The sequence below is a fragment of the Mucilaginibacter aquariorum genome (genome assembly GCF_024498135.1).
GTDB lineage: Bacteria > Bacteroidota > Bacteroidia > Sphingobacteriales > Sphingobacteriaceae > Mucilaginibacter > Mucilaginibacter aquariorum.
The window spans coordinates 1-57,671 of sequence record NZ_JANHOH010000004.1; the positions used below are offsets into that span (position 1 = coordinate 1).

The window sequence follows — 57,671 nt, forward strand, 5'->3', positions numbered from 1 at the left end:
CCTTTTATATCCCCATTCTCATGCAGGGGGAAGTGCCAAGGAATATACAAAACCCATTGATCTGGTACCTCAGCGTAATATTTATGAATGTTTTTGCCACGTAATATCGGACGTATAATTTCGACTGCTTTTGGACAATTCTTAAGTAGCTCATCTTTCTTTAATCCATCTATTATAAACGCTTCATTGAAGCCGGTCTTAATGCCATAATTAATTTGCACATCCCAATCCTTTATAGGGGTTCCTATAAGTTCTATTTTGTTTTTTATGGTGGCTTCTAATGGTGAAAGTATCACCCATCCACCGTCTGGTTTAAATCCGCCTTGAGTTGTAACTGACTGCCTAATAAAAACGCTCGTTCAGCTTAGGAAAAACGGGACTATTTTATTGCCATATTTTGGTTAAACTATCTTTTTATTGTCTATTTAAATTCACTTAAAAAGTTATTCAATTATGAAATACGGCTATATCCGCATCAGTACCGACAAGCAAACTACCGAAAATCAACGGTACGAAATCTTAAAATTCGCCGAGATTAAACAGCTCATTATTGACGAATGGATAGAGGAAACCATCAGTTCAACCAAAAAACTTGATGTGAGAAAATTTGGAGAGTTATTAAATCGTATGAAGAAAGGAGATGTATTAATTGTTTCTGAACTATCAAGAATGGGCCGTAACCTAATGCAAATAATGAAAATACTGCATGATTGTATCGAGAAAGATGTAATGGTTTACACGGTAAAAGAAAATTATGAGTTAGGAAATAATATAAACTCTAAAGTTTTAGCATTTGCCTTCGGTTTATCTGCAGAGATAGAACGTAATTTAATATCACAACGTACGAAAGAGGCTCTTGCAAGGCGAAAAGCGGAAGGGCAAATATTAGGTCGCCCCAAGGGAAGTAAGTCGCAAATTCGCAAGCTTACCGGTAAGGAAGAAGAAATAAGATTGTTAATGAATAAAAAGATCTCCTATAGCGCTATTGGCCGCATATTGGGTGTGCATCGGTTAACGGTATCGTCGTTTGTAAAAGAAGCGGTTTAAAACAATGGCTTGCCGGGTATCAGGCATTGTTCCCGGTAAGCCATTGCCAATAAATCCTGTCATCCTCTAATCAAGCAAATCAAGGTTCAGAACTTCCCCGCGTTAGGGAGTGAAGCGGATACCGGCCTCGCGCCCAATGCCTGTGCGCGTATGAGCGGAAAGCCCGGGCCGCAGGCAACGCCATAGATCAGTTTGCAGTTATTAGTTGGCAGTTCGCAGCCTGTGCCTATGTGGATGAAAGAAAAGGATGGAAGGATAAAAGACATGATAAGACCACGTTTCAGCCCTCCGAGAAATACCCGCCATTAGCTGCCCATACCCCTCACGCGCCCTTCGACAAGCTCAGGATGACCCTTCGCTCTCCGAACCACTGTTCTCCACTCCTCGCACCCTTTCCACGCTTGCGGCTTCCCCAATCACCCGCTCCCTGCGCCCTTTCCACGCTCCCGGCTTCCCCATTCACCCGCTTCCCGCACCGTATCCCGGCCTCCTTTTCCACCCCAAAATTCAATTAAAAAAAACACTTTCCAGTTTTAACAAATTTACCTACATTTGCGGGCTAATTGTTGCTCATTGAAATCGCTAAAGACATATTCAATACCTTTTACCGGCCTAAAGCTGGGTAAGCATTATTTTGAATACGAAGTAAACGATGCCTTTTTTGCTGAGTTTGAGTATTCGATAGTAAAAAAAGCCAATCTTATTTGTAAGGTTGAACTGGATAAGCAGGAAACAATGCTGATCCTGAACTTTGACATTACCGGCACTGTAAATGCAACCTGCGACAGGTGTTTGTCTGATTATCTGCAACCTGTGGATATTCACGAACAGCAGATAGCTCGCTTTACAGAAGAGGCGATGGGCGAGGATGACGAGATAATAACCCTCGGCAAAAACGATCATGAGATTGATATTGCCGGGTTGATATATGAATATGTTAATGTTGCCCTGCCGTTTATTGCTGTTTGCAGTAACGAGAGCGATACAAAACATTGTGACGAGGAAATGCTGGCAAACTTAAATAAGCTTGCAGCAAATGATGAACAAACCGAGAGCATTGACCCGAGATGGGAAGCTCTCAAAAAATTAAAATAATATAATAACTAAAAGTTATGGCACATCCAAAACGGAAAATTTCAAAATCAAGAAGAGATAAACGCAGAACGCATTATAAAGCAGAAGCGCCTACTTTAACTACTTGCCAAACTACTGGTGCGGTACACTTGCCACACAGAGCTTACACTGTTGACGGTAACGTTTACTTCAACGGAAAAATTCTTATTGAAAAAGCTTTGGCAGTATAAGTTAATTTTCTGAAATGAAGATTGGCTTAGACATTATGGGCGGTGATTTCGCCCCCAAGGCAGCAGTTTTAGGGGCGATTGAAGCTTGTAAAGTTTTATCTGCCGGGCAAAAACTTGTGCTTATTGGCGACAAGGATATTGCCCTAACTATTCTTCAGGAAAATAATTTTAGCCCCGATCATTTCGAGTTTGTGCATACAACCGAGGTGATTGGCATGGGCGAACACCCCACTAAGGCTATTGTTCAAAAACCAAATTCGAGCATTGCTATAGGTTTTAACTTGCTAAAAGAAGGTGCCATACAGGCGTTTTCATCGGCAGGTAATACCGGGGCCATGCTGGTAGGGAGTATGTTCAGCGTAAAAACCATTCCCGGTGTAATACGCCCGGCCATGACCACCATTGTACCCAAACTTAAAGGCGGTTTGGGTATTATTTTGGATGTTGGCGCCAATGCCGATTGCAAGCCCGATGTGCTTGTGCAATTTGGTATTTTAGGCAGCCTGCTTGCCGAATCTATCTACGGGATCCCTAACCCCCGCATAGCGCTGATGAACATTGGCGAAGAGGAAGAAAAAGGGAATCTGCTTTTACAGGCTACCTATCCTTTAATGAAGGATTCGAAACTATTTAACTTTGTTGGTAATGTGGAAGGGCGCGACCTTTTTGAAGATAACAACGATGTTGTAGTGTGCGACGGTTTTACAGGCAACGTTATTCTGAAACTTGCTGAATCTTTTTACGTTATTACTCAGAAGAAAAGATTAAAAGACGATTTTTTTGACCGCTTTAACTACGAGCAATACGGCGGAAGCCCTATACTTGGGGTTAACGCACCTGTTGTTGTAGGGCACGGTATCTCAAGTCCCGAGGCTATTAAAAACATGGTGCTGCTGTCAAGAAACATGATCGAGACCAACCTTATAGATAAAATTAAACTGGCTTTTCAGTAAAAAAACATAGAATGAGCAAAATTCATGCTGCTATTACCGCTGTAAATGGTTACGTACCCGAGTACATACTAACTAACCAGGAGCTGGAAACAATGGTGGAAACCAACGATGAGTGGATCACCAGCCGCACCGGTATCAAAGAGCGGAGAATATTAAAAGGCGAAGGCCTTGGTACCTCAGATATGGCAGTACCGGCTGTTGAAGGTTTATTAAAAAAGCGTGGCATAAGCGCCGATGAAATTGACCTGATCATTTTTTGCACTACCACCCCCGATTTGCCTTTCCCGGCTACAGCAAACATTCTGGCACATAAAATTGGCGCTGTAAATGCCTGGGGATATGACCTGCAGGCAGCTTGCTCTGGCTTTATATTTGGCCTGGCAACAGGCGCCCAGTTTATTGAAAGCGGCAAACACAAAAAAGTATTGGTAATAGGCGGCGATAAAATGTCATCTATCATTAACTATGAAGACCGTGCTACCTGTATCATTTTTGGCGATGGCTGCGGTTGCGCATTGCTGGAGCCTAATACCGAAGGTTTTGGTATTATCGATTCGGTACTAAAAAGTGATGGCGCGGGTTCGCACCTGTTATTCCAAAAATCTGGTGGTTCTGTTAGCCCCGCTACACACGAAACCGTTGCCAACAAAGAACACTACGCATACCAGGAAGGCCAGGCGGTATTTAAATTTGCCGTAACCAACATGGCCGAAGTTGCTGCCGAAGTGATGGAGCGCAACAACCTTGTTGCCGATGATATTGCATGGCTGGTACCACACCAGGCCAACAAACGTATTATTGATGCTACCGCTAATCGTACCGGCATAAGTGCCGATAAGGTGATAGTGAACATTGAGCGTTATGGCAACACCACAAACGGCACAATACCATTATGTTTATGGGAGTGGGAAGACAAATTTAAAAAAGGCGACAACCTTATTTTAGCTGCCTTTGGCGGTGGGTTTACCTGGGGTTCTATTTATTTAAAGTGGGCTTATTAAGAGGTGTGCAGATTTTAAATGTGCAGATATGCAGATTTTAATTAAAAACATCTTAAAATTGTACTTGTTAAATAATATAATTCATTAAAAATCATTTGCACATTTGCATATCCGCACATTTGCATATTTATAAATACTTTATCCAAACCAATTATCGCTTATTATGGATATTAAACAGATTCAGGACCTTATACGCTTTGTGTCAAAATCAGGCGTAAACGAAGTTTCTATCGAGCAGGAAAATTTTAAGATTACCATAAAAACTAATGATGCGCCTACGTATGTAAATGCATCTATACCGCCACAGCCGCTTGCCGCAGCAAGTGCGCCGCAGCCTGCAAGCTTACCGGTTTCAATCCCGGCTGCCGAAGCTGTAGCGGTTGCCGATACCTCAAACTTAATTACTATTAAATCGCCGATGATAGGTACGTTCTACCGTTCTGCATCACCGGAAAAACCATTGTTTGTTAACGTGGGCGATGAAATAAGTGTAGGTAGTGTACTTTGCATCATCGAAGCTATGAAACTTTTCAATGAAATTGAATCAGAAGTTTCGGGCCGCATTGTGAAGATACTGGTTGATAATGCATCACCGGTTGAATACGACCAGCCGTTATTTTTAGTAGAACCTAAATAATTGATTTCACAGATTGTTGTTTGATTTCACAGATTTTGTGTGATCGGGGTAATCGTTATTAAGCATCGGTGTAATCGAAAGTAAATCGGTGTAATCTAAAATCAAGAAGATGTTTAAAAAAATATTAATAGCTAACCGAGGTGAAATTGCCCTGCGAATTATTCGCACCTGTAAGGAAATGGGTATTAAAACCATAGCTGTATACTCAACCGCCGATCGTGATAGCCTCCATGTGCGTTTTGCAGATGAGGCTGTTTGTATAGGCCCCCCTCCAAGCCGCGACTCTTACCTGAATATCCCAAACATTATTGCAGCAGCAGAATTAACAAATGCCGACGCGATACACCCGGGATATGGCTTTTTATCTGAGAACGCGAAATTCTCGGCTATTTGCGCCGAGTACGGCATTAAGTTTATTGGCGCCACTGCAGATCAGATAAACAGAATGGGCGATAAAGCTTCGGCTAAAGAAACCATGAAAAAAGCCGGCGTACCTATTGTTCCCGGTTCTGAAGGTTTGCTTAGCGATATTAAACAAGGCATTACCATTGCCAACAAAATAGGCTATCCTGTTATACTAAAAGCAACTGCCGGTGGTGGTGGCCGCGGTATGCGTATTGTTTGGAAAGACGAAGAATTTGAGAATGCCTGGGATAGTGCCCGTGCCGAATCTGGCGCAGCCTTTGGTAACGATGGCCTATACCTTGAAAAATATGTTGAAGACCCGCGCCACATCGAAATACAGGTAGTAGGTGACCAATATGGTAAAGTTTGCCATTTATCTGAACGCGATTGTTCTATACAGCGCCGTCACCAGAAACTGGTAGAAGAAGCGCCGTCTCCTTTCATGACAGATAAGCTGCGCAAAAAAATGGGCGAAGCTGCTATTAAAGGGGCAAAAGCTGTTAAATATGAAGGTGCCGGTACAGTAGAGTTTTTGGTTGATAAAAACCGCAATTTCTACTTTATGGAAATGAACACCCGTATCCAGGTAGAGCACCCGGTTACCGAAGAGGTGATTAACTTCGATTTAATAAAAGAACAAATAAAAGTTGCTGCGGGTATCCCAATATCAGGCAAAAACTACGAGCCAACAATGCATGCCATTGAGTGCCGTATAAATGCCGAAGACCCTGCAAACAATTTCCGCCCTTCACCTGGTAAAATAACAAACTTCCACTCGCCGGGTGGCCATGGTGTACGTGTTGATACGCATGTTTACAGCGGATACGTTATCCCGCCAAACTACGATTCGATGATAGCCAAGGTTATTTGCATGGCCCAAACCCGCGATGAGGCATTGGCAACCATGGAGCGTGCTTTAAGCGAATTTGTTATTGAAGGTGTTAAAACAACTATTCCATTCCATTTAAAATTACTGCAGGATTCAAACTTCCGTGCCGGTAATTTTACTACCAAGTTTATGGAAACCTTCGTTTATTAATTTTTTTGTAATCTTCACGATACAATATAACGTAAATAGTATTCCGGCGTTAATGCTGAAAACAGGTAATGAGCGATAACAAACTAATAAAAGCAATAAAAGAGAAGGGCCAGACAATGGAGGCCGAAATGTCGTTCTTTGATCACCTGGAAGCCCTGCGATGGCACCTGGTGCGGTCGGCAATTGCTATTGTTATTTTTACCGCCGGTGCTTTTTATTTTTACGATTTTATATTTGATACCATTATTATGGGCCCCAGTAAGCCAAGCTTCTGGACGTATCGTATGCTGTGTAAGCTGGGCGAATACCTGCACCGCGATGGCTTTTGTATCAATAAGATCAATATCAGCCTGCTTAATACCGAGATGGCCGGGCAGTTTACCCTGCAGATCAACTCGGCACTGCTTATTGGTATAACCCTTGGCTTCCCTTATTTGCTTTGGGAGATCTGGCGTTTTATAAAGCCCGCCCTGCACGAGAAAGAACGCAAGGCAGCAAGTGGTTTTGTTATTTATGCCAGTTTTCTTTTTATTATAGGCGTATTATTTGGCTATTATGTAATTACGCCCGAGTCAATAAATTTTCTTTCCAGCTATACCATTAGTCCTACTATAGAAAATAAGTTTTCTGTTGATTCTTACCTGTCATCCGTGGCCACATTAACACTGGCAACCGGGATAGTATTTGAGTTACCTATATTGGTATATGTACTATCATCGCTGGGTGTGCTTACCGTTAAATTTATGCGCGAGACCAGGCGTTACGCCGTGGTTGTGATATTGATCATAGCAGCTATAGTTACCCCAACACCCGATATGATGACCATGACCGTAGTGAGTATCCCTTTATTCATTTTATACGAAGTGGGTATATTGGTGGCTGCTGTGGTTGAAAAGCGTAAGAAAGCAAGAGAAGAGGCTCTTTAATAAGCACATCTCTCAATTCTAACAAAATCTTTACCTTCGTCAACACAATAAATGTTATAAATTTGAGATGATGAAAAAAGGGTTAAAGATTGCTATTGGCGCAGACCATGCGGGGTTCGATTTAAAACAGGCCATACTGGGCATGTTTGATGATATTACCTTTAAAGATTTTGGTACTTATTCTACAGACTCTGCCGATTATCCCGATTTTGCCCACCTGGTAGCAAACGCTGTTGAAGCCGGCGAGGCCGATTTTGGTTTCCTGCTTTGCGGTAGCGCAAACGGTGTTGCCATGACAGCCAATAAGCACCAGGGTATCCGCGCTGCGTTATGCTGGAAAGCAGATGTAACCATCCCTGCGCGTACCCATAACGATGCAAATGTACTTTGCATCCCGGCCCGCCATGTAACTACTGCCGAGGCTAAAGAAATTATAGAAATATTCCTGACCGAAGAATTTGAAGGCGGACGCCATGCAACCCGCGTTAACAAAATAGGCTGCTAACAAACTAATTAAACCAACAATAAATTTCAATGAAGAAATTATCATTATGGATCACGGGGCTTGCCATTAGCGCAACAGCCTGTGCCCAGCAAAACCCAACGGCGCTTAAGTACGGCAATGTTATTAACGCTACCGATGCTAAAAAGCACCTGAGCATACTTGCATCTGACGAATTTGAAGGCCGCGAAACCGGTAAACCGGGTGCCGAAAAAGCAGCGAACTACATTGCTGCCGAATTTAAAAAATTAGGTCTGCAGGCCCCAGTAAATGGCTCATATTTTTTAGATGTGCCTTTAACAGAAAACGCGCTTAAAATAACCAAGTTCACCGTTAACGGTCAAGCCTTTGAAAATTGGAAAGACTTTTTTATGCCGGGTTCATTCCCTGATAAAAATATAACTGCAACTGATATTGTTTATGTTGGTTACGGTACCGCAGCCGAATTGGAAGGTGTTGATATCACCGGCAAAATAGTTTTATTAATAAACGAAGACAAACCCGAAGAAGGTAAAAAAACAAATACCGGCTACCGTGCAACAGCCCAACGCGTAGCTATTTTGAAAGTTATCCGCGAGAAAAACCCTGCGGCTATCTTAGGTGCCAACGGCGAATTAGGCCCTTTGCTTAAACGTTTTGGTGGCAGTGCAGGCGGTGCCAGCATCTCTATTAAAAAAGAAACTGTTGCAAATCCATTGGCCCCATTGTTTAACATTACAACAGCCATTGCCGATGCTTTGGTTAAATCAACAGGTAAAACCTACGAAGAGTTAAAGACAGCTACTGCAACTGCAAAACAAACACAGGTTATAAAAACCGAAGCGGCTATCGCTTTTAATACCGAAAAGAAAGATATTAAAGCGGTTGACGTTTTAGGCTTTATGCCGGGTTCTGACCCAAAACTTAAAAATGAAGTTTTGGTATTCTCTGCCCACTATGATCACATTGGTTTGGTTACAAAACCAGGTGCTACTGATAAAGTGAACAACGGTGCCGATGATGACGGCTCTGGTACTACAGGAGTACTGGAAATTGCCCGTGCATTTTCGCAAGCAAAAAAAGATGGCAAAGGCCCGCGCCGCAGTGTATTATTTTTGGGTAACGTAGGCGAAGAAAAAGGTTTGTTGGGTTCAGAATGGTATACAGATCATCCTGTTTATCCTTTGGCTAACACTATTGCCGATCTGAACATCGATATGATCGGTCGTGTTGGTGAAGAATACATTGGTAAGCCGGATTCTGCAAACTATGTATATTCAATTGGTTCGGCTATGTTAAGCACCGACCTGCATAAAATTGGTGAAGCGGCTAACGCGACTTATACCAAAATGAAACTGGATTACAAGTATGATGATCCTAACGATCCAAATCGTTTCTACTACCGTTCAGATCATTATAACTTTGCCCGTTACGGCGTGCCTATTATATTCTACTTTAACGGTGTACACGCAGATTACCACGCCCCAGGCGATGAAGTAAGCAAAATTAACTTCCCGTTATTAGTGAAACGTGCGCAACTGGCGTTCTTTACCGGTTGGGAATTAGCTAACCGCGATGCCCGCCCTGTTGTTGATGTAAAAACACCAACTGCAGCAAAGTAATAACAAGATATTATAAACAAGAAAGCGGCTTAATGGCCGCTTTTCTTGTTTTAGCCGGGTATTAAACTACGGTTTCAATATTTTAACCGGTATTTTTGCACATTATTTAAACTCTTGGTGGGGTTTGTTTAATTTAGCATAAATGGGAAGTACCGCTGAAGAATTTTTGGTAGCCTCAGAGCAAAAGGCATTCGAGTTGGATCATCGCCGTATTATCAATAATAATATTGGTAAGTATAACAACTCCTTTGAAAAAGGCCTGTCGCGCATGATCAACCTGGATAATTCCAAGAAAAAAGGCCATGCCATTAAATGGAAGGTGATGGAGAACCTGGACAAGTTTTTGCCCGAGTTTGAATCAAATTTCCAAAAACGTGGCGGTAAAGTTATCTGGGCCAACGATGCCGATGAAGCCAACCGTGAGATCTTAAACATCATTACTAAAGCCGGTGCCAAAACAATTATCAAGTCTAAATCAATGGCTACGGAGGAGATTCATTTGAATGAATTTCTGGAAAAGAACAACATCGAATCATTAGAAAGCGATCTGGGCGAATACATTGTGCAGTTGTTGGGCCAAAAGCCTTACCACATTGTTACCCCGGCCATGCACCTTTCAAAAGAAGATATAGCCAAACTATTTAACGAGAAATTTGGCACGCCGCTGGACAGTACTCCCGAGCAGCTTACCCAAAAAGCACGCGAGCTATTACGCGAAAAATATTTGCAGGCAGATGTAGGCATTACAGGCGCCAATTTTATTATTGCCGACACTGGCAGCATAGCCATTACCGAAAATGAGGGGAACGCCCGCCTTACCACTACCTTCCCTAAAATACAGATCACCATAGTAGGGATAGAAAAGCTTATCCCATCTATGACAGATCTTGACTTGTTTTGGCCAATGCTGTCAACCCATGGAACCGGGCAAAATTTAACGGTTTATAATACCATACTAAGCGGCCCGCGCCAACCCAATGAAACGGATGGCCCCGAGGAAATGTATGTTGTACTGCTGGATAACGGCCGAACCAACCTGCTTGCCCAAAAAGACCAGCGTCAGGGTCTTTACTGCATTCGTTGTGGCGCCTGCCTTAACGCCTGCCCCATCTATCAGAATATTGGCGGTCATACTTACGATACCACCTACAGCGGGCCTATAGGCTCTATCATAACCCCGCATATGCGCGGTATGGAAGAGTTTAAACATCTTAGCTATGCATCAAGCCTTTGCGGTAAATGTACCGAGGTTTGCCCGGTGAAGATAGATATACACAAAATGCTGTTGTTGAACCGCCGCGATGCGGTGAATGAAGGTTTGGTTACTACCAAAGAAAAATGGGGCTGGGCCATCTGGAAAAAGGGAATGCTAAAACGCAGCTTAACCGATTTTTTTGGAGGGAAAATGAAAAACTACCTGATGAAAAAAATCTTCAAAAAATCATGGGGGCATTATAAAGAAATGCCGGAGGTATCCGAAAAATCATTCAGCCAAATGTGGAAAGAGGGTAATCGCCCCGAATAATAAGAACTTATGCGTAAAATAATTTTGAACCTGGCAGTAACCCTTGATGGTTTTATTGAAGGCCCAAATGGCGAGTACGACTGGTGCCTTGCAGACCAGGATTATGGCATGGAAGAATTTTTCAGCCATACGGATACCATCTTTATCGGCCGAAAAAGCTTTGAGCTTATTCGTGCTGACACCGCAATGTACCCGGTTAAAAATATTTATGTGTTCTCGGATACATTGATACCCACGCCGGGCGAAAATATCAAAGTGATCTCCTCATCGGATTTTGAACATACCGTTCCAAAGATAATGGAAGCGAGTGGTGGTGATATTTGGCTATTTGGTGGTGCCGACCTGATATCTACCTTTATAAATAAACGTTTGGTTAGCGAACTGCTGCTCTCTATCCACCCGTTAATACTGGGCGCTGGCAAGCTATTATTTCAAGGGATCAAGGACAGGGTGCAACTAACCTTTATCGATCAGAAAACATATGATACAGGTCTGTTGCAGGTTCGCTACGAGCTAAAGCCCTGGTTCGACCCGGAAAAGTTAAAGATGCTGTAAAACTTAGTGCTTATCGCCAGAGCCAAACTCTTTCGCCGTTGTTGGTGTTGTCACCAACAATATTTAGGCAGGTAATCATAAACAAATAAATCATATGGCAGATCTGCAGCACCCAAAGAAAAGTAACGGAAATTGGATATTGTTAATTCTTTTGATTCTCTGCTCTTGTGGCCAAGGTCAAAAAAAAGAATCCAAAATGATTTATCTAGAATTATATGGACATGCCAGTCAACATGTTATATTGAAATTAGATGACAAAGTAGTTTATAGCAAAAAATTTGCAAAATTGGAAAACTTTACTGCCCAAATTGAACCGATAATAATAACAAATGACAAGGTTAAAATAACTTTCATAAATGATAATAAGGACACATCTTTCGTTTTCTCTTTAAAAGCAAAAAATTATAACTTTTTAGGATATTCAAAGTTTAGAAAGGAATTTCAATTTACTTCGAGTGACTCGGTAAGCTTTTTCAATTCAAGAATTGATTGATTTATACTTCAGGCTGGGCATAACAATTCCTCTTGATACTAATGGAAATATTAGGCAGGTATCGGATAGCGTAGATTGGCGGCCTGTTGGTGACAACACCAACAGGGCAAAATAGACGTGATTTTTGATAAGTCCCCATTCATTGCCGTCCCATTTATGGGACGGGTAGGGCAATCAGAAAAATGGGCTTTAGCCCAACCCCGAATCTTTCGAACTTAGTGCTTATCGCCAAAGCCAAATTCCTTGTAGGTATTTGGTGCATCGTTATGGTTACTGAACGAGAAGGTGTAACTGGCCACCCACGATTCGTAATCGGCTTCCTTACCTTTTGATGCTTCAAACTTGGTAGCCCTTAGCAGATAAATACCTTCGCGACTAACGCTAAAATAAACCTTACCCGCTGCATCGCTGGCTAATTTTTGCGGGTACACATTGCCCGATTCTGTTTTAATGTATAACATTACCTGGCCAGTAAATGGCTTGCCCTTAAAATTCACAACCGCCGTAATATCATCGCCGTAGTTTAATTTGTAAGGGTTACGTTTTAATATGATCTCGAAATCGTCATTTAAAACCTTTTCGTAGGCGTTGCCCTTTGGCTCATCAACGGTTATTAATGTTTTTAAGTAACGGTTATATTTTTCGGTGAAGTTTAGCGCATTGCTGTTCTTTAGTTTCTCAGCAATATCGTCATACCCCTGCTCGGTCAGGTATGGCAAAAAATCTTCCCGGGGGATCTCGTTCAGTTCGTTGGTGTTCATCTCAACTAACACAAGCCCATCGTCCTGTATGGTGTAATTTAGCAAGGGCGACGCATCGTTTTTAGTGATCTTACTCAGGTCTGTTTTTTTGGATCCTTCATAGATCATAAACTTGGTAGTTTGCGCCGCTGTGTACGGTACTTCGCGTTCCTTTACCAGGTTTTCGCCAGATAGTAAATGTAAATTAAACTTATCCCCTTTGTGCAAATAAAAATTTTCGGGCATCAGGAAGTGGTCGGGTATAAAAGCGAACAGACCGAATATGGATAGAAATATAATTATTTTGAGGTATAAGTGCTTCATAGCGAAAAGATGGATTGCTCAAACATACAAAGTTTTAAAAACTTCTTAGCTTTACCTGATGATTTTTGACCGGAAAAATATAGATAATGACGGTTTGATAACGTTTTATAAGAAACTGTTATTGCCCCGGTTGGTTGAAGAGAAGATGTTAATTCTGCTTAGGCAGGGCCGCATCGGTAAATGGTTTTCAGGAATTGGCCAGGAAGCTATTGCTATTGGCAGTACAATGGCGCTCAATGCGGATGAATACATCCTGCCCATGCACCGTAATTTGGGTGTATTTACGGCACGCGATATCCCAATTTCGCGTTTAATGGGCCAGTGGCAAGGCAAAGCATCTGGTTTTACAAAAGGCCGCGACCGCTCCTTCCACTTCGGTACACAAGAGTTTAAAATTATAGGCATGATATCGCACCTTGGCCCGCAGCTGGCTTTGGCAGATGGTATTGCGCTTGCAGATAAATTAAAGAACAACAAAAAAGTTACACTGGTTTATACCGGCGAAGGGGCAACAAGCGAGGGTGATTTCCACGAAGCGCTTAATATTGCCGCTGTTTGGGACCTGCCGGTTATATTTTTGATAGAGAATAATGGCTATGGCCTGTCAACCCCGGTAAATGAACAGTATCGTTGCGCCGCCTTAGTTGATAAAGCGATTGGTTACGGAATAGAAGGCCGCCGCATTGATGGTAATAACGTACTGGAGGTTTATCATACCATAAACGAACTGGCTGTAGAGCTAAGGGAAAACCCACGCCCGGTATTGATAGAGTGTATGACCTTCAGGATGCGCGGGCATGAGGAGGCATCGGGCACAAAATATGTACCGCAGCATTTATTTGACGAGTGGAAACAGAAAGATCCGCTGGATTGCTTTGAAAAGTTTTTGCTGGATAAAGAGGTGTTTCGACCGGAATGGGTTCCTTATTTAAGAAATGAATACACTACGCTGATAGATGCCGAGATAGAAAAGGTTTTCAGCGAACCGGATATTATACCACATGTACAAACCGAGGTGCAGAATATGTACAGTTTGTATAACCCGCCCAACCATACCCAGTCAGAGACAAGTACCAATAAGCGCTATATTGATGCCATCAGTGATGGCCTTAGGCAAAGCATGCGCATGCACCATAACCTGGTTATTATGGGGCAGGATATTGCCGAATATGGCGGGGCTTTTAAAATAACACAGGGTTTTATTGATGAGTTTGGTAAAGACAGGGTGCGCAATACGCCTATCTGCGAATCGGGCATTGTAGGCACTGCTATGGGGCTTGCTATAAACGGCTACAAAGCCATTGTTGAAATGCAGTTTGCCGATTTTGTAAGCTGCGGTTTTAACCAGATAGTGAACAACCTGGCCAAAACCTACTACCGCTGGGGGCAAACGGTTGACGTAGTAATACGGATGCCGGCCGGTGGTGGCAGTGGCGCGGGCCCATTTCACTCGCAAACTAACGAGGCCTGGTTTACAAAAACACCCGGCTTAAAGGTAGTTTATCCCGCTTTCCCGGATGATGCCAAAGGCTTGCTGATGTCGGCGGTAGATGACCCCAACCCGGTTATTTATTTTGAGCATAAAAACTTATACCGCAGCACCAGCGGCAATGTGCCCGATGATGATTATTATGTAGAGATAGGTAAAGCCAAAGTGGTGCGCGAAGGTACAAAGGCCAGTATTATCACTTTTGGGCTTGGTGTGCACTGGGCAATTGAATACGCCGATAACCATCCCGATCAATCTATAGAGATACTTGACCTGCGCAGTTTACAGCCATGGGATAAAGAAGCGGTCATTAACACAGTAAAGAAAACTTCAAAGGTGTTGGTATTGCATGAAGATACGCTCACCAGCGGCTTTGGCGGCGAAATAGCCGCCTACATAGGTGAGCACTGTTTTAAGTACCTTGACGCGCCTGTAATGCGCTGTGCCAGCCTCGATACTGCCATCCCTATGAACAAAGCCCTGGAAGACCAGTTTATGGCCAAGGCCCGCCTGGCTGAAGTGATGGATGTGTTGTTGAAGTATTAAATAAGAATGCGTGGATTCGTGTCTCCAACAAGGCCTTCAGATATCAGGGTTTATAAGCTTAGATAACTAACGATTGAATTACATGAATTTAAAAGGAAACATCCTGAAAAGTTGTCTGATTTTAATTGCAATATCGGTTTTAACATACATCCTTTTAAAACAAAAAGAAACTGGAGATAAAGAGGCGTTGTTAAGTAATATTAATGGTGTGGTAACCGAAGTAAAATACGATGTGAAAAGAAATGCTACTTTCATTGTCAATGAGAAACAATTCTATTCCTTTTCATTTTTTTGGGATAAATACAAATATTCTATAGAAGTGGGTGATACACTCGTTAAAAAAAGCAGGTCACTAAAATTGGAAATTAAAAAGAAGCGGTCATTAACACGGTAAAGAAAACTTCAAAAGTGCTGGTATTGCATGAAGATACGCTCACCAGCGGCTTTGGCGGCGAAATAGCTGCCTACATAGGCGAACACTGCTTTAAGTGCCTTGACGCGCCTGTAATGCGCTGTGTCAAGCCTTGATACTGCTATTGAAATTTTAAAATAAGAAAGGCGCAATTAATTGCGCCTTTCTTATTTACAGATCATCTTATATATTTCTTGCGATCCTAAATCCAAGGTCATCAATTTTGAATGAAGTGGGATGGCTGCGTCGGCGGTTAGTGGCCATACATCCCCTTTCCTCATCGCTCCAACCACCACCTCTAATTATCCGGTAGGAACCATAAACAGATTCGTCATAGATATCAGAACACCATTCCCAAACATTGCCCAACATATCGTAAAGGCCCCAGGCATTGGGTTCTTTCAGCCCTACATCATGAGTAGATCTGTCGGAGTTTGCTTTATACCAGGCAATGGCATCTAATTCGCCGTATCTAATGCCGGTTGTACCCGCTTTACAGGCGTACTCCCATTCGGCCTCTGTGGGCAACCTGTATCCATTTGCTATTGCATCGAAAGTGATATCGCCAGAGGTATGATCGATTGAATAGCAGAGTTTTAACCCATCCTTAACAGATAATAAATTACAAAAAGTTATCGCGTCTTTCCAGCTTACGGTTTCAACAGGTAGCCTGTTACCATTAAATGTAGCGGGTGCTTCATTGGTAACCTCAAAGTATTGCTCTTGTGTTACCGGGAATTGAGCGAGCAAAAAAGGAGCAAGCTCAACCGTCCATTTTTGTTTTGTCCTGTCATCTCTTAATTCAATTTTTCCTTCCGGGATCTCTACCATCGGGATTGTGGAAATATTGAATGCGTTGTTTGTATCCTGATTCATCTATTATTAAAAACATGTCATCCTGAATTTATTTCAGGATCTCTCGGGACAAGTCGTCTACTTTGCTTGTGGGATGCCGAAATAAATTCGGCATGACGATGTTGTGCGTTACAACTCCTTCCGCATCACATAATCATTCATCCAATACGGGCCAATGGGGATATCTTCTTCGTAAATTACGGTAAAGCCCATTTTTTCGTAAAAGCTTTTGGCGTTGTTATAGCGGTTAACGTTTAGGTCTAAGGTGTTTTTACCAGCTTCCATAACTTTATCAGCAACGGCATTTATCAATATTTTGCCGTAGCCCTTGCCCTGTGTTTTGGGCAGGCAATACAGTTTGTGCAGCTTGTAAATGTTTTCATCCTCCTCGCGTGGCGAATAGGCGGCAAAAGCAACAGGCTGTCCGTCTTCTGTCAGTAACAAAAACGTTTGTTGTTTTTCTTTTACCTGTTTGGTTATCTTATCAGCAGTGTACAATTCGCCCAGCATAAAGGCTACCTGCTCTTTGCCAAGCAAAGGCTCATAGGTAGGCCACCAGGTTTGTTCGGCTATCTGTAAAATTGCTTCAACATCAGCCGTTGTAGCTTCTCTTATCAAATACATAGGCGTCGCTTTAGTGGTTCTCTTCTTTATCTACAACGTATGCCGCGTTGCTTTGCCCTACGCCAAAGTATTCTTCCAGCTCGGATAATGTTGATGAGCCGGTAGCGATATCTTTTATCACCACACCTTTTTCCATCAGCAAAATGCGCTCGCAAACATCAGTTACGTGGTTTAGATCGTGACTGGATACGATGGTAGTAACACCGTGGTTCTTATTCTGATCTTTAAGGATATTCTTTAACCTGAACTGTGTGCTTGGGTCAATATTAGCGAAAGGTTCATCCAGCATCAATAACTCGGGCTGTTGCAGCAGGCAAGCGCCAACACCAACCTTGCATTGGTTACCTTTTGACAGGTCGCGAATGTATTTGCCTTTGTTGATGATCTCGCCATTAAAAAACTCAGATATGCCGGCCAGCTTTTCATCAACCTGCGCTTTGTTTTGCTGGTGCAAGCCGCCTATAAAGTAAAAGTACTCTTCGGGGGTAAGGTAATCTATCAGGAAGCCTTCATCCAGGTACGATGCGGTATAGTTTTTCCATGCTTCGCCACCGGCAACATTAACGCCGTTTGACAACACCTCGCCACTATCACAGCGTATCAGGTCTAATATCATGCGAAACAAAGTGGTTTTACCCGCACCGTTATTACCTACAAGGCCAATGCTTTCGCCTTTGTTTATTTGCAGATGCGGTACGTTTACTACAGTTACACCATTGTAAACTTTTTTCAGGTTTTTTATCTCTATCATGATTATTTATTTCTGAAGCCTTCGGCTATTTTAAATCGTTTTGTGTAAAAATCTGCTTCCAGTTTCTTGATCCAGAAGTCGCGGGTAATAATGAATGCAACACCTATTATGGCCAGTACAGCCAGGCCTACGTTGGTATAGCCCAGGTATTTAAATGGCAAGTAAATTACGTAAGGGAACAGTATCAGCGGGAACGATAGCAACAGCTGACTTGCGCCTACGCCTTCCCAGTTAAAAGAAGCGCCTTTGCTCAGGTCGATGCGTTTGTAATTGCGGTTGGCAAAATACAATACAATGGTGGTGTTGATGCCTAAGTTCCACAGGTACATTATAAAGTGGATAAGCACGGTGCGCCAGCCAAAATATACATAAGGGGTGGTTAATATAAATGCAACGGTTGATACGATGGTGAACAGCAGGTATTTCGCCTTTAAAAAATCGGTAAATTTGATCTTGCTTACCAGCAGGCCATCAAAATGCCCTGCCTGCCAGCTAAACATAAACTGCCCGTAATTAATAATGAAGATACCCGTCATAAACATCCCCACAAATACTTTAAAGCCTTCGCCTATTTTAGGGTTGGTATAAAATATCAGGCCGTAAAACATAAAAAACAAACCCATGATAAGCGCGGAGCGTGGCCTTTTGTTACGCAGGATAAGCTTTACCTCGTTGGCCACCAGGTCGCCTATATTACCAAAACGGTTAAGGAACGGGATCTCGGTGCTGCTTTTGCGGATAACATCTTTTTTAGAGCTTAACTCCTCTAAGTAAAGGTTGCCTTTTAAGTAGTAGAAGTTAACATAATACATGGCAACCGATAGCACCAAAGGTAATAGCACCAAATAAGGCTTGATGATCAAATTACCAAAGAACAAGTAGGAAATAGCTTTTAGCGAATACAGGTGCCATACATAATCGCCGCATGTTATCAGCGTTAAAAATGCACCTGCCATTAAAAAGATCCACCCGTTTAAATTGGCTTTGCGCTTAATATATAAGGCAAGGTAGTTGTTAAATATAGATAAGGCGATAATAGAAACGATAAAAACTATTGTTGTTACCGCGCCGGATGCAGGCAATATGATCTTCAAAATAAACGGCCCGAATATGATTATTGGCCATAAATTAAAAAAGGATAATAGGGCCGTTAAAGCCAGGTAGCCTACTACACTGTTGCGTTTTACGGGCAGGTGCAGATAGGGCTGTACTTTTAAAGTGGGGAGTTCCTGTAGCTGCAAGCGCATTAGCAGATCGCCCAGGAAATAGACCAGTACAATCCCACAGAAGGCAACGGTCAGATCTTCGTTAGGCGACATGGCATGTACTATCTTATCCATAAAAAGCCCAAGGGCCAGTACATATAAGAAAAGGATGAAGATAAGGATACCCATTACCACCTTTACGGCGATGCTTTTACCGGTGTTTTTTGATCGCCAGAAGGCTTTCAGTTCGTGATCGAAAAAGGTTGATATCATATGTGATGATGAAAGATCTGTCATCCTTCGTTATCGCTCAGAATGACAAAATAGTTTAGTGGCTGTTAAGATACTAATATTTGTACCTGTCGCCCCACAGTTTCTTTAGCTTTTCTTTTGATTCATTCTCGCGCGCATTGTTACCGGGATTATAAATTTTTGTGCCCTTTATTGCTTCAGGCAAAAAATCAAGTTCGGCAAAGTTGCCTTCGTAATTATGGGCGTATTTATAGTTTTTGCCATAGCCAATGTTTTTCATCAGTTTGGTTGGTGCATTGCGTAGGTGCAGGGGCACGGGCAGGTCTCCGGTTTCTTTTACCAACGCTATAGCCGCGCCAATGGCCGTAGTGGCCGAATTGCTTTTTGGTGATGTTGCCAGGTAAATTACCGTTTGCGATAATATCAGTTGCGACTCGGGCATACCGATAACCTGTATGGCGTTAAAACAGCTTTGCGCCAGCAGCAGCGCATTTGGGTTGGCATTACCAATATCTTCTGATGCCAGTATCAGCATACGGCGGGCAATAAATAAGGGGTCTTCGCCGCCTACAATCATACGGGCCAGCCAGTAAACCGCGCCATTAGGATCGCTGCCCCGCATGCTTTTGATAAAGGCCGAAATAATATCGTAATGCTGTTCGCCGGTTTTATCGTATAGGGCCATGTTTTGCTGCACATGTTCCAGCACAACATCATTGGTTAGCGTAATTTTTTTACTGTCGAAAGCATTTACCAGCAGTTCGAAGATATTGAGCAGCTTACGGGCATCACCGCCACTTAAACGAAGCAGGGCCTCATGCTCTTTGATGACGATGTTTTTTTCTTTGAGTATAACATCGTCCTTTTGGGCTTTATCTAACAGGTCGAGCAGGTCCTGCTCTTCCAGCGGCTGCAAAATATAAACCTGGCATCGCGATAGCAAAGCCGAGATCACCTCGAAGGACGGGTTTTCGGTAGTGGCGCCAATAAGGGTTACTATGCCCCGCTCAACCGCGCCCAGTAAAGAATCCTGCTGCGATTTAGAGAAACGGTGAATCTCATCAATGAAAAGTATCGGTAGGATCTCGCCTTGTTCCTTTAACAGGGATGCCTTTTCTATCACCTCGCGCACATCTTTTACACCTGAGTTAATAGCGCTTAACGAAAAGAACGGGCGGTAAAGCGATTGCGAAATGATATAGGCCAGCGTAGTTTTACCTACACCCGGCGGTCCCCAGAATAACATGGAGGGGAGTGTGCCACTTTCGATGGCCTTACGCAAAACAGCGCCTTTACCAACAAGATGTTTTTGGCCCACATAATCATCAAGCGATTTTGGGCGCATGCGCTCGGCTAATGGCGGCAGGTTGTTCATAAATGTAAAAATCTGAAATACTTATATTAAAACCTAATATTTTTAGCAATCCTCTTGTTGGATTGTGATTAGTTAGTATCTTACCTCCTTTATTTTAAGATGAAAGATATTAATTTGCGGATATGTCCTATGTTAAGCATTGCATCAATTGCAATATTAATGTTGGGGGCGTTTTTAAGTTTCTTTGAAAACGCTCCGATTATTCCAATCATGAATTACCTCGCATTGTTTTTAACATTGTTATCCATAGGTATATTGATAACAGTTTGGAGTTATAAGAAGTTTCAAATGACAATGCTTATCGTAATTATATTAATTATTGCGAATCTGATTATTGGAGGGATGTTATTAAGTCTTGAAAATGGATATTTTAGAAACGCATAAGTTTAATTATTACAATGCCTCAACAGTTTACTAAATCTACCTACCGCTCTATTTGCGATGAACTTGGCCAAATGGATGCCGATTTTGCTAAGGTTATAGACCTTTATGGTTATCCTCCATTTTGGTCGCGGCCAAATACGTTCGAAAGTTTGGTGCATATTATACTGGAGCAGCAGGTTTCGCTGGCATCGGCCTTATCGGCCCTGAATAAACTGCGGGAACGTGTACAGGAAATTACCCCTGCAAGGATCTTATTGCTAACCGATGCCGAAATGCGGGAATGTTATTGCAGTCGACAAAAAACGGCCTATATCAAATACCTTGCAGAAGCCATTATCGCCGGACAAATAAACCTGGAAGCTTTCGCGCAAATGGAAGATGAAGACATTCGCCGGCAGCTTATCGCCCTAAAAGGTATTGGTAATTGGACGGTTGATGTATATGTGATGTTCGCACTGCAGCATACAGATGTTTTCCCCGTGGGCGATCTGGCCATTGTAAACTCGATAAAACGATTAAAAGCGTTACCCAAAGAAACTACCAAAGAAGAATTAGGGCTAATTGCTGAACAATGGAAACCTTACAGAACGGTTGCAAGTATGTTATTGTGGCATTATTATTTGAGCGATAGGAAAAAAACGTAGAGACGCGATACTTCGCGTCTTGTTTAGAAATGTAGCAAATTGCCGTGCCTGTGGGAGACGCGAAGTATCGCGTCTCTACAATAAAAAAGGCCCGCCTGATCTTCAGGCGGGCCTTTTCAGCACCCTCTCCTTTGGAGAGGGCAGGGTGAGGCTTTATACGTTAAACAACCCGTTCCGTTCCTGCTCCTGGTAGTTTTGTACCGTTTCAATAGCATTGCTTATTACATCGCTTAACGCGGTGATGAACGAACCCGGCTGGGCCAGGCTCATGGCATGTTTAATAGCATCTATCTCTTTTGGTATCACCTCATACTTTTTATTTGCATCGGTAGATTTGATACCCTCAATTAGTAAGTTTAAAATATTTTCGGCTGTGCGGCCGCGCAGGTGTTTTTCCTGGCGCAGTATAATGTAATCGAACATCTCTGCAGCTATTTTACCTATCTCGCGGATATCGTCGTCGCGCCTGTCGCCGGTGCCGGCTATAATGCCAATTTTCAGTGGGGAGTCGATATGACTTAAAAACGCTTTGATGCCGTTATAACCATCAGGGTTATGCGCAAAATCGATCATGAAACGGAAATCTTTAAACTCAAAGATGTTCATGCGCCCCGGTGTTTGTGCGGCCGATGGGATAAAAGTTTCCAGCGAGATCTTGATATCCTCGGTTTTAAAGCCATGTACAAAGGTGGCCAGTGTTGCCGCCATTACGTTATCTATCATAAACGGAACGGTACCGCCAAAGGTTAGCGGGATCTGGATGGTGCGTTGTACACGGATCTTCCAGTCGCCTTTCATGATGGTGATAAACCCATTTTCACTTACACAGGCAATGCCGCCTTTTTTACAATGCGCAACAATAACCGGGTTGTTTTCGTCCCTGCTAAAATAGGCAACGTTACAATCGGCCTTTTTACCAACCTGCACGCAATATTTATTATCAGCATTTAACACTGCCCAGCCGCTCTTTTTAACCGCGTTAATTACCACGCTTTTTACACGGGTCAAATCTTCCAGTGTGTGGATGTCTGACAGGCCCAGGTGATCTTCCTGTATGTTGGTTATCACACCAATATCGCACGAGCTAAAGCCCAGGCCCGAGCGTAATATCCCGCCGCGGGCGGTTTCTAAAACGGCAAAATCAACAGTAGGGTCTTTTAAAATAAACTCACTGCTTACCGGGCCTGTGGTATCGCCCTTCAGCATCATATTGTTTTGTATGTAAATACCATCGCTGGTGGTAAAACCTACCCGGTGGCCATTATTTTTTACAATGTGTGCAATTAAACGGGTTGTGGTGGTTTTACCGTTGGTGCCGGTTATGGCGATAATAGGGATCCGTGCCGATTTACCTGCCGGGTAAAGCATGTCAATAACATGGCCGGCCACGTTGCGCGCCAAACCTTCGCTTGGTGCAATATGCATACGAAAACCCGGTGCCGCGTTCACTTCCAATACCACGCCACCGTTATCGGTGAGGGGTTCGGTAAGGTTCCTGGCCATTATATCAATACCGCATATATCCAACCCTATAATTTTAGAGATGCGTTCGCAGATAAAGATGTTTTGCGGATGCACATGGTCGGTAACATCAACAGATGTGCCGCCGGTGCTTAAGTTGGCGGTCGATTTTACAAACACCTTTTCGCCTGCTTCGGGGATGGTATCCAAAGTATAACCCTTCTTTTCCAGCAGGTCGAGCGTATCGCGGTCAATGTCAATAAGGGTCAGCACATTTTCGTGCCCGTAACCCCGGCGCGGGTCTGTGTTTTCCTTGTCTATCAGTTCCTGAATAGTGAGTTTGCCATCGCCTTTAACATGGGCCGGATCGCGCAATGCGGCGGCCACCATTTTATTATCGATCACCAAAACCCTAAAATCGTAACCGGTTACAAAACGCTCTACAATTACCCTGCGCGATATTTTGGCGGCAAATTCATATGCCGCGATAGCATCTTCGGTGGTATTTATATTGATGCTGATGCCGCGGCCGTGGTTACCATCAAGCGGTTTAAACACCAGCGGGAAACCTATCCTATCAATAGCCTCAATCACCTGTTCGGTTTTGCTGATGGTCATGCCCTTGGCTACGGGAATAGCCTGCTCCTGTAAAATACGCTTGGTTTCTTCCTTATTACCGGCAATATCAACGGCAATGCAGCTGGTTTTCTCGGTCATGGTAGCACGGAAACGTACTTGGTTTTTACCGTAACCCAACTGTACTAATGATTGATTATTTAACCTTATCCATGGTATTTTACGGGAGATAGCTTCCTGTACAATAGCACCTGTACTTGGGCCTAAACGAGTATTCTCACGAATTTCGCGCATGGTTTGGATGTCCTTCTCCAGATCGTATTCTGTGCCGTCAATTAAGGCTTGAACGATATTCACCGCGGCTTCGGCGGCAAATACGCCTACTTTTTCTTCCAGGTAAGCAAACACTACATTGTAGGTGCCTGGTGTTTTGGTTTCGCGGGTGCGGCCAAAGCCAGTATCCATGCCTGCCAGGGTTTGTATCTCTAAGGCAATGTGCTCTATAACGTGCCCCATCCATGTGCCTGCAACAACACGCTCAAAAAAGCCGCCCGGCACACCCGGCGAACAACGGTGACTGTGCAGGCTGGGCATTAATGCCTTCATCCGTTCGTAAAAGCCATCAATGGTATTAGATGGGCGGTCTTCCATTTCCTCCAGGTTCAACCGCATTTGTATTAATTTCTTGCGGCTTACGCTCCAAAGGTTTGGGCCACGTAGTACTTGTATATTCTCGATCTTCATAGATGCATTCCGAAATTGGGTGGGATAATAATATTCTAAAGCTAAAAAACTTATGAATGTTATGAAACGTTTTGGCCAAAAAATGCATTTTTATTAATTAATACATTAGTTTTTAACCAATTTTATTTTTATTTGTATAAATTGATATAAAGATTATGGATGTCCCGAGAGGAAAACTTGTAATAATTGGAGGCGCTGTGGATATGGGCAGTAACGTAAGTGTGTTGGAACATATAATGCAGCCTAACTATATTAAATTTTTTGAAAAGGGCATACTTAAGCGCATCATTAACGAATCTGACAAGCACGAAGCTTCTGTTATTGAAGTGATTACCACCGCATCGCAAATACCCGAGCTGGTAGGCAACGAGTACATTAAGGCTTTTAACCAGTTAAACGTTACACATGTAAATGTTTTACATATTAAAAGCCGTGAGGATGCTGCAAACCCCGAATATTTAGAGCGCATTAGCAAAGCGGATGTTGTAATGTTTAGTGGTGGCGATCAGTTACGCCTAACCGCGATTTTTGGCGGTACGCAATTTCTGCAGATCTTGAAACAACGCTATCACGACGAAAACTTTCTTATTGCTGGTACATCTGCCGGTGCAGCTGCTGCGTCAACCCATATGATATACCGCGGGCAAAGCAACGAGGCCCTTATAAAAGGCGAAGTGCAGATAACTGCTGGCCTTGGGTTTATTGATTCGGTAATTGTTGATACGCATTTTGTACAGCGTGGCCGTATTGGCCGTTTGCTGTACGCTGTGGCTACCAACCCGGGCATATTAGGTATAGGCCTTGGCGAAGACGCCGGCCTGCTGATTACCGAAGGCAGTATGATGGAAGCCATAGGCTCGGGATTAATAATGCTTGTTGATGGCAAGAATATTGTAGAAACCAACGTTTATGATGTAGAGATAGGCAGCCCTGTTTCTATTGAGAACTTAAAAGTGCATGTAATGTCGATATTTGATAAGTACGATCTGTTGCAGCACCGCATGATCATTAAAAAAGTGGTTAAGGTAGAAGAGGGTGTTTATGTGAGTGCCCAGGATAATAATGATTTATTACAATGAAGCTGATCATACACGGAGGATTTTTTAGCGAATCGTTAACAAACCAGGAAGTAAAAAAAGCAAAGCAAGATGCCCTGCGCGAAATTGTTATGCTTGGCCACAAATACCTGGAAAACCATACTGCTGCCCAAACCGCCGTGTATACCGTTTGCCTGCTGGAAGATTGCGACCTGTTTAACGCGGGTACCGGCTCCCAAATCCAAAGCGACGGAAAAATAAGATTAAGCGCATCCCTGATGGATGGCAAAACGCAAAAATTTAGTGGGGTGATAAATATTGAGGATGTAAAAAACCCCATCTGCATCGCCGAAAAATTGATGGACTACGACGACCGCGTTTTAAGCGGACAGGGTGCAAACAATTTTGCCATTAATAACGGCGTAGCCTATTACAACCCCGAAACACCACAACGCCGTAAGGAATACGAAAAAAAGCTAAGCGACTCGATCCGGTTAGGTACTGTTGGCTGCGTAGCGCTTGATTTTTATGGTAATATAGCGGCTGCAACTTCAACCGGCGGCAAAGGCTTTGAGATGCCCGGTCGCGTAAGCGATTCTGCAACTACAGCGGGTAACTATGCTAATGCTTATGCGGGCATTTCATGCACCGGTGTGGGTGAGGATATTGTAAGCGGGTCTGTAGCATCAAAAATTGTTACCCGTGTAACAGATGGCATGCCCTTATCTACCGCGACAGAAATAACGCTCGACGAAATGAAACCCTACAATGGCTTTGCCGGGGTAGTTGGAATTACAAATAACGGCGATATTTACCACGCCGATACCCACCCCTACATGGTTTGGGCCCTGCATGATGGCGAGGTGGAGGTTTTTGAGTAAGAGTTTCAGCCAGGCGCAGCTATAAATCTGATAATTTTCCCGGCATGCAATTTTTTCACGCTTTCTGCGTTTTCGTAGTTAGTTTTTTATCGTGCTGACACTGAGGCAATCACCTTTCTTAAGCTATTGTAAATCAGAAAACTAATTTTTATATTTGTTACAAGTTAAAATTTCTATACCCCCGCGAAAGATTTAAATGCGATACATTATTTTAGTAATTCTTTGTGCTCTTAACCTTTCGGCATCTGCCCAATGGTGGCGCGGTGATTTTAAAAAGCACAAACGATATCCGCAAATTGCGCAGATCAAAGATCATTCTTTAAAAAAGTTTTTAGCAGCAAAAGCCCCCCTTTATAAGCCAAAAGTTACCTTAGTAGCTATTCCTCGCAGTCAGTTTAATCTGGAAATTAACGAGCGCGTTGTAATGCGGGCGGCACAGCATAATATGCGTTTTCGCCAGTACGCTTTGGCCAGCTACAGGTTTAGCGAACTGGCGCAGATTTATGTTAAAGAGAACCGCCTGTCTGAAGCAAAGTGGTATTATCTGCAAAGCATCCTTATCTCTAAACAGCAAAGCGATCATCAGCATACTATAAATAACCTGGTTAGCCTGGCCATGATAAAGGCTGATCTGGGCGATTTAACCCAGGCCCAGCAAGACCTTGCCGAAGCACGCGACCTTGCACGCACAACCGGCCGTAACAATGATGTTAAAATGATTGACGGCAAAATCAAATTTGTGCAAAGCAATAAGGTGTGGCTGCCAAAATCTGAACTGCGCTACGCTGAGGCTGTTGATGTTACGGGTAAGTCAAAATAACCCCGCTTTTGTAACATTTACGTAAAATGGGACTCTTATAATTAAATAAAGCAAACATTATTGTAATATTGTTATTCAATATATGTTAATCTATATATTAGCGGGACGGCTTTGTGGCTGTCTCTTTTTTTATAATGTAAAGTTAAAAACAGGCACAAGTATTGATGTTTCACACAGGTCCCGATTTAAATAGTGTAAAAGATATGTTCAAGAAATTATATTTATTGCTGGTTTTAGCGACTGCGCTTGCCTGCAACGCAGCCCCAACGAAACCAAACTACAAACACGCAGGCCCTAATGACTTGCAACCAGATGAGCAGCAAAGTGTTGTTTTAAGATATGTAGCTACCCTTATTTCAGATTATAATTATAAGAAAGTTCCGTTGAACGATTCTATATCGGCAATTATATATGACCGTTACCTTAAAAAGCTCGACGAGAACCACAACTACCTTTTAGCGTCTGATATAAAAGATTTCGACCAGTTTAAAAATACATTTGATGATGATATTAAATCCGGTAACCTGGCTAACGTGTTTTACATCTTCAACGTTTTTCAAAAAAGATATACCGAGTATGTGAACTTTTCGGTAGCGCAACTGGGTGAGGATTTTGATTTCTCTAAAAATGAAACCTATACTTACGACCGCGATAAACTGCCTTGGGTATCATCAGATACCGAACTGCATAACCTTTGGGCGCAGCGTGTAAAATACGATTTGCTTAACCTGAAGCTTACCGGTAAAGCGCTTGCGGCGAATAAAGAAACTTTAAAAAAGCGTTACACAAATATCCTGTCGCAATCAAATAAGCTTTCCAATCAGGACGTGTTCCAGGCGTTTATGGATGCATTTACCGAGGCTATTGATCCGCACACCAATTACTTTAACCCATCAAACGCGGCCAATTTTAATATCGATATGTCGCGCTCTATAGAGGGTATTGGCGCATCACTGCTTAGCGAAAACGAATATGTAACTATTAAAACCGTTACAGCTGGTGGCCCTGCCGATAAAAGTAAACAAGTGCATGTTGATGATCGCATAGTAGGTGTGGCACAAGGTAAAACCGGCGAGTTCCAGGATATTGTTGGCTGGAGGATAGATAATGCTATCGCCCTTATCCGCGGTGCAAAAGGTACAACAGTACGTTTGCAATTACTTGCCAAAGGGAGTGCCGTTGCAGCTAAACCAAGAGTAGTGGAGCTGGTTCGCGAAAAAATTATCCTGAAAGATATTTCTGCTCAAAAATCCATCCGTACCTATAACAATAATGGAAAAACCGTTAGGATAGGCGTTATATCTATCCCGGCATTTTACCTTGATTTTGCCGATTATAAAGCAGGTAACCCTAATTACAAAAGCACCACCCGCGATGTTAAGCTGATATTAGATAGCCTGAAACGCGAGAATGTTGATGGTGTAGTGGTTGACCTTCGCCAAAATGGTGGCGGTTCGTTAATTGAAGCGGTTGAACTTACCGGCCTGTTCATTAAAACCGGGCCCGTTGTACAGGTAAGGGATTCGCGCAACCAAATTGAAGTTGATAAAGACGAGGATCCATCGGTAACCTATTCTGGTCCGTTGGCTGTAATGGTTGACCGTTTCAGCGCGTCGGCATCAGAGATCTTCTCGGGCGCTATACAAGATTACGGCCGCGGTATAATATTGGGTACCCCAACTTATGGTAAAGGATCGGTACAAAACGCTATTGATCTTGATAAGGTGATTAAACCTACCTTAAAAGATAAGTTGGTAGCGCTTACCGGTAAAACAAAAGCGGTTGCTACCGGCAGCCAAAATAAATTTGGGCAGTTAAATTTAACCATAGCCAAATTCTATCGTATTAGCGGTAGCTCAACACAGCATAAAGGCGTGTTGCCTGATATCGATTTCCCATCAATAATTCCGTTGGATAAATACGGTGAGGATACCGAGCCATCTGCAATGCCGTTTGATGTGATAGATAAAAGCGATTATACAACTACCGGTAGCTTCGCCACGGTACTCCCTCAGCTTAAAAAGCTGCATGACGATCGTATGGCAGCCAGCCAGAGCTATAAATATTTGCTTGAAGATATTGAAGAATCAAAGAAACAGGCAGAAGAAAAAAGCGTGACCCTAAACGAGCAAAAGCTTAAGCAGGAGCGCGATGCAGAAGAGGCCAAGGCATTTGAGCGTGGCAACCTGCGCAGAATAGCCTTAGGTTTGCCGCCATTGAAAAAAGGCCAGACAAGACCCAAAAAAGAAGACCTTGATTTCTTGCAGAAAGAAGCGGGACAGATCTTAACAGATTACCTTACACTGGATAACAAAATAACCAGTCTGAAATAAGGCCATTAAGCTATTAGAGGAAAGCCCGTTCATTATTTGGACGGGCTTTTTGCGTTTTTGAAATTAATATTCAAATAAATAGCTGCCAGCTAAGTACCAATTAAAAACTTTATACGTAAATTTGCCTAGCTAATAATTAGTATGACAATTAAAAAATTTGATAGTTATTCTTACCTGCTCGATCGTACGGCCCGCCGGGTAAAAGGATACGCCCAGCAAAGGTTTGCATCGGGTAATTTTGATATTACTATTGACCAATGGCTGATATTAAAAAGCCTTGATGACGACCGTTACCTTAAGCAAAAGGAGCTGGCAGAGCTTACCGGGAAGGATACCCCCACGCTAACCCGCATTATTGATCTGCTTTGCAAAAAGGGATTAACCGAACGGGTAATGCATAAGGATGACCGTCGCAGTTTTACTGTTCACCTGACTGAGGCGGGTAAAGCCAAATTGTTGGAACTATCGCCTAAAATTAGCGAGATCCGCATGAAGGCCTGGGAGAACCTTACCGAGCAGGATTACGAGCAGCTAAAAATGATCCTGAATAAAATTTACCAAAACTTAGAATCTTAATAAAATGATAACCACAGATATAGCAATTATAGGCGCCGGACCTACCGGCATGTTTGCCGTTTTTGAAGCCGGTTTATTAAAAATGCACTGCCATTTAATTGATTCGCTGCCACAAACGGGCGGGCAACTGTCAGAGATCTATCCCCAGAAACCCATTTATGATATCCCGGGCTACCCAGCAATTAACGCGCAGGAACTGGTGGATAAACTGGAAGAGCAAATAGCACCCTTCCACCCCGGTTATACGCTTGGCGAAAGGGTAGAAACCCTGAAAAAACAAGGTGATGGTACCTGGCTTATTGGCACCAATGAGGGTACAGAAATAAGCTGCAAGGCGGTAGTAATAGCAGGCGGACTTGGCTGCTTTGAACCACGCAAACCAGAGGTTGACCGCCTGGCCGAGTTTGAAGGTAAAGGTGTAATGTATGCCGTGCGCAACCCCGAAGCATTCAGGGATAGGGAAATTGTAATAGCCGGTGGCGGCGATTCCGCTTTAGACTGGACTATCTTTTTGGCCAATGTGGCTAAAAAAGTAACGCTGGTACACCGCGGTGATACGTTCAGGGGCGCTCCCGACGCGGCTGAAAAGGTTGCGGAGCTGGCGAAGATCGGTGCTATTGACCTGGTGCTTAAATCGCGCGTTGTTGCCCTGGATGGCACAGGGCATTTGGAACAGGTAAGTATTATTGGCGCCGATAACCAAACACGCCACCTGCCTGCCGATAACTTTATACCGCTGTTTGGCCTGAGCCCTAAATTGGGGCCTATTGAAAACTGGGGACTGAATATTGATAAATCGGCAATTGAGGTAAACACGATGGATTACAGCACAAACGTTGAGGGCATATATGCCATTGGCGATATAAATACTTACCCTGGTAAGTTAAAGCTGATACTGTGCGGTTTTCATGAAGCGGCACTAATGGCCCAAAGCGCGTTCAAATATGTTTACCCGGATCAGCGGTTAACATTTAAATACACCACCGTATACGGCATAACAGAACTGGCATGATCACTTTTATAGTTGAAGACAGGGATGGCACACAAGTGCCAATTGAAATACCCGAGGGTATTAACCTGAACCTGATGGAAGTGCTTAAAGGCAGCGATTACCCCATCCTGGCTACCTGCGGCGGCATGGCGCTGTGTGCCACCTGCCGGGTACAAGTAATAAACGGCGCGGAGCAACTGCCGCCGCCGGGGGATGCCGAACTGGATATATTGGATACCCTGCCATTTGTTGACGAAAGCAGCAGGTTATCGTGCCAACTACGGGTTAATGAAAGCCTGGAGGGCTGCCTGTTCAGGATCCCGCAGGAAGATTAACAAAAGAGACGCGATACTTCGCGTCTCTTTTGTTTGATTTAACCACAGAGGGCACGGAGAAAAAACCACAGAGAGGAATTTCAGAATTAATAGCTTTTTAAAGCTCTGTTTTCTCCGTGAAAACCTCTGTGTCCTCTGTGGTTAAATTCGCCCAGCAAACCAATTTCGTCCCCATCGGTTATTAAAACACTATGGCCAAACCATTGCTGGAGTTTACTGATAAAGGCATTTACTGCGAACAGGGGAAGTTTTACATTGACCCCTGGAAACCCGTGGACGATGCCGTAATAACCCACGCCCATGCCGACCATGCCTATTGGGGGCATAAAAACTATCTGGCCCACCATCTTTCAAAAGAAGTACTGTTTTATCGCCTCGGTGAAATAAACCTGCGCACTGTTGAGTACGGCGAAACCGTAACCAAGAACGGTGTGCAAATTTCCCTGTATCCTGCAGGGCATGTTATTGGTTCGGCGCAGATCCGGGTAGAGTATAAAGGCGTAGTTTGGGTGGTATCTGGCGATTATAAAACTGACGATGATGGGATCTCTACCCCATTCGAACCAGTAAAATGTCATCATTTTATATCAGAATGCACCTTTGGGATGCCGGTATATTCCTGGAAACCACAGGCCGAAATTTTTACTGATGTAAATAACTGGTGGCGTACAAATATAGATAATGGCGTTGCCACAGTTATAGTGGGTTATTCGCTTGGTAAGGCACAGCGCATCCTGCAAAACCTCGACCTGAGTATCGGTAAAGTATATACACATGGCGTTATCGAAAACACGAACGAAGCCCTGCGCAGGAATGGCGTAATATTAAACCCAACCGAACGCATAACGGCCGAATCATCAAAGGAAGAAGTACGCAAAGGCATTATCCTTGCCCCGCCATCATCGGTAGGTACCCCATGGATGCGAAAGTTTGGCCCATATAGTTTTGGTTATTGCAGTGGATGGATGGCCCTACGTGGCGCCAAACGCCGCCGTGCAGCGGATAGGGGTTTCATCATGTCTGACCATGCCGACTGGAACGGATTGGTCAGCGCAATTGACGCCACCGGCTGCGAGTGTGTTTACCTAACCCACGGCTACACCGCGTCGTTTACCCGCTATTTAAACGAGATAGGTTTTAACGCCCGGGAAGTGCATACGCTTTATGGAGGCGAAGAGGAAGATTCTACGGTTACCGAGGGTGAAGAGGTTAAAGAAACAGCACCATCCGGCGATGTGGTAAAGGAGGAGGCACAATGAAAGCATTCGCCCAACTCTTTCTCTCTTTAGATGAAACCAACAAAACCAACGAAAAGGTGAAGGTTTTAAAAGACTATTTTAGCAATGTGCCCGATACTGATAAAATGCACATGCTGGCATTGTTTACTGGCAGGCGACCAAAGCGCCAGATCAACTCCACGCTGATCCGTAATTGGGCCATAGAAGCATCTAATATACCAGCCTGGCTTTTCGAGGAAAGCTACCACGTGGTAGGCGACCTGGCCGAAACCATGTCCTTGCTAATACCCGAAAGCCCCGGCAGCAGCAGTAAAACTTTAACCGAGTGGATAGCAGAGATAAATAATCTTGCCGATAAAACCGAAGAAGAGAAAAAGCTTTGGCTGATAGAGTCGTGGGCCATGCTGGACAGGCAGGAACGTTTTGTGTTTAATAAACTTTTAACCGGTAGTTTCCGCGTTGGTGTATCGCAAAATTTGGTGATAAAAGCGCTGGCAGATGTTACCGGTATTGAAGCCCCCGCGCTCACCCATCGCATAATGGGCAGCTGGATGCCCGAAGATTATACCTACGACCAATTGGTGCAGGAGCAAAACGCCGCGGATAATATCTCCAGGCCCTATCCTTTCTTTTTGGCTTATCCCATACAGGAAACTTCCGAAAAGCGTAAATCGGCAGAGGATGTAGGTAATGCTTTGGGCGATGCCAGCGAATGGCAGGCCGAGTGGAAATGGGACGGCATCCGTGCCCAAATGATAAAACGTGGCGGCGAAATTTTTATCTGGAGCCGCGGCGAAGACCTGGCCACCGAGAAGTTCCCCGAGCTGCACCCGTTTTTGAATGCCCTGCCGGATGGTACGGTGCTGGATGGCGAGATCCTGAGTTTTCAGAATGGTTTGCCTATGTCGTTCAGTGTACTGCAGACCCGGATAGGTCGCAAAAATTTAAATAAGAAGATATTGGCTGATAGTCCGGTGGCTACCATTGTTTATGATTGCCTGGAATATGCCGGCGAGGATATCCGTTATAAAACACAATCCGAACGGAGAGAGGTACTGGAAAAGCTACAGCAGGAAACAGCATATCCGGAGGTATTCAATATATCATCGCTCATTAAATTCAGCAGTTGGGAAGAGCTGGAAAGCATCAGGGAGCAATCGCGCGCCATGATAGCCGAAGGTATTATGCTGAAACGCAAAAGCGCCACCTACCAGGTTGGACGCCGCCGGGGCGATTGGTGGAAATGGAAAATAGACCCGCTATCGGTTGATGCGGTGATGATATATGCCCAAAAAGGTCACGGCCGCCGCGCCGACTTGTATACCGACTATACCTTTGCCGTTTGGGATGGCGATAAGCTGGTGCCCTTTGCCAAAGCCTATTCCGGCCTTACCGATGCCGAGATCAATAAGGTGGATTATTTTGTTAAACGAAATACTTTGGAAAAATTTGGCCCGGTACGCACCGTAAAGCCCGAGCTGGTTTTTGAAATAGGCTTTGAAGGGATCAACAGATCAACCCGCCATAAATCGGGTATTGCGCTTCGTTTCCCGCGCATCCTCAGGTGGCGGCATGATAAACCAAAAGAGGAAGCCGATACTTTGGAAAGTTTAAAAGCTTTGTTAGGAGAGTAATAAACAAATGGCAACCCGACGATCGGCATGTTGGTCAAATTGAATAAAATGTTAACTCCGCGCGTATTTCTTTTTATACTCCATCGGCGAAAGCCCGGTAATGCGTTTAAAGATGGTACGAAAGGCTTTCAAATCGTTATAGCCGGTGTCTTCCATAATTAGGGGTAGGTCCTTGCGGTTCATCTCAATTGCCTTCTTGGCCGATTCAATCCTCACCCGCTGCAGGTATTCAAAAGGGGTATTGTTGGTAGCCGCTTTAAACCGGCGGATAAAATTGCGCTGCCCCATATTAATCAGGCTGGATACATCCTCCATGGCTATCTCATTTTTATAATTTTGTTCAATGTATTCCTGGGCTTTTAATATCTCCTTATCATCATGCCGGTGCTGACCCATAAAAACAGCAAAGTGCGCCTGGCTGGTTCGATCCATGTCAATGGCATACATTTTACTGATCCAGAGCGCGGTTTCCCGGCCGCAAAATTTTTCAATCAGGTACAAAACGAGTTTTAAAGATGAGAACGCCCCACCGCTGGTATAAATGCCATCCTGATCGGTTATTACCAGGTCCGATTTCATTTTGATACGGGGGTAGCGTTTTTGGATATCATCCGCCGCCGCCCAGTGCGATGTTACTTCCTTGCCATCCAATAACCCGGCTTCGGCTAAAAAATAACTGCCCACACAAAGGCTTGCAATTTCGCTGCCAGTTGTATGCATTTCCTTCAGCCAGTTAATAGCTGCCATGTTTTGCACAATTACAGGCTCCATATTGCCCACGCTAAACGAGGGAACAATGATCAGATCAGGGTGGCCGGCATGCTGAAAGGTTTTATGATCTATCTGCTGGTTTGGAAAAGCAAGATGCAGGGTATCTAACGATTGGCTTACCATTTCAAGGCAAAAAGCTATTGGCTGCCCCGCGCGTTCCATATACTTATTAGCCCCGGCAAGCAAATCGACAACACCGGTAATTGACGACGGCACAACCTCATTAAAAATTAGTAACGCTACGGTTTTCATGCAGGTAAGATTTAGTTATGCGGCAATTTATTGATTTTATCTGTCATAATCACACCCGCAAGTTGTCATTTATACAAGTTTTAAAGGGGGTGAATTGTTCGGAGATTTGTTATCAACAACAAACAAAATTATAACCCCCATTTAAACATGGGATTAAAAACTAAAACTATGACAAAGCAAATTTGGGCTAATTTACCAGTTAACGATGTTAACCAAACCATTGATTTTTACACCAAACTGGATTTTAAAGTAGGAGAAAACCATTTTAATGGAGATCATATAGCCAGCATTACCGTGGGCGATAGCAATTTTGTGATCTGCTTTTTTCCTAAAGCACCTTTTAAAGTAGCTTTAAACGGCGAAGTTGCCGATACTGCGCAAGGTAACGAAGTAATGTTCAGCCTTTCGGCCGAAACCAAAGCTGAAGTTGATGAATGGGCCGTTAAAGTAAAAAAGATAGGCGGCACGGTATTTTCCGAACCACAAGCCTTCCATGGCATGTACGGCTGCGGCTTTGCCGATGTAGATGGGCATAAGTTTAACGTGCTGTTTATGGGCTAAGTAATTAGCTTAAAAGTTTGTCGTGCTAAGCGATCAGCATGACAAACTTTTAAGCTCCTGTCCTCCTTACAGGAAAATAATGCACGGGAATAACGTTACATATCTATCAGCAAACTCTCGCCAAATTTTTGTGATACCGTGGTGCGCTCGTTGCCGTCAATGCTGATGACCAGCGAGCTGTCGAAAGATATTTTTTCTATCAGCTGTATTTTTGTACCGATGTTGATATTAAGCTTGATCAAATATTGCAGGAAAGCGCTTGTGGTGTCTTTTACCGCGGCTACGCGGCATTGGCTGCCGGGCTTTAAATCGGCCAGGGTGGTTGAGTATCGTTTGGCCATTTTGCCATTGGCCTTTGGTATAGGGTCGCCATGTGGATCATACTCCGGGAAGCCCAGGAATTTATCAAGTCTGTCGGCCAGTGTGGCATCTTTAATATGCTCCAGTTCTTCGGCAATATCATGGATCTCGTCCCAATGGTAGCCCAGCTTCTCTAACAGGAATACCTCCCAAAGGCGATGGCGGCGCACAATTAGCGTAGCATCTTTTTGCCCCTGTGCGGTTAGCTCTACACCCTTCTTTTTATCGTATACTATTAGCTGCTTATCAGTAAGCTTACGGATCATATCCACCACCGATGCCGGGTTATTACCCAACGATTCGGCAATAGCGGTAGGTGTTATTTTTTGCCCTTTATCCTGCCAAAGGCGGTAAATACATTTCAGGTAATTTTCTTCTGATAGCGTATGCATAGTAATTTATTGGGTTATACAAACATAAACAAAAATGTATAGTTATAAATAAAATTAGTCTTGCCTAATTTTATTTCATTGATTAATAGAATTTATTTAATACGTTTGTACAAAATAAAACTTCATGCGCCGCCTCCTAACATTCATATTAACAATACTTACACTTGCCTCATCGGCACAAAATGGCTCGCTTAAGGGTACCGTAACCGTAAACAGCACGCCGCTGGCGTATGCAACAGTTATACTCAGCGGAACAAAATATGGTACTACCGCAAATGATAAGGGATTTTACGAGATAAAAAATATAGCACCCGGTGAGTACACGGTTGTATTTAGCAGTATAGGCTATTTCCCCGAAAGGTTAAAAGTAGCCCTATCTTCAGGCGATACGGTAATCCGGCATGCCGAACTAAAGGAGGGTAGTTCCAGGCTAAACGAGGTGGTGGTTACAGGTGTGTCCCGCGCTACCGAGCTGCGCAGTAACCCAGTACCCATTGCGGTAATGACAAAAAGTGAGATCGACCAAAACGTTAACAATAATATAATTGATGCTATTATAAAAGGCATCCCCGGTATTACTGCGGTTACCACAGGGCCAAATATTTCTAAACCATTTATTCGCGGGTTAGGTTATAACCGGGTTTTAACTTTGTATGATGGGATACGCCAGGAAGGGCAGCAATGGGGCGATGAGCATGGCATAGAGATAGATCAGTATGGGATCTCCCGCGCAGAAGTAATAAAAGGCCCTGCCAGTTTAACCTATGGATCGGATGCTTTGGCGGGGGTTATTAACCTGATACCTTACATCCCTAATGGCGAAGATGGTAAACTCAACGGCGATATTATTACCGATTACCATACCAATAACGGCTTGATAGGCTCATCGCTTGGGTTATCCTACAAAAAAAGTGATTGGAAGTATGCTTTCAGGGCAACAGGTAAAGCGGCGCATAATTATCGCAATAAAATTGATGGATATGTGTACAATTCGGCTTTTCAGGAATATATCCTTTCGGGGATGGCACGGGTAGATAAAAAGTGGGGCTTCTCACAATTTTCGGCAACTACTTACAACAATAAGCAGGAAATACCAGACGGCAGCAGGGATTCGCTTACCCGGCGGTTTACCGTGCAGGTTGCCGAAGCGGGAAACGACGACATCAGAAACCGGCCATTTGCCGACGAAAACAGGCTCAATTCTTACGGACTTACACCTTTGCATCAGCACATACAGCATTACCGGGTATACAATAAAACCGAGGTAAAACTGGGCGAGGGGGTATTTGCATCTGCACTGGGCTGGCAGCAAAGCGTTAGGCGGGAATATAACCACCCTACACAACCGCAACAGGCCGGCCTTTATGTTACACTAAATACCCTGAATTACGATTTTAGGTATAGCCCAAAAGTGTTTAACGGCTGGGAAACTTCATTTGGGGTAAACGGCATTGCCCAAACCAACCGCAGCAAACAGGCTACAGATTTCCCTATACCGGATTATAATTTGTTTGATATTGGCGGGTTTGTTTTTGTAAAAAAAACAATTGGCAAAACGGATATCTCGGGCGGCATACGGTACGATACCCGCAACATTAGCTGGAATGATTTTTACGTGGGGCCGAACGCTGCAAATGGTTTTGAACAACATGTTTCGGCAACTGACCCGGGCGCGCGATTGCAGTTCCCTAATTTTAAACATACTTATCATGGTATATCGGGCAGTTTAGGGTTTACCTACAATGTGAGCGAGCGGGTGCTTTTAAAAGCCAATATTGCCCGTGGTTACCGCGCACCAAACATTACCGAAATTGGCAGTAACGGCCTGGACCCCGGCGCGCATATCGTTTACCTGGGCAACCGCACTTTTGAACCCGAATTTAGCCTACAGGAAGACCTGGGTTTTATAGCCTACCTTAAAGATGTAGATCTTATGGCAGAGCTGTTTAATAACCAGATAGAGAATTACATCTACCAATCGCGCCTGGACGATGCTAATGGCAACCCGGTTATCATTGTGCCCGGCAATACCACTTACCAGTATCAACAGTCAAAAGCCCGTTTGTATGGCGCGGAATTTACTTTTAACCTGCACCCACATAATGCCAAATGGATAGAGTGGAATAATAGCGCCGCCTATGTGGTGGGTATTAATCAGAATAAAGCGCTTATAGCGCAAAGTAACGGCGCGGCTAAATACCTGCCGTTTATTCCGCCGTTGCATATCCGGTCGGAAATTAAACTGAAACTGCAGGGCACTTACGGGATCTTCTCCAAAGTATACTTCCGTGCCGAGGTAGATGCCTATGCGGCCCAAAACCATTACTATGCCTTAAACGATACCGAAACCCCTACACCAGGTTACACGCTGATCAATGCAGGCATAGGCAGCACGTTAAAAGCTAAATCGGGCAAAACTATTTGCGAGCTGTTTTTACAGGCCGATAACTTATTTGATGTGGCCTATCAATCAAACCTTAACCGCTTAAAGTATTTTGAGTACTACAACGCATCGCCCAATGGCCGCCTGGGTATTTACAATATCGGCAGAAATTTGAGTGTTAAGGTGATCGTGCCGTTTTAAAAGGAATTTGCTATATATGTAGTTATATAAGCAATTGAACCAATTCATTAATGAACTTTGTATACTTTCTTTTAGAAATTACTTTAATTGTTCTTCCGTTTACTGTTTTACATTTGTTGGGTAAATTAGATACTATTGAGCTTAAAAAATGGGGGAAATACACTTTTCTATTTTTCCTGTTTCATAATTTATTATTCTTTTTAGGATTTTCCATTAAAGGTGACTATTTCGATTACATAATATTTGCTTTGGAATACTCTTTTATACTTTCCGGTTTAGTAATAGCCAAAAGATTGATAATAAATGCATGGACGGCTATATTAAATGTATTTGGAATTATAATATGGGGGTTAGGCTTTGTTATAGCTTTACCTGGTTTATTTTTATTTATAGTAATTTCTAATGATTATGAAAGTCAAAGCAAGATCAATTATGCAGGCAATGGCGGGAGTTACGAAACCAGGAAGTTTTCATACGGGTTTGTTACTTTAGGCGAAACCAAATATACTTTTGACACATATAAAAAATACGGCTGGTTGCCGATTGAAAGATTAGTAGACAGGTCTGTTCTTTATGAGTTAGGAAGTGGCTTTGATCCGGGTGATGGCAATTTAACTTTTAATGTGATTGAAAAAGGTGGAAAAGAATTTCTTGTGTTGAGATCATCAACGGGAAAAGAATTGTTAAAGCCGATTAATTAACATGGCCTACCAAACGGCGCCCAATTGCAACAAGCGTTACTTTTACTTGCGCTCGTCTGTGACGAGTGCTAAAAATTGTTCGGCGATTGCATCGCCATTATAGCGTCGCAGACGCTTACCCAGGTTAAGCACTCGTCACAGACGAGCGCAAGGTGTAGATAAAACCAACCCTGTCATTTCTCTTCGCTCCCCGCACCACCATCTCCGCTCATTCGAAAATGACATGCGGGATAAAGTTGAAAAATATCCGTTTGATTTCTCCTTAAAGAGTGCCAACTTCGCATTCCCGCATCGGTGCAATCAATCCCGGATCGGTGGAATCATTACAAATGGAATACAATATTAAAATAGCCCAGGAGCTTTCTGTAGGTAGCAAACAGGTAAGCGCTACAATTGCCTTACTTGACGAAGGTGCAACCGTTCCCTTTATTTCCCGTTACCGTAAAGAAGTTACGGGCAGCCTTGATGAGGTACAGGTAGCCGCCATCCGCGACCGTGTGCAGCAACTACGCGACCTGGATAAACGTCGCGAAGCCATCCTGAAATCGCTAACCGATATGGGTAAACTAACGCCCGAACTGGAGCAGCAAATAAACACCGCTGAAACAATGGTTTTGCTGGAAGATATTTACCTGCCCTATCGCCCAAAACGTAAAACCCGTGCTACTGCTGCCCGCGAAAAAGGTTTGCAGCCCTTGGCCGATAGCTTGCTGGGCCAAAAAAATATTGACCCCGAGCTGGAAGCCGCGAAATATATCGACGATGAAAAAGGCGTGGCGAATGCCGAAGAGGCTTTGGCCGGTGCCCGCGACATTATTGCCGAACACATAAGCGAGCACGCTGAAACAAGGGCGAAAATGCGTCAATTATTTACGGAAAAAGGCGTTTTTGAGTCGAAAGTGGCGCCTGGAAAAGAGCAGGATGGGATTAAATACAAAGATTATTTCGATTGGACCGAGCCGGTTAAGTCGGCACCGTCTCACCGCATCCTGGCCATGCGCCGCGGCGAAAAAGAAGAGATCCTTTACCTTGATATAAAGCCGACGGAAGAGGATGCGATAGCCCTGTTGGAACGCGAATTTATCACCTCCCGGAACGCGGCAGCTACGCAGGTTGGTTTAGCTATAAGCGATGGTTATAAACGCCTGCTAAAGCCATCAATGGAAACCGAAATACGCTTACTTACCAAAAAGAAAGCCGACGAAGAAGCCATTCGCGTGTTTGCCGAGAATGCCCGCCAGCTTTTATTGGGTGCTCCGATTGGCCAAAAACGCATTATGGCCATTGACCCGGGTTTTCGTACGGGTTGTAAACTGGTTTGTTTGGATGAGCAGGGTCAGTTATTAGAGAATACGGCCATTTACCCACATACCGGTGCGGGCCAGGCTAAAGAGGCAGAGAAAACTGTTCAGCATTTGTTTGAGCGATATAAAATTGAAGCCATTGCTATTGGCAACGGCACCGCAGGCCGCGAAACAGAACTATTTGTACGTAACCTGAACCTGCCGGGCGCTACCATTGTTATGGTTAACGAAAGCGGCGCATCTATCTACTCCGCATCTGACGTTGCCCGTGAGGAATTCCCGGATAAAGATATTACTGTTAGAGGGGCGGTGTCAATCGGTCGCCGGTTAATGGACCCGTTGGCCGAACTTGTAAAGATCGACCCCAAATCCATTGGTGTAGGCCAGTACCAGCACGATGTTGACCAGAATAAATTACAAATATCTTTAGATGATACCGTTATGAGCTGCGTTAACGCGGTTGGTGTAGAGTTGAATACAGCATCAAAACAGATCCTGGCCTATGTATCTGGCCTTGGTCCGCAGCTGGCGCAAAACATAGTAGAATACCGTAATCAGAACGGTGCCTTTAAACGCCGTGACCAGTTGAAAAAAGTGACCCGCCTGGGCGATAAGGCATACGAGCAAGCTGCAGGTTTCTTACGTATCCGCGGAGCGGAAAACCCGTTGGATACCAGCGCCGTTCACCCTGAGCGTTATGCTTTGGTGGAGCAAATGGCTAAAGACCTTAAATGCAGTGTGCAGGATTTGATCCACGATAATAACCTGCGTAAATCTATCCCGCTGCAAAAGTATATTTCGGATACTGTTGGTTTGCCTACCCTGAATGATATCATTGCCGAGCTGGCCAAACCGGGCCGCGACCCGCGCGAGCAGTTTGAAGCATTCAGCTTTACTGAGGGTGTTAATGCCATTGGCGATCTTAAAGTTGGGATGAAGCTACCTGGTATTGTAACCAACATTACCAACTTTGGCGCCTTTGTAGATATTGGCGTACACCAGGATGGTTTGGTACACTTAAGCCAGATCACAAACCGCTTTATTAAAGACCCAAACGAGGTGCTTAAAGTGCACCAGAAGGTTGATGTTACTGTTACCGAGGTTGATGTAACCCGCAAGCGGATAGCATTAAGTATGAAAGAGAACGAAAAGCGTGAGCCTGCCACATTCAAACCACGTGAACAAAAGCCGGTGCAAAAAACTTTCGCACCTAAACCAGCTAAAGCCGAGCCTGAGCCGGAAATGGATATGATGAGTAAGCTGGCAGCATTAAAAAATAAGTTTAAGTAAGGAGTGGTTGGTGAAGAAACCAACCACGGGTAATAAAAAAGGGTTGCAGTATAATATTGCAACCCTTTTTTTATTAATTATAATTATTTCTTAGTTGGTACAACCTTTATACGTTTTTCACCTTTCGCGGCCTTTTTGGTGCGCATTTTAAGGTTTAGCATTTCTACCAGTATAGAGAAGGCCATTGCAAAGTAGATATATCCTTTTGGTATATGCTGCTCAAACGCTTCGGCTAACAGGGAAACACCTATTAATAGCAGAAACGACAAGGCCAGCATTTTTACCGTTGGGTGCTTGTTTACAAAGTTGGCCACACCGCTTGATGCCCACATCATAATACCTACGGCAACTACAACGGCTGTTATCATTATTTCTACGTGTTTAGCCATACCTACTGCGGTAATAACCGAATCCAGCGAGAATACAATATCCAGCAACATGATCTGGAAGATGGTACCCCAAAAAGAATGCGGTTTAACCGTTTCGGCATTTTCATCTTCACCCTCAATTTTATGGTGAATTTCGGCGGTACTCTTATAGATCAGGAATAAACCTCCTATTATCAGTATCAGATCGCGGCCAGATATAGCAAGTTTCTCTACCCATTCCGGATCAGTGATGTTTAATAAGCCAGACAAGCTGAATAGCGGCGCAGTCAGTTTCATTACCCAGGTAATGGTAAGCAGCAGTAATACACGGGTTATCATGGCCATAGCCAAGCCCAGCTTGCGGCCTTTTTCCTGTTGGGTTTTTGGTAATTTATCTGATAGTATAGATATGAAGATCACATTATCGATACCTAAAACTATCTCTAAAACCGTTAGTGTGATAAGCGATACCCACGCTTCCGGGTCGGTAAATATTTCCATGCAGATGTAAAACTTGTTGGCCTAAAAATAGCAAAACCCCTGCCGTTATGACAAGGGTTTTGCATTTTATGATGGATTTTGTTGTTTTAGTAAAACTTTACATCGGTATAGCTTGCATTGATTGCAATTTTGCCATCGCTGTTATTTTTACCTATATAACCTTTGTATGTTTTTGTTGACGACCAGCCACGTTCTTCATCTGATGGTGTTTTAGCGGTTACCTTCATATTATCGTCGTTATAATTAAAGCCGCCAAACTTGGTGATCACATCAAAGTTAAAACTATCCGCATTTTTAAAATCGAGCTTTATTTTGGTGAACGATGCATTTATAACTAAGTTCCTTACTGATTTTTCAATAGTGCCTATGCTAAAACCATCGCCATACTTGATATTTATATCTGCCGAGTTCTTTAATCTATCTACACTAAAACCTGCGAATGAAATAGTTGCAGCAACATTATTTACGGTGCCTGCTTTTACTTTGCCATAACCCAGATCCAACTTGCCACCGTTAAAGGTTACAATATTGGCATCGCCAAACCTTACTCTCACATCGTTATCTTTACTCAATAGTTGCTGTGCATTTAAGGTACCGTATGATACTCTTATTATAGTTTTGCCAGATAGGTCTGGCAAGGTAACGGAGCCAAACTTGTTGGTCAGATCTAATGTGTTACCGGCGGGCATGTATACCGTGTAGTTGATCTCCATATGGTTATCGCCATGCCTGTTGTTATTGTTGCGGGCTATATTGGTTTTAAAAGAAACTACGTTACCAACCTTACTGTCGCTAATGCTTGATCCATTGATCATATCGTTAACGTACTCTTCATCTTCCGAGCCAAATTTCATTTGCACATCAACCTTAAACTCATTTTTGGTCCAGGTGTTAACTACCACCTTACCAAAGCTGTTGTTTATTTGCAGTATATCATTTGCATCTGCACTATAGCTTTTGCTGTAGTTTTTAATTTTTTCGGTTATCTGGCCTTTGGCAACCTTCTCTTTATATTCTTCATCATTAATGTTGTTGCTATTGCTGTAGCTTATGCCATTAAAGTTTTTGAAAGCGCCCGAAAATTCAGGGGCCATTTCGCTAAAGCTGCCTGCAAAGTTTTTACCGAAGTCCTTAAAGCTTTCGTTGAAGTTTTTGCCAAAATCTTTAAAGCTTTCGTTAAAGTTTTTGTCGAAATCTTTGAAAGCAAAGTTCATTTGCTTATTTACATTAAAGTTCTTATTGTTCATCTGCTTTTGCAGCTGGCGCATTTTTACTTTAAGGTTGGCCATGTTTTGCTTAAAGGCCTTGTTTTGTTTAAAAACATAAACCTTTGGTGCTGCAGGTGGCTCTGGCGGGGCCATTATTGAGTCTTGTGCAGACACCGTGGTTGTGATAACCAACACTGCAATAGCAGCAAGCAGGCCGTGTTTAAATATCTTTGTTCTCATTTTGATGATCCTTTTTACTTTGATTAAATTGTTCAATTACACTCAGTTGCTGATTAAGCACCTCGGTTTGTATTTGCAAGTTCCGGATCATTGCACGTAAAACACGTTCCTGGTTGGGGCTGGTAGCTAAATCTATATTTAGTTTTTTGTAGTTCGCATCCATTTTTATAAGCTCCGCATTAAACTCTTTGTATAACTGTGGGTCAAATTTGGCAACAAGCTTTAACCTGGTGCGCTGGCCTTCAATTACCGATGCATAATGCACCTGTTGTTTGGCATAAGTTGGGTTAATATCGGCCAGATCTACACCTGCCGTTTTTTGGCTTTTTAGGTACAAACCGAACCCTAAGCCCATAACTACGATCACCGATGCGGCTACTTTTAGTACAAAAGCCAGTGAAAAAGTTTTTGCTTCGCGCTTTTTTAGCGGCTGCACTTCCTCCCATGCGTCCAATTCTTTGGCAATATTGTTCCAGATATCGGCACGTGGTTCCAGGTCGTCAAATTCTTCCCTGTTGTTGCTAATAAAATCTTCTAACCGCTTGCTCATTTTCTTATTCCTTTCCTTGTTAATATCTCGCTCAATTTTCTTTTAGCTCTCAAAAACTGTGTTCTTGATGTATTTTCTGTAATATGTAATACTTGTCCTATTTCTTCGTGGTCGTATCCCTCTAAAAGGTAAAGTGATAATACCACCCGGTAGCCTTCGGGCAATTCCTTTATGGCTTCCTTTACCTGTGCCACCTGGTATTGTATATCTTCGTCGTCCCAGGGTTCCTCATCAGGCACATTATCCAACTGGCCATCTTCTATTTCAACAAACTCTAACTTTCTTTTTCGCAAAAGGTTTATAGAGCGATGCACCACAATTTGCTTTAGCCATAAACCAAAGGTAGTTTCCTGCCTAAAATCCTTCAGTTTGTTAAAAGCATCAGTAAACGATTCCTGCAAAACATCTTCTGCCTCGCCAATATTGCCCACTATCCTAAAGGCGATGTTCAACATCGCTTTCGAATACAATCGATACAACTCATAGCAAGCTTTTTTACTGCCTTGCTTGCACTCAACCACCAGGTTGTAATGCTTGTCTACGTATACGGCTTCCAAATTATTGACAGGTTTCAGATTAAATGACGCAGGCGATTTAACAACGTTGCATGATGTGTGAAAAAAGTTTTAATAAATATTGTTTTGAACCCTGATTCACAGGGTTTAATGGCCATGGATCAGGTAGTCCAGAGCATTATAGTTCCCCAATAAACGCGTCTATCGCTTCAACTGCGCTGGTATATCTATCCTCGCCCGTGCCGGATATAAGTACATAGTGTGCGTTTAAGGCCTGTAACTCTTTATGCCACACATCCATGAAATGTTCGCGCATATGGGGGAAATCGCGCAGGGGGTCGTCCTGCCAGGGCAAGTCTATATCCAATAATAAGTACAGATCGTATGGGTGTTTTGGTAATTCGTCTACAACTTCCTGCGGCGATTTCCCAAAAATTTGATCGCTCCAAATTTTAACGGTGATGAATGTGGTATCGCAAATAAGCAGCTTGTTTGCCTTGGGTAACAGTTCTGCCTCTAACGCCAGCTGACCATAGAACATATTGATCTCATCCTGCCAGGTAGGTGGTTCGGTTAGCTTTTCGCAATACCCACGGGCATACTCGGGTACCCAAATAGTATGGTAATGCGCTGCCAGGTATGCTGACATAGTAGATTTTCCGGTAGATTCCGGGCCAACGACAGCTATTTTTATTATGTCGGATCTCGAATTTTCGATTTCGGATATCTCCATTAGTTTCTTGTCTCTTGATTCTTATTTCTTGCCTCTAATTTCCAGTCTTTTCGCCAGTCGACGTACCCCATTAAGGCTATGCCCACATAAATAGCATACATTACAGCCGTTAAATGAAGGTCTTTAAAAATGTAGATGCCTACATATATGATATCCACAAAAATCCATATCAGCCAGTTCTCTAACACCTTTCGCGCCAGAAACACTTGCGCTACAAGGCTGCAGGCCGTGCAAAAACTATCAAGGTATGGGTAGGATGCAGTGGTATATTTTAAAAGGGAACCCAATATAAAAGTGAATACAACTATGGCAATAGCCGATAAAATGATCTCCTTTTTAATAATGCGTGCTACAGGTACTTTTTTCTCGGTAACGGGTTTTTTGCTCCAGTAATGCCAGCCATAAATATTCATAGCCAAAAAGTAAAACTGTAAGCCCATATCGGCAAATAAACGTGCCTCAAAAAAAATGAAGATGTAAATAACTACGCTGATGATTGCAAAGGGCCAGTTCCAGATGTTATTTTTAGCAGCCAGGTACACACACAATAAACCGGTGATAACACCAATTACCTCCAGCAAATTTTGATGCTGCCACCAATCCTGCAGTGTGTGGATGAATTGCATGGGGTAAATATAATACGATTAATAATAAACAATGTCATTGCGAGGTACGAAGCAATCTCTTTAAGCAAATCCTTCATGCAAGGTGTACAACTGTCCTAAAGAGATTGCTTCGTACCTCGCAATGACGCGTTGGAAAAGCAAAAGCCCCATTCCAAATGAAAAGGGCTTAAGATGAATTTTTTAGAACCCTCTCCTTTGGAGAGGGCAGGGAGAGGCTTTTTACCAGATCTTCACCCTTTTCTCAGGATCTAACCACATCTTATCCCCCTTTTTAATGCCGAATGCTTCATAAAATTCGGGCACATCAGTAAAAGGGCCGTTCACACGTAAAAAGCTGGGCGAATGTTCGTTGGTTAATATCTGGCTGGATAATGATTCCTTTCTATCCTGGCCTAACCAACCTAATGCATAACCCATAAAGTAACGTTGTACAGGGGTTAAGCCGTTAATGGTTTTACCCTCTTTGTATTGATCTGTTTTTTTGAATGCATCAAGGCCAATAACAATACCACCCAAATCGGCAATGTTTTCGCCAAGGGTAGCCTTGCCATTAATAGGCAGGCCGTAAACTTTATAGCCGCTAAACTGATCGGCCAGCATTTTTGCCCGCTGGGCAAATTTAGTCGAATCCTCTGCTGTCCACCATGCCTTCAGGTTACCTTTTTCATCGTACTGGCGGCCCTGGTCATCAAAGCCGTGCGTAATTTCGTGCCCTATTGTTGATGCCGCGCCATAACCGTAAACTACCGCGTCATCAATATTCTCATCTAATGCCCAGGGTACCATAAATATAGCGGCAGGTAAAACTATCTCGTTATTCGACGGATTGTAGTAGGCATTATAGGTTTGCGGTGTCATGCCCCATTCGGTACGGTCAACCGGTTTGCCCAGTTTGTTTGCATTAAACTTATGCCAGTAATTATTGCCGCGGATTACATTTTGTACGTATGATGAGCGGTCGATATCCAGCGAGGAAAAATCTTTCCATTTATCGGGGAAGCCAACTTTTGGGAATACTTTAGCCAATTTACCGTGCGCCTTTCTCTTGGTTTCGGCGCTCATCCAGTCCAGTTTATCAATATGTTCTGCAAAAGAGGTGCGTACAGCCTCTACCAGGTCAACGTAACGTTTCTTAGTTTTCTCGGGGAAGTATTCTTTTACGAAGATCTGCCCAAGCACTTCGCCCATTAGGCCACCTTCGGTATCCAGGACACGTTTCCAGCGGGGAAGTTGTTCTTTCCTGCCGGATAAAACGGTTCCGTAAAAGCGGAAGCTTTCATCACTGAAGGCATTGCTCAGGTAAGGGCTAAAATCGTTCACAATATTTTTGCGGATATAGTTTTTCCAGTCGTCGATACTGTAAAGGGCCAGTGCCTTGTTAAACGCGCGATAATATTCGGGCTGGCCAACAACTACGCTATCAACCTTTTTATAATCCATTTGGTCGAAGGTTGTTTTCCAGTCTACACCGGGGGCAAGTTTGCTTAAGCCGGCCAACGGCATTTTGTTGTAGTTATGATATGGGTCGCGCAGGTCTTCCAGTTTCCGCGAGCTATCTGCCAGGAATTTTTCTAATGCATAGGTTTGTTTGGTTGCGGCCAAAGCAGCATCGGGTGTTAAACCCATCAGCTTAAACAGGGTTGGCAAGTGTTTTTGCTGATAATCGTTGCGGATGGCCACGCTGTGCTCATCGGTATTAAAATAATAATCGCGGTTAGGCAGGCCAATGCCCGATTGAGATAACTGCATGATGATCTTTTCGCTGTTGCGATCGTCCTGCCCGGCATATGCGCCAATTGGGGTTTGTACACCAATGGTTTCCAAATGAGCAAACTCTTCGATCAGGCTTTTTACATCAGTTATCTTGTCAACTTTGGCCAGCTCATTTTTTAGAGGGGACAAGCCCTGTTTTTCTATATTAACGGTATCTAAACCACTGAAGTAAAAATCGCCAATTTTTTGTGTGTTGCTGCCTTTAGGGGCATCTGCTTTAAGCGCGTCTTCGTTTATCTTTTTTAGTTTATTGCGCAGGTCTTCCTGCACCACGTTACCAATACCCCATGACGAGTAAGCCCCCGGTATAGGGTTCTTTTTAAGCCAGGCACCATTAGCGTACATAAAAAAATCATCTCCGGGCTTAACGCTTTTGTCGATGTTTTTTATCAGCACATCGTTCTCCGCATATATTTTGTTTTTGTCTTTGCAGGCGCTCAGTAGCAAGGCACCTACCGCACATGCTGCAATTGCATGTACTGTGTTCTTTTTTATCTTCATTTTATGGTTTGTCTGAAATAAGATACAGGGTGTGTATGGAAAAACAGAATGTTATAATTTTCAGTACATCCTGTTTTTAGTAATATTCTTTAAAAATCAACTTAAAGCAGCACTAAAGCAAAAAATTATTCAAATATTTCTGCAAAAAGGATGTTACGTATTTCTACCTGGTTTTTAGGTGAAATAATTGAGGCGTAAATGTAAACGTATTTTTTAAAGCATTAATAATCAATAGTTAATAAGAAAGTCTATTTTTTATATCTACTAACAGGGTTTAATGCTTACCCCTATTGGGAATAAATATTTAAAGGGCTCTGGGGGAAAACTAGTGCATTTTTAAATTGTGGCTTATCTTTTGCTAAATGTTCAACGGTCCTGCATACATCTTTGAAAAATATTACATCTACCTATGGAAAATTTTCAAATTGTTAAAGACTAAAAGTGAATTCTCAGTTGCCCAAGTTGAGATGAATATGTTCTTTTATTTTGGGTTTAATCAATAGTTTAAATTAATTAGGGGAAAAGGGAGCTTCAAAAGAGCTCTCTTTTTTTGTGTTTATATTTTTACTATGCGTGCATAGTATTAAATGAAATTTGTTATACATTTACGCTATGCATTTTGAACTAACCGAAGAACACCAAATGATACGCCAGGCGGCACGTGATTTTGCACAAAACGAGCTAAAACCCGGCGTGATAGAACGCGACGAACACCAAAAATTTCCGGCAGAGCAAATAAAAAAACTGGGCGAGCTTGGCTTTTTAGGCATGATGGTATCGCCGCAATATGGGGGCAGCGGTATGGATGCCATATCCTATTCTATAGTGATGGAAGAGCTGTCAAAAGTTGATGCGTCTGCTTCGGTAGTAGTATCGGTGAACAACTCGCTGGTTTGTTACGGCTTGGAGAAATACGGCAACGAAGAGCAAAAACAAAAATTCCTGATACCCTTAGCCCAGGGCGAAAAGATAGGTGCTTTTTGTCTGAGCGAACCCGAAGCCGGTTCCGATGCCACATCGCAGCGCACAACTGCAGTTGATATGGGCGACTATTACCTGCTTAATGGTACAAAAAACTGGATAACCAATGGCAGCACTGCCTCTACCTATATAGTAATGGCCCAAACCGATGCTTCTAAAAAGCATAAAGGCATTAACGCCCTTATTGTTGAGAAAGGCATGGAAGGCTTTACTGTTGGCGCTAAAGAAAATAAATTGGGTATTCGCGGATCTGATACGCATTCGCTGATGTTTACCGATGTTAAGGTGCCTAAAGAAAACCGTATTGGCGAAGATGGCTTCGGGTTTAAGTTTGCCATGGCTACATTAGAAGGCGGGCGTATAGGTATTGCATCACAGGCATTAGGTATTGCCGCCGGCGCTTTCGAGCTATCGGTACAATATGCTAAAGAGCGTAAAGCTTTTGGTAAAACCATTGCCGACCTGCAGGCTATCCAATTTAAACTGGCCGATATGGCTACCGAGATAGAAGCAGCACGTTTGCTTTGTTATCGCGCAGCCTGGTTAAAAGATAATGGATTGCCTTATGCGCAGGCTGCATCAATGGCTAAATTGTTTGCATCTGAAACAGCAATGCGCACTACTGTTGAGGCTGTACAGATACACGGCGGCTACGGTTATGTAAAAGAATACCACGTAGAACGATTAATGCGCGATGCCAAGATCACCCAGATATATGAGGGGACATCTGAAATTCAGCGCATTGTCATATCGCGCGAGGTGTTGAAATAGTTTGACAGGTTTTATTACTTTTGATAAAGTATATAAGATTAGTAGACTATTTTACGCATGATAAAAAAGATATTATTTAGCGCGGCACTTTTAACCGGGCTAACACATATAAGTTCGGCACAAACAACATTAAAAACAGGTATCTGGCGCGGTGCTTTAATAACCGCATCAGCCAATGAGATACCGTTTAATTTTGAGGTAACTAATGCCGGCGGTAAACAGGAACTGGCCATTATAAACAGTACCGAGCATTTTAAGGTAACGGATGTTACTGCCAAAGGCGATTCGGTATTTATAAAAATGCCATTGTTTGATTCGGAGTTCCGTTTAAAGCTGAATGGTAATAATTTAAAAGGACATTATATAAGGCATTTAGGCGACCGTGATGTACCAATGGACTTTACCGCGACAGCCGGTACACCATGGCGCTTTTTTAAAACACCTGCAAAAACAGCTTATAATGTAAGCGGCCGCTGGTCGGCTATTATCGGTGAAGGCGATGGCAGGGATACCACAGTTGGCGAATTTAAACAGGTTGGCCAAAAAGTTACCGGTACATTTCTTACCACTACCGGCGATTACCGTTTTTTAGAGGGAACAGTATCCGGCGATAGCCTGTATCTATCTTGTTTTGATGGCGGCCACGCTTTTCTTTTCACGGCTAAAATTACCGATGCTAATACCTTAACCGATGGCAAATTCTTTTCGGGCTTAACCGGTAAAGATGTTTGGAGCGCCGTAAGGGACGAGAATGCCAAACTGCCCGATGCCTATTCATTAACCGCATTAAAACCGGGCTATAAAAAGCTTGCCTTTAGTTTTAAAGATCTAACAGGCAAAACCGTATCGCTTGATGATGCCCGCTTTAAAAACAAAGTTGTTATTGTGCAGATATTAGGTTCGTGGTGCCCAAACTGTATGGACGAAACCGCCTACATGGTTAATTACTATAAAAAATATCAGCCTAGAGGCGTAGAGGTGATTGGCCTGGCATATGAACGCACTACCGATTTCGCTAAATCGCAACGCGCGCTGGCGCAGCTAAAAAACAGGTTCGACATTAAATACCCTATCCTGATAACCGGTTACACCAGCAATAAGGTAGAAACCGCCAAAAGCTTGCCTATGTTAACCAAAGTTGTGGGATTCCCAACCACTATTATTATTGATAAAGCAGGTGATGTGCGCAAGATCCACACAGGCTTCAGCGGCCCGGGTACAGGCGAACATTATACCGAATTTATAAGTGAGTTTGAAAAGTTAACAGACGATTTGCTGGCGGAGAAATAATAATCATAACACTTGCTGCTGAGTTATCAAATCCCGTGGCCTTTGAAGATGTGATGACATCTTTGCGGGGCAGTGCAATGTGACCAACTATATTATTTGCATGTTCGCCTATGCTGGGTTTGGATTTAATGGTGGCGTTATTTCGTCAGTAGCCTATTTTTAAAATTGTTCATTATCAGGCATTTATGCGTTTGCGATGGTGTTCACGGCCGTGAACGTGAACACTTCTCATGCCATTTACTAACAATTGTCATGGAGAGCTATAGCAAAGCATCTACTCGTTGCTATGCACAGTTTACTAATAGATCCTTCACTGTCGTTCAGGATGACAATTCGTTTTTAAGAATACGCATTCAAAAACAAATCCTCGCTTATCTGCGGGATAATGCCTTTTCCAAGCGCCGTATCAAACAATAGCTTAACCGCCTTTTTACCTTCCACACCCAAATCAACAGAGAATTTATTTACGTATAGTTCGATGTGTTTATACATCACCTCTTCACTCATTTCCTGGGCATGTGAGCGAATATATTCCAAGCCCGATTTGGGGTTGGCAAAGGCAAACTCTACCGAGCGTTTAATAACACGATTTATTTTATGCTGAACATCCAACGGTAAATTGCGGTTAGCCACAATGCCGCCCAACGGGATGGCGCAACCTGTACGCTTCTCCCAATAATCGCCCAGGTCAATTATTTTGTGTAGGCCCTTGTCCTGGTAAGTAAAACGGTTTTCGTGGATGATCAAACCAACATCAACCCGGCCATCAAGAACAGCGTTCTCAATATCCGAGAAAACTAATTCCTGCTTACTAATAGCATCCGGGAAAGCCAGGCTTAGTAAGAAGTTAGCGGTAGTGTATTTGCCCGGTATACCAATTTTAAGATTCGGGTCGCCGGTTTCAAGTTTTGTTTTCAGCTCTGCCGCATTCCCTTTGCATATCAGCAATGGGCCAACACCAAAACCCAAAGCACTACCCGCATCAAGCAAAATGTATTTATCTACCGCGTAGGCAAAGGCGTGGTAACTTAGTTTGGTAATATCCAGTTCGCCCCGAAAAGCCTTTTGATTTAAGGTTTCTACATCGTCATAAAACACTTCAAAATCCAGGCCTTCGGTGTCAATTTTATGATGGATCAGTGCGTCGAAGATAAAAGTATCGTTAGGGCAAGGCGAAAAGCCGATAGTTAGTTTCATGGTAGTTTTTGTAACTCTACTATTAAAGCAGCAGCAAATGTATTTAGATTTTTAACGGCAAGCCCTATCTGCCAGTTGTCCCGGTTACGTTTTTCCACGTAATTTGACACTGCCCTGATCTGAATACAAGGCACCCCAGCTTCGCGGCAAGCATAGAAAAATGCAGCCCCTTCCATACTCTCTACTTGCGCGTTTAAACGTACCTGCACTTTTTTGATAGATGCCTCATTGCCATGAACTGTATTTACCGTTATAGCCGTGGCTTGTTTAAGGTTAGCTGTTTTATAAACATTGCTGAGGCTTTCGGTTGCTTTAAATGTGCTTTCGCCGAAGCCCATTTGCGTAATAGGTAAAAATGCCTCATCATCTTCAGCGCCTAACTCCGCAAGGGTATCTTCCGTAATTTCTACCATATCGCCAAGGGCAATGCTGCGGTCAAAGCTGCCCGCGATGCCAAGGTTTATAACCAGGTCATATTGGTTTTTTGCCAGTTCGCGGCCCAGTGCATAGGCTGTTGCTACCATGCCTACACCGGTTATTAATAGAGAATGGTGCGGGGAGAGACGGGAGAAGTGCGTTTTCTCCTGACTCTTCGCTCCTTTATCTCCGCTCCTAAACAGGCTTTCTACCTCAAATTCCGTTGCTGCTACGAATAATATTCGCATAAATGCTATTTTTTGACAGCTAAGATAAAACAACTCGCCTGTTTTTGTTTTGTATATTTGCACCATTAATTGCTATGATGATACACATTACGCGCAAAGAACATTTTAACGCAGCACACCGCATGTACCGCGAAGAATGGAGCGCAGAGAAAAACCAGGAAGTATTTGGCAAATGTGCCAACCCTAACTGGCACGGCCATAATTACAATTTATTTGTAACAGTAAAAGGCGAGGTTACCCACGCCACAGGCTACCTTATTGACCTTAAAGAGCTTAAGGTGATCATAAACGAGTATGTAATTGAAAAACTCGATCATAAGAACATCAATATGGATGTTGATTTTATGTCGGGTATTATGGCATCTACCGAGTTGCTTTGCATTGGCATATTCAACCAGCTTAAGGCCCCGATTGAAGCTTATCCGGGTGTGTTTTTGCACTCGGTAAAATTGTACGAAACAGAAAATAACTCTGCCGAATACTTTGGCGGATAAACCTAACCCATGATCAACGACCACAACATTCCTGACAGGGACGAGGGCATTAATGGCTACCTGAAAATTGACCGTTACAATCCCGAACTGATACAAAGCCTATCTGCCAATTACCTTGAAGTTTTAAAACATATAGGTGAGAACACCGAACGCGAAGGTTTGCTGAAAACCCCCGAGCGCATTGCCAAAGCAATGCTTTATCTTACCCATGGCTATGATCTGGATGCGAAAGAGATCCTTAACTCGGCGATGTTTAAGGAAGAGTACAGCCAGATGGTGATTGTGAAAGATATAGAAGTTTACTCGATGTGTGAGCATCACATGCTGCCATTTTTTGGCAAAGCACATATTGCCTACATCCCTAACGGATATGTTGTAGGGCTGAGCAAAATTCCGCGTATAGTAGATGCGTTTGCCCGCCGCTTGCAGGTACAGGAGCGTTTAACCAACGAAATACGCGATTGTATCCAGGAAACCCTTAACCCGATAGGAGTTGGCGTGGTAATTGAGTGTCGGCACCTGTGCATGAGCATGCGTGGTGTACAAAAGCAAAATTCGGTAACTACCACATCGGCATTTACCGGCGAGTTTTTAAAAGGCCAAACCAGAACAGAATTTTTAAATTTAATTTCTTCGAATTTAAGTTAGTGCGAGGAGCGAAGTGAAAGGTGCGAAACGCTCCGACAACCTCGCTCCGTCACCTAAAAATATTACAACTAAATGAAAGCATACATTTTTCCAGGGCAGGGTGCCCAATTCCCGGGTATGGGTAAAGACCTTTACGAGCAAAATGAACTGGCACGTGAGTTATTTGAACAGGCCAATGAAATATTAGGTTTCCGTATTACAGATATCATGTTTGATGGTACCGAAGAAGATCTTAAACAAACCAATGTAACCCAGCCTGCTATTTTCCTGCACTCGGTAATATTAGCTAAAGTTTTAGGGGATGATTTTGCACCAGATATGGTTGCCGGCCACTCACTGGGCGAGTTTTCATCACTGGTAGCAACAGGTGCTTTATCATTTGAAGACGGATTGCGTTTAGTTGCCGCCCGTGCAAATGCCATGCAAAAAGCCTGCGAGATACAACCGGGAGCAATGGCCGCTATTTTAGGGCTTGATGATTTCACGGTAGAAGATATTTGCCAGCGGTTAACAGATGTTGTTGTACCGGCAAACTATAATTGTCCCGGTCAATTGGTAATATCAGGTACTGTTGCCGGTGTTGATGCGGCCTGCATAAAAATGACCGAAGCTGGTGCCAAACGCGCTTTAAAGCTGAATGTTGGTGGCGCTTTTCACTCGCCGTTAATGGAAGCTGCCCGTGTTGAACTGGAAGCAGCCATTGTAAATACAGAGTTTAAAGAACCAATTTGCCCGGTATATCAAAACATTGACGCCAAACCTTATACTGATATTGAGCACATAAAACATAACCTTATAGCTCAGCTAACAGGCCCGGTACGCTGGACACAAACTGTTGAGCAAATGCTTAGGGACGGTGCCTCATCGTTTACCGAAGTTGGCCCCGGAAAGGTATTGCAAGGCCTTGTAAAAAAGGTTAATCGCGATATCCCTACGGCAAGCGCTGTAATAGAATAATTATAGGCCATCATAATAATGATGGCTTTACTTTTATCATGATTTAGTAGATTTAACAAATTGAGCACAGCCGGAAAAATACGTGTATTACTGGTTCTATTATTTGCCAGTTTGTTATTTACAGCAATTGTTGTTGAAAGTACGTACACGCCTGCAAATAACTTAATCCAAACGGCAAAGTTGTTAGAGAACAACCTGCATGCTAAGGAGGCAAATGTTTATAGTGCCATTAACAACAAACAGGTTTTTAATGAAATAAAGCAACTGCGCAATACACCTGCCAAAGGCTTGGCTTATATAGACGAGTACACTACAAAAAATGGTATTTGGATACTTGTTTATAAAAACGGTGTACTTGACTTTTGGACCGGTGTAAGGGTCATACCCCAGAATGCTGCTAAATTAAAAGAAGGTTGCTCTTTTATAAAGCAAACTAATGGGTATTACGAAACCATCAAAAAAACTGAGGGAAACATTTCGGTCGTATTTTTTATCCCGGTAAAAACTAATTATCCATTTACAAATGACTATCTGGAAAATGTATTCGCCAAAGATCTTACTATTGACGATAACATAGCCATAGCTGACTTTACTGATAAGAATGTTTACGCGGTGCACGACGTTAATAACGTGTATTTGTTTTCTTTAAAGCTGGTAAAAGGGGTTAATCACCGCTTTTTTTATTTTGTTATTGGTTTTTGGCTTTTAGCGATCTTCACCCTTTTCCTGCTTATAAATAATGTAGCCCTTTATTTGGCCCGCAAAAATTACACGTGGGGGGCATTACTGTTTTTGGCAGGATTTATTGTGATTTTTAGGTTCATAAATTTACATTACGGGTGGCCCTATTTTACACACGACCTTTCGCTGTTTAGTCCCCAGTTATATGCGTCGTCTTCACTATTTCGCTCACTAGGCGATTTTTGCATAAATATATTGGTCATATGTTGGTTTGTTGTTTTTGCCTATGCACATCGTAATAAGCTCATTAAAAATGTACCGGGAAAAATAGTAAGTTATTTAATTTTTGCGGGCTGTTTACTCCTGCTTATTATCACGTCAACCAGCCTGCTAAGGGTTTTTTATGGCCTGGTAATTAACTCTAAGATCAGCTTTGATGTAAACAATGTGCTTAACCTTTCGGGTTTTAGTTTACTTGGTGTGCTAATGCTTTGCTTTAGCTTCATGATGTTTTTTTTACTTAACGAAGTAATACTCACCAT

General features: G+C 43.2%; 57 protein-coding genes (1 of these 57 running past the window's edge). 37 read left to right on the forward strand and 20 right to left on the reverse strand.

The features are described 5' to 3' along the window. The coding region (locus NPE20_RS16525; RefSeq protein WP_256539790.1) for a hypothetical protein at positions 1–296 on the reverse strand (296 nt) is incomplete at its 3' end. A gap of 157 nt (positions 297–453) precedes the next feature. Here NPE20_RS16525 and NPE20_RS16530 point away from each other — a divergent pair. Next, the gene (locus NPE20_RS16530; protein WP_256539791.1) at positions 454–1,047 is read left to right on the forward strand and encodes a master DNA invertase Mpi family serine-type recombinase; all 594 of its coding nucleotides are present in this window, start codon (positions 454–456) and stop codon (positions 1,045–1,047) included. An 86-nt stretch (positions 1,048–1,133) separates the two neighbouring features. Here NPE20_RS16530 and NPE20_RS16535 read toward each other — a convergent pair whose 3' ends face one another. Further along, positions 1,134–1,313 (reverse strand): hypothetical protein, encoded by a 180-nt coding sequence (locus NPE20_RS16535; protein ID WP_256539792.1) that lies wholly within the window; start codon positions 1,311–1,313, stop codon positions 1,134–1,136. Positions 1,314–1,620: 307 nt separating this feature from the next. On the opposite strand from NPE20_RS16535, the gene NPE20_RS16540 reads away from it, so the two are divergent. The 12 genes from NPE20_RS16540 (at position 1,621) to NPE20_RS16595 (ending at position 11,988) form a co-directional block, all read left to right on the forward strand. Then, positions 1,621–2,142, forward strand: coding sequence for a YceD family protein (locus NPE20_RS16540; protein WP_256539793.1), 522 nt, complete (start codon positions 1,621–1,623; stop codon positions 2,140–2,142). Between the two features lie 17 nt (positions 2,143–2,159). Then, positions 2,160–2,351 carry a 50S ribosomal protein L32 gene (gene rpmF / locus NPE20_RS16545; RefSeq protein ID WP_256539794.1) on the forward strand — a complete coding sequence of 64 codons (192 nt, stop codon included), beginning with the start codon at positions 2,160–2,162 and terminating at the stop codon, positions 2,349–2,351. A 14-nt stretch (positions 2,352–2,365) separates the two neighbouring features. Then, positions 2,366–3,304, forward strand: a complete 939-nt coding sequence (gene plsX, locus NPE20_RS16550; RefSeq protein ID WP_256539795.1) for a phosphate acyltransferase PlsX — start codon at positions 2,366–2,368, stop codon at positions 3,302–3,304. Between the two features lie 11 nt (positions 3,305–3,315). Then, entirely contained in the window at positions 3,316–4,305 is a 990-nt protein-coding gene (locus tag NPE20_RS16555) for a beta-ketoacyl-ACP synthase III (protein ID WP_256539796.1), read from the forward strand. A 163-nt stretch (positions 4,306–4,468) separates the two neighbouring features. After that, a complete protein-coding gene (accB, locus tag NPE20_RS16560; RefSeq protein WP_256539797.1) occupies positions 4,469–4,942 on the forward strand; it encodes an acetyl-CoA carboxylase biotin carboxyl carrier protein in 474 nt (157 codons plus the stop codon). A 109-nt stretch (positions 4,943–5,051) separates the two neighbouring features. Beyond that, positions 5,052–6,386: an acetyl-CoA carboxylase biotin carboxylase subunit gene (gene accC / locus NPE20_RS16565; protein WP_256539798.1), complete on the forward strand. Its 1,335-nt coding sequence runs from the start codon at positions 5,052–5,054 to the stop codon at positions 6,384–6,386. A gap of 68 nt (positions 6,387–6,454) precedes the next feature. After that, positions 6,455–7,312, forward strand: coding sequence for a twin-arginine translocase subunit TatC (gene tatC, locus NPE20_RS16570; RefSeq protein WP_256539799.1), 858 nt, complete (start codon positions 6,455–6,457; stop codon positions 7,310–7,312). A 67-nt stretch (positions 7,313–7,379) separates the two neighbouring features. Next, the gene (gene rpiB / locus NPE20_RS16575; RefSeq protein ID WP_435529212.1) at positions 7,380–7,817 is read left to right on the forward strand and encodes a ribose 5-phosphate isomerase B; all 438 of its coding nucleotides are present in this window, start codon (positions 7,380–7,382) and stop codon (positions 7,815–7,817) included. A gap of 29 nt (positions 7,818–7,846) precedes the next feature. After that, positions 7,847–9,415: a M28 family peptidase gene (locus tag NPE20_RS16580; RefSeq protein ID WP_256539800.1), complete on the forward strand. Its 1,569-nt coding sequence runs from the start codon at positions 7,847–7,849 to the stop codon at positions 9,413–9,415. A 142-nt stretch (positions 9,416–9,557) separates the two neighbouring features. Next, positions 9,558–10,940 (forward strand): LutB/LldF family L-lactate oxidation iron-sulfur protein, encoded by a 1,383-nt coding sequence (locus tag NPE20_RS16585; protein ID WP_256539801.1) that lies wholly within the window; start codon positions 9,558–9,560, stop codon positions 10,938–10,940. A 9-nt stretch (positions 10,941–10,949) separates the two neighbouring features. Further along, the gene (locus NPE20_RS16590) at positions 10,950–11,495 is read left to right on the forward strand and encodes a dihydrofolate reductase family protein (RefSeq protein WP_256539802.1); all 546 of its coding nucleotides are present in this window, start codon (positions 10,950–10,952) and stop codon (positions 11,493–11,495) included. A 94-nt stretch (positions 11,496–11,589) separates the two neighbouring features. After that, a complete protein-coding gene (locus tag NPE20_RS16595) occupies positions 11,590–11,988 on the forward strand; it encodes a hypothetical protein (protein ID WP_256539803.1) in 399 nt (132 codons plus the stop codon). Between the two features lie 215 nt (positions 11,989–12,203). Here NPE20_RS16595 and NPE20_RS16600 read toward each other — a convergent pair whose 3' ends face one another. Beyond that, entirely contained in the window at positions 12,204–13,052 is an 849-nt protein-coding gene (locus tag NPE20_RS16600; protein ID WP_256539804.1) for a DUF4198 domain-containing protein, read from the reverse strand. A gap of 58 nt (positions 13,053–13,110) precedes the next feature. Between NPE20_RS16600 and NPE20_RS16605 the strand changes: the two genes are divergently transcribed. From NPE20_RS16605 to NPE20_RS26980, 3 genes are all read left to right on the forward strand, one after another. Then, on the forward strand, positions 13,111–15,087 hold the full coding sequence (locus NPE20_RS16605) for an alpha-ketoacid dehydrogenase subunit alpha/beta (RefSeq protein WP_256539805.1): 1,977 nt from the start codon (positions 13,111–13,113) through the stop codon (positions 15,085–15,087). Between the two features lie 82 nt (positions 15,088–15,169). Beyond that, positions 15,170–15,481 carry a hypothetical protein gene (locus tag NPE20_RS16610; RefSeq protein WP_256539806.1) on the forward strand — a complete coding sequence of 104 codons (312 nt, stop codon included), beginning with the start codon at positions 15,170–15,172 and terminating at the stop codon, positions 15,479–15,481. Between the two features lie 14 nt (positions 15,482–15,495). Beyond that, entirely contained in the window at positions 15,496–15,615 is a 120-nt protein-coding gene (locus NPE20_RS26980) for a transketolase C-terminal domain-containing protein (RefSeq protein ID WP_354003260.1), read from the forward strand. A gap of 67 nt (positions 15,616–15,682) precedes the next feature. On the opposite strand, the gene NPE20_RS16615 is transcribed toward NPE20_RS26980, so the two are convergent. The 5 genes from NPE20_RS16615 to NPE20_RS16635 form a co-directional block, all read right to left on the reverse strand. Then, positions 15,683–16,375: a formylglycine-generating enzyme family protein gene (locus NPE20_RS16615; protein ID WP_256539807.1), complete on the reverse strand. Its 693-nt coding sequence runs from the start codon at positions 16,373–16,375 to the stop codon at positions 15,683–15,685. Positions 16,376–16,483: 108 nt separating this feature from the next. Further along, positions 16,484–16,978, reverse strand: a complete 495-nt coding sequence (locus tag NPE20_RS16620; protein WP_256539808.1) for a GNAT family N-acetyltransferase — start codon at positions 16,976–16,978, stop codon at positions 16,484–16,486. A gap of 10 nt (positions 16,979–16,988) precedes the next feature. Next, positions 16,989–17,729 carry an ABC transporter ATP-binding protein gene (locus tag NPE20_RS16625; RefSeq protein ID WP_256539809.1) on the reverse strand — a complete coding sequence of 247 codons (741 nt, stop codon included), beginning with the start codon at positions 17,727–17,729 and terminating at the stop codon, positions 16,989–16,991. 2 nt (positions 17,730–17,731) lie between these two features. Beyond that, the gene (locus tag NPE20_RS16630; RefSeq protein WP_256539810.1) at positions 17,732–19,231 is read right to left on the reverse strand and encodes a DUF5687 family protein; all 1,500 of its coding nucleotides are present in this window, start codon (positions 19,229–19,231) and stop codon (positions 17,732–17,734) included. A gap of 49 nt (positions 19,232–19,280) precedes the next feature. Next, positions 19,281–20,561 carry a replication-associated recombination protein A gene (locus NPE20_RS16635; protein WP_256539811.1) on the reverse strand — a complete coding sequence of 427 codons (1,281 nt, stop codon included), beginning with the start codon at positions 20,559–20,561 and terminating at the stop codon, positions 19,281–19,283. A 99-nt stretch (positions 20,562–20,660) separates the two neighbouring features. Between NPE20_RS16635 and NPE20_RS16640 the strand changes: the two genes are divergently transcribed. Together NPE20_RS16640 and NPE20_RS16645 are read left to right on the forward strand one after the other, a co-directional pair. Next, positions 20,661–20,945: a hypothetical protein gene (locus tag NPE20_RS16640; protein ID WP_256539812.1), complete on the forward strand. Its 285-nt coding sequence runs from the start codon at positions 20,661–20,663 to the stop codon at positions 20,943–20,945. A gap of 14 nt (positions 20,946–20,959) precedes the next feature. Then, positions 20,960–21,589, forward strand: a complete 630-nt coding sequence (locus tag NPE20_RS16645) for a DNA-3-methyladenine glycosylase family protein (RefSeq protein ID WP_256539813.1) — start codon at positions 20,960–20,962, stop codon at positions 21,587–21,589. Positions 21,590–21,742: 153 nt separating this feature from the next. On the opposite strand, the gene cphA is transcribed toward NPE20_RS16645, so the two are convergent. Further along, positions 21,743–24,370 (reverse strand): cyanophycin synthetase, encoded by a 2,628-nt coding sequence (gene cphA / locus NPE20_RS16650; protein WP_256539814.1) that lies wholly within the window; start codon positions 24,368–24,370, stop codon positions 21,743–21,745. A gap of 155 nt (positions 24,371–24,525) precedes the next feature. Here cphA and NPE20_RS16655 point away from each other — a divergent pair, with 155 nt between their 5' ends. The 9 genes from NPE20_RS16655 (at position 24,526) to NPE20_RS16695 (ending at position 34,215) form a co-directional block, all read left to right on the forward strand. Further along, positions 24,526–25,449 carry a cyanophycinase gene (locus NPE20_RS16655; RefSeq protein ID WP_256539815.1) on the forward strand — a complete coding sequence of 308 codons (924 nt, stop codon included), beginning with the start codon at positions 24,526–24,528 and terminating at the stop codon, positions 25,447–25,449. Further along, positions 25,446–26,288 (forward strand): isoaspartyl peptidase/L-asparaginase, encoded by an 843-nt coding sequence (locus NPE20_RS16660; protein ID WP_256539816.1) that lies wholly within the window; start codon positions 25,446–25,448, stop codon positions 26,286–26,288. Before NPE20_RS16655 ends, NPE20_RS16660 begins: the two co-directional genes overlap by 4 nt. Before the next feature lie 196 nt (positions 26,289–26,484). Continuing rightward, positions 26,485–27,108: a tetratricopeptide repeat protein gene (locus NPE20_RS16665; protein ID WP_256539817.1), complete on the forward strand. Its 624-nt coding sequence runs from the start codon at positions 26,485–26,487 to the stop codon at positions 27,106–27,108. A 203-nt stretch (positions 27,109–27,311) separates the two neighbouring features. Beyond that, a complete protein-coding gene (locus tag NPE20_RS16670; RefSeq protein WP_256539818.1) occupies positions 27,312–29,441 on the forward strand; it encodes a carboxy terminal-processing peptidase in 2,130 nt (709 codons plus the stop codon). A gap of 141 nt (positions 29,442–29,582) precedes the next feature. Continuing rightward, positions 29,583–30,017, forward strand: coding sequence for a MarR family winged helix-turn-helix transcriptional regulator (locus tag NPE20_RS16675; RefSeq protein WP_256539819.1), 435 nt, complete (start codon positions 29,583–29,585; stop codon positions 30,015–30,017). A gap of 4 nt (positions 30,018–30,021) precedes the next feature. Continuing rightward, a complete protein-coding gene (locus NPE20_RS16680) occupies positions 30,022–31,029 on the forward strand; it encodes an NAD(P)/FAD-dependent oxidoreductase (protein ID WP_256539820.1) in 1,008 nt (335 codons plus the stop codon). Continuing rightward, positions 31,026–31,343 (forward strand): 2Fe-2S iron-sulfur cluster-binding protein, encoded by a 318-nt coding sequence (locus NPE20_RS16685; protein WP_256539821.1) that lies wholly within the window; start codon positions 31,026–31,028, stop codon positions 31,341–31,343. Before NPE20_RS16680 ends, NPE20_RS16685 begins: the two co-directional genes overlap by 4 nt. 191 nt (positions 31,344–31,534) lie before the next feature. Beyond that, entirely contained in the window at positions 31,535–32,602 is a 1,068-nt protein-coding gene (locus tag NPE20_RS16690) for a ligase-associated DNA damage response exonuclease (RefSeq protein ID WP_256539822.1), read from the forward strand. Then, on the forward strand, positions 32,599–34,215 hold the full coding sequence (locus NPE20_RS16695) for an ATP-dependent DNA ligase (RefSeq protein WP_256539823.1): 1,617 nt from the start codon (positions 32,599–32,601) through the stop codon (positions 34,213–34,215). Before NPE20_RS16690 ends, NPE20_RS16695 begins: the two co-directional genes overlap by 4 nt. A gap of 51 nt (positions 34,216–34,266) precedes the next feature. On the opposite strand, the gene NPE20_RS16700 is transcribed toward NPE20_RS16695, so the two are convergent. Beyond that, positions 34,267–35,238: a GlxA family transcriptional regulator gene (locus NPE20_RS16700; RefSeq protein WP_256539824.1), complete on the reverse strand. Its 972-nt coding sequence runs from the start codon at positions 35,236–35,238 to the stop codon at positions 34,267–34,269. Positions 35,239–35,406: 168 nt separating this feature from the next. On the opposite strand from NPE20_RS16700, the gene NPE20_RS16705 reads away from it, so the two are divergent. After that, entirely contained in the window at positions 35,407–35,799 is a 393-nt protein-coding gene (locus tag NPE20_RS16705; protein ID WP_256539825.1) for a VOC family protein, read from the forward strand. A 95-nt stretch (positions 35,800–35,894) separates the two neighbouring features. Here the strand turns inward: NPE20_RS16705 and NPE20_RS16710 are convergent, their stop codons facing one another. Next, on the reverse strand, positions 35,895–36,551 hold the full coding sequence (locus tag NPE20_RS16710; protein WP_256539826.1) for a metal-dependent transcriptional regulator: 657 nt from the start codon (positions 36,549–36,551) through the stop codon (positions 35,895–35,897). A 124-nt stretch (positions 36,552–36,675) separates the two neighbouring features. Between NPE20_RS16710 and NPE20_RS16715 the strand changes: the two genes are divergently transcribed. The 3 genes from NPE20_RS16715 to NPE20_RS16725 all read left to right on the forward strand — a co-directional run bounded on the left by NPE20_RS16715 (position 36,676) and on the right by NPE20_RS16725 (position 42,430). Continuing rightward, on the forward strand, positions 36,676–39,135 hold the full coding sequence (locus NPE20_RS16715) for a TonB-dependent receptor (RefSeq protein WP_256539827.1): 2,460 nt from the start codon (positions 36,676–36,678) through the stop codon (positions 39,133–39,135). A 50-nt stretch (positions 39,136–39,185) separates the two neighbouring features. Then, a complete protein-coding gene (locus tag NPE20_RS16720) occupies positions 39,186–39,836 on the forward strand; it encodes a hypothetical protein (protein WP_256539828.1) in 651 nt (216 codons plus the stop codon). Positions 39,837–40,165: 329 nt separating this feature from the next. Continuing rightward, positions 40,166–42,430, forward strand: a complete 2,265-nt coding sequence (locus tag NPE20_RS16725; protein WP_256539829.1) for a Tex family protein — start codon at positions 40,166–40,168, stop codon at positions 42,428–42,430. Between the two features lie 83 nt (positions 42,431–42,513). Here NPE20_RS16725 and NPE20_RS16730 read toward each other — a convergent pair whose 3' ends face one another. From NPE20_RS16730 to NPE20_RS16760, 7 genes are all read right to left on the reverse strand, one after another. Next, entirely contained in the window at positions 42,514–43,299 is a 786-nt protein-coding gene (locus NPE20_RS16730; RefSeq protein ID WP_256539830.1) for a TerC family protein, read from the reverse strand. An 86-nt stretch (positions 43,300–43,385) separates the two neighbouring features. Then, positions 43,386–44,747 (reverse strand): hypothetical protein, encoded by a 1,362-nt coding sequence (locus NPE20_RS16735; protein ID WP_256539831.1) that lies wholly within the window; start codon positions 44,745–44,747, stop codon positions 43,386–43,388. Continuing rightward, entirely contained in the window at positions 44,728–45,297 is a 570-nt protein-coding gene (locus NPE20_RS16740) for a hypothetical protein (protein ID WP_256539832.1), read from the reverse strand. The genes NPE20_RS16735 and NPE20_RS16740 overlap by 20 nt, the downstream gene beginning before the upstream one ends. After that, positions 45,294–45,854: an RNA polymerase sigma factor gene (locus NPE20_RS16745; protein WP_256539833.1), complete on the reverse strand. Its 561-nt coding sequence runs from the start codon at positions 45,852–45,854 to the stop codon at positions 45,294–45,296. Before NPE20_RS16745 ends, NPE20_RS16740 begins: the two co-directional genes overlap by 4 nt. 136 nt (positions 45,855–45,990) lie before the next feature. Continuing rightward, on the reverse strand, positions 45,991–46,545 hold the full coding sequence (locus NPE20_RS16750; protein ID WP_256539834.1) for an AAA family ATPase: 555 nt from the start codon (positions 46,543–46,545) through the stop codon (positions 45,991–45,993). Continuing rightward, a complete protein-coding gene (pnuC, locus tag NPE20_RS16755) occupies positions 46,545–47,171 on the reverse strand; it encodes a nicotinamide riboside transporter PnuC (protein ID WP_256539835.1) in 627 nt (208 codons plus the stop codon). The genes NPE20_RS16750 and pnuC overlap by 1 nt, the downstream gene beginning before the upstream one ends. Before the next feature lie 219 nt (positions 47,172–47,390). Beyond that, the gene (locus NPE20_RS16760; RefSeq protein WP_256539836.1) at positions 47,391–49,445 is read right to left on the reverse strand and encodes a M13 family metallopeptidase; all 2,055 of its coding nucleotides are present in this window, start codon (positions 49,443–49,445) and stop codon (positions 47,391–47,393) included. A gap of 612 nt (positions 49,446–50,057) precedes the next feature. Between NPE20_RS16760 and NPE20_RS16765 the strand changes: the two genes are divergently transcribed. Both NPE20_RS16765 and NPE20_RS16770 read left to right on the forward strand, forming a co-directional pair. Further along, the gene (locus tag NPE20_RS16765; RefSeq protein WP_256539837.1) at positions 50,058–51,197 is read left to right on the forward strand and encodes an acyl-CoA dehydrogenase; all 1,140 of its coding nucleotides are present in this window, start codon (positions 50,058–50,060) and stop codon (positions 51,195–51,197) included. 57 nt (positions 51,198–51,254) lie between these two features. Then, positions 51,255–52,487, forward strand: coding sequence for a TlpA disulfide reductase family protein (locus NPE20_RS16770; protein ID WP_256539838.1), 1,233 nt, complete (start codon positions 51,255–51,257; stop codon positions 52,485–52,487). 339 nt (positions 52,488–52,826) lie between these two features. On the opposite strand, the gene NPE20_RS16775 is transcribed toward NPE20_RS16770, so the two are convergent. Both NPE20_RS16775 and mqnB read right to left on the reverse strand, forming a co-directional pair. Then, a complete protein-coding gene (locus NPE20_RS16775; protein WP_256539839.1) occupies positions 52,827–53,684 on the reverse strand; it encodes a menaquinone biosynthesis family protein in 858 nt (285 codons plus the stop codon). Then, on the reverse strand, positions 53,681–54,349 hold the full coding sequence (gene mqnB, locus NPE20_RS16780) for a futalosine hydrolase (protein ID WP_256539840.1): 669 nt from the start codon (positions 54,347–54,349) through the stop codon (positions 53,681–53,683). Before mqnB ends, NPE20_RS16775 begins: the two co-directional genes overlap by 4 nt. A gap of 77 nt (positions 54,350–54,426) precedes the next feature. Between mqnB and NPE20_RS16785 the strand changes: the two genes are divergently transcribed. The 4 genes from NPE20_RS16785 to NPE20_RS16800 all read left to right on the forward strand — a co-directional run. Next, the gene (locus tag NPE20_RS16785; protein ID WP_256540030.1) at positions 54,427–54,843 is read left to right on the forward strand and encodes a 6-pyruvoyl trahydropterin synthase family protein; all 417 of its coding nucleotides are present in this window, start codon (positions 54,427–54,429) and stop codon (positions 54,841–54,843) included. A 9-nt stretch (positions 54,844–54,852) separates the two neighbouring features. Then, the gene (gene folE / locus NPE20_RS16790; protein WP_256539841.1) at positions 54,853–55,491 is read left to right on the forward strand and encodes a GTP cyclohydrolase I FolE; all 639 of its coding nucleotides are present in this window, start codon (positions 54,853–54,855) and stop codon (positions 55,489–55,491) included. Positions 55,492–55,563: 72 nt separating this feature from the next. Next, entirely contained in the window at positions 55,564–56,448 is an 885-nt protein-coding gene (fabD, locus tag NPE20_RS16795; protein WP_256539842.1) for an ACP S-malonyltransferase, read from the forward strand. Positions 56,449–56,508: 60 nt separating this feature from the next. Continuing rightward, positions 56,509–57,671, forward strand: partial view of an ATP-binding protein gene (locus NPE20_RS16800; RefSeq protein WP_256539843.1) — the beginning only. Its footprint extends 2,584 nt past the window's final position; 1,163 of the gene's 3,747 nt are visible here — the first part of the coding sequence; it begins with the start codon at positions 56,509–56,511; the stop codon falls past the right edge of the window.

Coding starts and splice junctions, on each gene's coding strand:
- NPE20_RS16665 (WP_256539817.1), top strand. CDS start 26,485: ATGCGATACATTATTTTAGTAATTCTTTGTGCTCTTAACCTTTCGGCA.
- NPE20_RS16595 (WP_256539803.1), top strand. CDS start 11,590: ATGGCAGATCTGCAGCACCCAAAGAAAAGTAACGGAAATTGGATATTG.
- NPE20_RS16635 (WP_256539811.1), bottom strand. CDS start 20,561: ATGAACAACCTGCCGCCATTAGCCGAGCGCATGCGCCCAAAATCGCTT.
- NPE20_RS16645 (WP_256539813.1), top strand. CDS start 20,960: ATGCCTCAACAGTTTACTAAATCTACCTACCGCTCTATTTGCGATGAA.
- NPE20_RS16555 (WP_256539796.1), top strand. CDS start 3,316: ATGAGCAAAATTCATGCTGCTATTACCGCTGTAAATGGTTACGTACCC.
- NPE20_RS16700 (WP_256539824.1), bottom strand. CDS start 35,238: ATGAAAACCGTAGCGTTACTAATTTTTAATGAGGTTGTGCCGTCGTCA.
- NPE20_RS16730 (WP_256539830.1), bottom strand. CDS start 43,299: ATGGAAATATTTACCGACCCGGAAGCGTGGGTATCGCTTATCACACTA.
- accC (WP_256539798.1), top strand. CDS start 5,052: ATGTTTAAAAAAATATTAATAGCTAACCGAGGTGAAATTGCCCTGCGA.
- NPE20_RS16630 (WP_256539810.1), bottom strand. CDS start 19,231: ATGACAGATCTTTCATCATCACATATGATATCAACCTTTTTCGATCAC.
- NPE20_RS16610 (WP_256539806.1), top strand. CDS start 15,170: ATGAATTTAAAAGGAAACATCCTGAAAAGTTGTCTGATTTTAATTGCA.
- plsX (WP_256539795.1), top strand. CDS start 2,366: ATGAAGATTGGCTTAGACATTATGGGCGGTGATTTCGCCCCCAAGGCA.
- NPE20_RS16605 (WP_256539805.1), top strand. CDS start 13,111: ATGATTTTTGACCGGAAAAATATAGATAATGACGGTTTGATAACGTTT.
- rpmF (WP_256539794.1), top strand. CDS start 2,160: ATGGCACATCCAAAACGGAAAATTTCAAAATCAAGAAGAGATAAACGC.
- mqnB (WP_256539840.1), bottom strand. CDS start 54,349: ATGCGAATATTATTCGTAGCAGCAACGGAATTTGAGGTAGAAAGCCTG.
- NPE20_RS16760 (WP_256539836.1), bottom strand. CDS start 49,445: ATGAAGATAAAAAAGAACACAGTACATGCAATTGCAGCATGTGCGGTA.
- tatC (WP_256539799.1), top strand. CDS start 6,455: ATGAGCGATAACAAACTAATAAAAGCAATAAAAGAGAAGGGCCAGACA.
- NPE20_RS16625 (WP_256539809.1), bottom strand. CDS start 17,729: ATGATAGAGATAAAAAACCTGAAAAAAGTTTACAATGGTGTAACTGTA.
- NPE20_RS16615 (WP_256539807.1), bottom strand. CDS start 16,375: ATGAATCAGGATACAAACAACGCATTCAATATTTCCACAATCCCGATG.
- NPE20_RS16530 (WP_256539791.1), top strand. CDS start 454: ATGAAATACGGCTATATCCGCATCAGTACCGACAAGCAAACTACCGAA.
- NPE20_RS16750 (WP_256539834.1), bottom strand. CDS start 46,545: ATGGAGATATCCGAAATCGAAAATTCGAGATCCGACATAATAAAAATA.
- accB (WP_256539797.1), top strand. CDS start 4,469: ATGGATATTAAACAGATTCAGGACCTTATACGCTTTGTGTCAAAATCA.
- NPE20_RS16735 (WP_256539831.1), bottom strand. CDS start 44,747: ATGAGAACAAAGATATTTAAACACGGCCTGCTTGCTGCTATTGCAGTG.
- NPE20_RS16715 (WP_256539827.1), top strand. CDS start 36,676: ATGCGCCGCCTCCTAACATTCATATTAACAATACTTACACTTGCCTCA.
- cphA (WP_256539814.1), bottom strand. CDS start 24,370: ATGAAGATCGAGAATATACAAGTACTACGTGGCCCAAACCTTTGGAGC.
- NPE20_RS16585 (WP_256539801.1), top strand. CDS start 9,558: ATGGGAAGTACCGCTGAAGAATTTTTGGTAGCCTCAGAGCAAAAGGCA.
- NPE20_RS16675 (WP_256539819.1), top strand. CDS start 29,583: ATGACAATTAAAAAATTTGATAGTTATTCTTACCTGCTCGATCGTACG.
- NPE20_RS16705 (WP_256539825.1), top strand. CDS start 35,407: ATGACAAAGCAAATTTGGGCTAATTTACCAGTTAACGATGTTAACCAA.
- NPE20_RS16535 (WP_256539792.1), bottom strand. CDS start 1,313: ATGTCTTTTATCCTTCCATCCTTTTCTTTCATCCACATAGGCACAGGC.
- NPE20_RS16640 (WP_256539812.1), top strand. CDS start 20,661: ATGAAAGATATTAATTTGCGGATATGTCCTATGTTAAGCATTGCATCA.
- NPE20_RS16695 (WP_256539823.1), top strand. CDS start 32,599: ATGAAAGCATTCGCCCAACTCTTTCTCTCTTTAGATGAAACCAACAAA.
- NPE20_RS16590 (WP_256539802.1), top strand. CDS start 10,950: ATGCGTAAAATAATTTTGAACCTGGCAGTAACCCTTGATGGTTTTATT.
- pnuC (WP_256539835.1), bottom strand. CDS start 47,171: ATGCAATTCATCCACACACTGCAGGATTGGTGGCAGCATCAAAATTTG.
- NPE20_RS16685 (WP_256539821.1), top strand. CDS start 31,026: ATGATCACTTTTATAGTTGAAGACAGGGATGGCACACAAGTGCCAATT.
- NPE20_RS16775 (WP_256539839.1), bottom strand. CDS start 53,684: ATGAAACTAACTATCGGCTTTTCGCCTTGCCCTAACGATACTTTTATC.
- NPE20_RS16600 (WP_256539804.1), bottom strand. CDS start 13,052: ATGAAGCACTTATACCTCAAAATAATTATATTTCTATCCATATTCGGT.
- NPE20_RS16725 (WP_256539829.1), top strand. CDS start 40,166: ATGGAATACAATATTAAAATAGCCCAGGAGCTTTCTGTAGGTAGCAAA.
- fabD (WP_256539842.1), top strand. CDS start 55,564: ATGAAAGCATACATTTTTCCAGGGCAGGGTGCCCAATTCCCGGGTATG.
- NPE20_RS16670 (WP_256539818.1), top strand. CDS start 27,312: ATGTTCAAGAAATTATATTTATTGCTGGTTTTAGCGACTGCGCTTGCC.
- NPE20_RS16660 (WP_256539816.1), top strand. CDS start 25,446: ATGAAGCTGATCATACACGGAGGATTTTTTAGCGAATCGTTAACAAAC.
- NPE20_RS16580 (WP_256539800.1), top strand. CDS start 7,847: ATGAAGAAATTATCATTATGGATCACGGGGCTTGCCATTAGCGCAACA.
- NPE20_RS16680 (WP_256539820.1), top strand. CDS start 30,022: ATGATAACCACAGATATAGCAATTATAGGCGCCGGACCTACCGGCATG.
- NPE20_RS16785 (WP_256540030.1), top strand. CDS start 54,427: ATGATACACATTACGCGCAAAGAACATTTTAACGCAGCACACCGCATG.
- NPE20_RS16655 (WP_256539815.1), top strand. CDS start 24,526: ATGGATGTCCCGAGAGGAAAACTTGTAATAATTGGAGGCGCTGTGGAT.
- folE (WP_256539841.1), top strand. CDS start 54,853: ATGATCAACGACCACAACATTCCTGACAGGGACGAGGGCATTAATGGC.
- NPE20_RS16620 (WP_256539808.1), bottom strand. CDS start 16,978: ATGTATTTGATAAGAGAAGCTACAACGGCTGATGTTGAAGCAATTTTA.
- NPE20_RS16765 (WP_256539837.1), top strand. CDS start 50,058: ATGCATTTTGAACTAACCGAAGAACACCAAATGATACGCCAGGCGGCA.
- NPE20_RS16770 (WP_256539838.1), top strand. CDS start 51,255: ATGATAAAAAAGATATTATTTAGCGCGGCACTTTTAACCGGGCTAACA.
- NPE20_RS16690 (WP_256539822.1), top strand. CDS start 31,535: ATGGCCAAACCATTGCTGGAGTTTACTGATAAAGGCATTTACTGCGAA.
- NPE20_RS16720 (WP_256539828.1), top strand. CDS start 39,186: ATGAACTTTGTATACTTTCTTTTAGAAATTACTTTAATTGTTCTTCCG.
- rpiB (WP_435529212.1), top strand. CDS start 7,380: ATGATGAAAAAAGGGTTAAAGATTGCTATTGGCGCAGACCATGCGGGG.
- NPE20_RS16710 (WP_256539826.1), bottom strand. CDS start 36,551: ATGCATACGCTATCAGAAGAAAATTACCTGAAATGTATTTACCGCCTT.
- NPE20_RS16740 (WP_256539832.1), bottom strand. CDS start 45,297: ATGAGCAAGCGGTTAGAAGATTTTATTAGCAACAACAGGGAAGAATTT.